This is a genomic window from Microbispora sp. H10836, from assembly GCF_012999525.1.
Lineage (GTDB): Bacteria > Actinomycetota > Actinomycetes > Streptosporangiales > Streptosporangiaceae > Microbispora.
This window is the reverse complement of record NZ_JABBWU010000027.1, coordinates 54618-111582: the sequence shown is the minus strand read 5'-3', so window position 1 is coordinate 111582 and position 56965 is coordinate 54618. Positions and strand designations below refer to the sequence as shown.

General features: G+C 71.9%; 49 protein-coding genes, 2 tRNA genes and 2 pseudogenes (2 of these 53 only partly in view). 28 read left to right on the top strand and 25 right to left on the bottom strand.

Annotation, left to right across the window (positions count from 1 at the left end; all coding sequences use genetic code 11):
* Positions 1-610: the 3' portion of a class II aldolase/adducin family protein gene (locus HHX30_RS35485; protein ID WP_169987894.1), read on the top strand. It extends 20 nt beyond the left edge of the window; the window shows 610 of its 630 coding nt (coding positions 21-630); the start codon falls outside the window, past its left edge; its stop codon occupies positions 608-610.
* Here the strand turns inward: HHX30_RS35485 and HHX30_RS35480 are convergent.
* On the bottom strand, positions 607-2181 hold the full coding sequence (locus tag HHX30_RS35480; protein ID WP_169987892.1) for a DUF885 domain-containing protein: 1575 nt from the start codon (positions 2179-2181) through the stop codon (positions 607-609). The genes HHX30_RS35485 and HHX30_RS35480 overlap by 4 nt on opposite strands.
* Before the next feature lie 56 nt (positions 2182-2237).
* Between HHX30_RS35480 and HHX30_RS35475 the strand changes: the two genes are divergently transcribed.
* Complete coding sequence (locus HHX30_RS35475) at positions 2238-3464, top strand: DUF4032 domain-containing protein (RefSeq protein ID WP_169987890.1); 1227 nt, start codon at positions 2238-2240, stop codon at positions 3462-3464.
* Here HHX30_RS35475 and HHX30_RS35470 read toward each other — a convergent pair.
* Positions 3439-3966: a DUF523 domain-containing protein gene (locus tag HHX30_RS35470; protein WP_169987888.1), complete on the bottom strand. Its 528-nt coding sequence runs from the start codon at positions 3964-3966 to the stop codon at positions 3439-3441. The genes HHX30_RS35475 and HHX30_RS35470 overlap by 26 nt on opposite strands.
* 210 nt (positions 3967-4176) lie before the next feature.
* On the opposite strand from HHX30_RS35470, the gene HHX30_RS35465 reads away from it, so the two are divergent.
* Genes HHX30_RS35465 through HHX30_RS35450 form a run of 4 tightly spaced genes read left to right on the top strand, consistent with a single transcriptional unit; the run spans position 4177 to position 6201 of the window.
* Positions 4177-4548: a roadblock/LC7 domain-containing protein gene (locus HHX30_RS35465; protein ID WP_169987886.1), complete on the top strand. Its 372-nt coding sequence runs from the start codon at positions 4177-4179 to the stop codon at positions 4546-4548.
* A 14-nt stretch (positions 4549-4562) separates the two neighbouring features.
* The gene (locus HHX30_RS35460) at positions 4563-5399 is read left to right on the top strand and encodes a DUF4388 domain-containing protein (RefSeq protein WP_169987884.1); all 837 of its coding nucleotides are present in this window, start codon (positions 4563-4565) and stop codon (positions 5397-5399) included.
* Between the two features lie 38 nt (positions 5400-5437).
* Positions 5438-5806, top strand: a complete 369-nt coding sequence (locus HHX30_RS35455; protein WP_169987882.1) for a roadblock/LC7 domain-containing protein — start codon at positions 5438-5440, stop codon at positions 5804-5806.
* 23 nt (positions 5807-5829) lie between these two features.
* A complete protein-coding gene (locus HHX30_RS35450; RefSeq protein ID WP_169947825.1) occupies positions 5830-6201 on the top strand; it encodes a hypothetical protein in 372 nt (123 codons plus the stop codon).
* A 49-nt stretch (positions 6202-6250) separates the two neighbouring features.
* Here the strand turns inward: HHX30_RS35450 and HHX30_RS35445 are convergent, their stop codons facing one another.
* The gene (locus tag HHX30_RS35445) at positions 6251-7087 is read right to left on the bottom strand and encodes an alpha/beta fold hydrolase (RefSeq protein WP_169987881.1); all 837 of its coding nucleotides are present in this window, start codon (positions 7085-7087) and stop codon (positions 6251-6253) included.
* 81 nt (positions 7088-7168) lie between these two features.
* On the opposite strand from HHX30_RS35445, the gene HHX30_RS35440 reads away from it, so the two are divergent.
* Together HHX30_RS35440 and HHX30_RS35435 are read left to right on the top strand one after the other, a co-directional pair.
* The gene (locus tag HHX30_RS35440) at positions 7169-8578 is read left to right on the top strand and encodes an MFS transporter (RefSeq protein WP_211593132.1); all 1410 of its coding nucleotides are present in this window, start codon (positions 7169-7171) and stop codon (positions 8576-8578) included.
* A 110-nt stretch (positions 8579-8688) separates the two neighbouring features.
* Positions 8689-9249: a Dps family protein gene (locus HHX30_RS35435; RefSeq protein WP_169987910.1), complete on the top strand. Its 561-nt coding sequence runs from the start codon at positions 8689-8691 to the stop codon at positions 9247-9249.
* A gap of 21 nt (positions 9250-9270) precedes the next feature.
* Here the strand turns inward: HHX30_RS35435 and HHX30_RS35430 are convergent, their stop codons facing one another.
* Positions 9271-11253, bottom strand: coding sequence for a phosphocholine-specific phospholipase C (locus tag HHX30_RS35430; RefSeq protein WP_169987877.1), 1983 nt, complete (start codon positions 11251-11253; stop codon positions 9271-9273).
* A 67-nt stretch (positions 11254-11320) separates the two neighbouring features.
* Positions 11321-12472 (bottom strand): hypothetical protein, encoded by a 1152-nt coding sequence (locus HHX30_RS35425; protein ID WP_169987876.1) that lies wholly within the window; start codon positions 12470-12472, stop codon positions 11321-11323.
* A gap of 47 nt (positions 12473-12519) precedes the next feature.
* Here HHX30_RS35425 and HHX30_RS35420 point away from each other — a divergent pair, with 47 nt between their 5' ends.
* Both HHX30_RS35420 and HHX30_RS35415 read left to right on the top strand, forming a co-directional pair.
* Complete coding sequence (locus HHX30_RS35420) at positions 12520-13611, top strand: winged helix DNA-binding domain-containing protein (RefSeq protein WP_311922998.1); 1092 nt, start codon at positions 12520-12522, stop codon at positions 13609-13611.
* A 10-nt stretch (positions 13612-13621) separates the two neighbouring features.
* Positions 13622-14062 (top strand): SRPBCC family protein, encoded by a 441-nt coding sequence (locus HHX30_RS35415; protein ID WP_169987874.1) that lies wholly within the window; start codon positions 13622-13624, stop codon positions 14060-14062.
* Here the strand turns inward: HHX30_RS35415 and HHX30_RS35410 are convergent.
* The gene (locus tag HHX30_RS35410; RefSeq protein ID WP_169987872.1) at positions 14059-14703 is read right to left on the bottom strand and encodes a TenA family protein; all 645 of its coding nucleotides are present in this window, start codon (positions 14701-14703) and stop codon (positions 14059-14061) included. The two genes, HHX30_RS35415 and HHX30_RS35410, sit on opposite strands and share 4 nt — an antisense overlap.
* A gap of 266 nt (positions 14704-14969) precedes the next feature.
* Between HHX30_RS35410 and HHX30_RS35405 the strand changes: the two genes are divergently transcribed.
* A complete protein-coding gene (locus HHX30_RS35405; RefSeq protein WP_249350771.1) occupies positions 14970-16499 on the top strand; it encodes an RICIN domain-containing protein in 1530 nt (509 codons plus the stop codon).
* Between the two features lie 72 nt (positions 16500-16571).
* Here HHX30_RS35405 and HHX30_RS35400 read toward each other — a convergent pair.
* The 3 genes and pseudogenes from HHX30_RS35400 to HHX30_RS43555 form a co-directional block, all read right to left on the bottom strand.
* A pseudogene (locus tag HHX30_RS35400) lies at positions 16572-16895 on the bottom strand (phytase); the annotation flags it as partial.
* A 223-nt stretch (positions 16896-17118) separates the two neighbouring features.
* Positions 17119-17784 (bottom strand): response regulator transcription factor, encoded by a 666-nt coding sequence (locus HHX30_RS35395; protein ID WP_169987866.1) that lies wholly within the window; start codon positions 17782-17784, stop codon positions 17119-17121.
* Complete coding sequence (locus HHX30_RS43555) at positions 17781-18971, bottom strand: histidine kinase (protein ID WP_169987864.1); 1191 nt, start codon at positions 18969-18971, stop codon at positions 17781-17783. Before HHX30_RS43555 ends, HHX30_RS35395 begins: the two co-directional genes overlap by 4 nt.
* Positions 18972-19132: 161 nt before the next feature.
* Here HHX30_RS43555 and HHX30_RS35385 point away from each other — a divergent pair, with 161 nt between their 5' ends.
* The gene (locus HHX30_RS35385) at positions 19133-19810 is read left to right on the top strand and encodes a hypothetical protein (protein ID WP_169987862.1); all 678 of its coding nucleotides are present in this window, start codon (positions 19133-19135) and stop codon (positions 19808-19810) included.
* Between the two features lie 105 nt (positions 19811-19915).
* Here the strand turns inward: HHX30_RS35385 and HHX30_RS35380 are convergent, their stop codons facing one another.
* Together HHX30_RS35380 and adh are read right to left on the bottom strand one after the other, a co-directional pair.
* Positions 19916-20296, bottom strand: a complete 381-nt coding sequence (locus HHX30_RS35380; RefSeq protein ID WP_169987860.1) for a DUF779 domain-containing protein — start codon at positions 20294-20296, stop codon at positions 19916-19918.
* Positions 20296-21819 carry an aldehyde dehydrogenase gene (gene adh, locus HHX30_RS35375; protein WP_169987858.1) on the bottom strand — a complete coding sequence of 508 codons (1524 nt, stop codon included), beginning with the start codon at positions 21817-21819 and terminating at the stop codon, positions 20296-20298. The genes HHX30_RS35380 and adh overlap by 1 nt, the downstream gene beginning before the upstream one ends.
* Before the next feature lie 169 nt (positions 21820-21988).
* Between adh and HHX30_RS35370 the strand changes: the two genes are divergently transcribed.
* Both HHX30_RS35370 and HHX30_RS35365 read left to right on the top strand, forming a co-directional pair.
* Entirely contained in the window at positions 21989-23254 is a 1266-nt protein-coding gene (locus tag HHX30_RS35370; RefSeq protein WP_169987856.1) for a serine hydrolase, read from the top strand.
* A 2-nt stretch (positions 23255-23256) separates the two neighbouring features.
* Positions 23257-24414, top strand: coding sequence for a geranylgeranyl reductase family protein (locus tag HHX30_RS35365; protein WP_211593162.1), 1158 nt, complete (start codon positions 23257-23259; stop codon positions 24412-24414).
* Here the strand turns inward: HHX30_RS35365 and HHX30_RS35360 are convergent.
* The 5 genes from HHX30_RS35360 to HHX30_RS35340 all read right to left on the bottom strand — a co-directional run bounded on the left by HHX30_RS35360 (position 24407) and on the right by HHX30_RS35340 (position 30870).
* On the bottom strand, positions 24407-25669 hold the full coding sequence (locus HHX30_RS35360; protein WP_169987854.1) for a helix-turn-helix domain-containing protein: 1263 nt from the start codon (positions 25667-25669) through the stop codon (positions 24407-24409). The genes HHX30_RS35365 and HHX30_RS35360 overlap by 8 nt on opposite strands.
* Before the next feature lie 67 nt (positions 25670-25736).
* Entirely contained in the window at positions 25737-26561 is an 825-nt protein-coding gene (locus HHX30_RS35355; protein ID WP_169987852.1) for an SDR family oxidoreductase, read from the bottom strand.
* A 28-nt stretch (positions 26562-26589) separates the two neighbouring features.
* Positions 26590-27864: a glycosyltransferase gene (locus tag HHX30_RS35350; RefSeq protein ID WP_169987850.1), complete on the bottom strand. Its 1275-nt coding sequence runs from the start codon at positions 27862-27864 to the stop codon at positions 26590-26592.
* A 5-nt stretch (positions 27865-27869) separates the two neighbouring features.
* Positions 27870-29918 carry an HAD-IIIC family phosphatase gene (locus HHX30_RS35345; protein ID WP_169987848.1) on the bottom strand — a complete coding sequence of 683 codons (2049 nt, stop codon included), beginning with the start codon at positions 29916-29918 and terminating at the stop codon, positions 27870-27872.
* A 25-nt stretch (positions 29919-29943) separates the two neighbouring features.
* The gene (locus HHX30_RS35340; RefSeq protein WP_169987846.1) at positions 29944-30870 is read right to left on the bottom strand and encodes a TauD/TfdA family dioxygenase; all 927 of its coding nucleotides are present in this window, start codon (positions 30868-30870) and stop codon (positions 29944-29946) included.
* 507 nt (positions 30871-31377) lie between these two features.
* Between HHX30_RS35340 and HHX30_RS35335 the strand changes: the two genes are divergently transcribed.
* Positions 31378-36879, top strand: coding sequence for a non-ribosomal peptide synthetase/MFS transporter (locus HHX30_RS35335; RefSeq protein WP_169987844.1), 5502 nt, complete (start codon positions 31378-31380; stop codon positions 36877-36879).
* Positions 36880-36920: 41 nt separating this feature from the next.
* On the top strand, positions 36921-37226 hold the full coding sequence (locus tag HHX30_RS35330; protein ID WP_169987842.1) for a hypothetical protein: 306 nt from the start codon (positions 36921-36923) through the stop codon (positions 37224-37226).
* Between the two features lie 73 nt (positions 37227-37299).
* Here HHX30_RS35330 and HHX30_RS35325 read toward each other — a convergent pair whose 3' ends face one another.
* Genes HHX30_RS35325 through HHX30_RS35305 form a run of 5 tightly spaced genes read right to left on the bottom strand, consistent with a single transcriptional unit; the run spans position 37300 to position 40703 of the window.
* Positions 37300-37575, bottom strand: a complete 276-nt coding sequence (locus tag HHX30_RS35325; protein ID WP_169987840.1) for an iron-sulfur cluster assembly accessory protein — start codon at positions 37573-37575, stop codon at positions 37300-37302.
* Positions 37576-37607: 32 nt separating this feature from the next.
* Positions 37608-37973 carry a hypothetical protein gene (locus HHX30_RS35320; protein ID WP_169987838.1) on the bottom strand — a complete coding sequence of 122 codons (366 nt, stop codon included), beginning with the start codon at positions 37971-37973 and terminating at the stop codon, positions 37608-37610.
* 40 nt (positions 37974-38013) lie between these two features.
* On the bottom strand, positions 38014-38754 hold the full coding sequence (locus tag HHX30_RS35315; RefSeq protein WP_169987836.1) for a class I SAM-dependent methyltransferase: 741 nt from the start codon (positions 38752-38754) through the stop codon (positions 38014-38016).
* Between the two features lie 34 nt (positions 38755-38788).
* Positions 38789-39778: a DUF2332 domain-containing protein gene (locus HHX30_RS35310; protein WP_211593130.1), complete on the bottom strand. Its 990-nt coding sequence runs from the start codon at positions 39776-39778 to the stop codon at positions 38789-38791.
* A 46-nt stretch (positions 39779-39824) separates the two neighbouring features.
* Complete coding sequence (locus HHX30_RS35305; protein WP_169987834.1) at positions 39825-40703, bottom strand: sigma-70 family RNA polymerase sigma factor; 879 nt, start codon at positions 40701-40703, stop codon at positions 39825-39827.
* An 82-nt stretch (positions 40704-40785) separates the two neighbouring features.
* Here HHX30_RS35305 and HHX30_RS35300 point away from each other — a divergent pair, with 82 nt between their 5' ends.
* Positions 40786-41235 (top strand): carboxymuconolactone decarboxylase family protein, encoded by a 450-nt coding sequence (locus tag HHX30_RS35300; RefSeq protein ID WP_169987833.1) that lies wholly within the window; start codon positions 40786-40788, stop codon positions 41233-41235.
* A gap of 43 nt (positions 41236-41278) precedes the next feature.
* Here HHX30_RS35300 and HHX30_RS35295 read toward each other — a convergent pair whose 3' ends face one another.
* Positions 41279-41812 carry a GNAT family N-acetyltransferase gene (locus HHX30_RS35295; protein ID WP_169987831.1) on the bottom strand — a complete coding sequence of 178 codons (534 nt, stop codon included), beginning with the start codon at positions 41810-41812 and terminating at the stop codon, positions 41279-41281.
* 97 nt (positions 41813-41909) lie between these two features.
* Here HHX30_RS35295 and HHX30_RS35290 point away from each other — a divergent pair, with 97 nt between their 5' ends.
* The 6 genes from HHX30_RS35290 to HHX30_RS35265 all read left to right on the top strand — a co-directional run bounded on the left by HHX30_RS35290 (position 41910) and on the right by HHX30_RS35265 (position 48779).
* Positions 41910-43322 (top strand): hypothetical protein, encoded by a 1413-nt coding sequence (locus HHX30_RS35290; RefSeq protein WP_211593128.1) that lies wholly within the window; start codon positions 41910-41912, stop codon positions 43320-43322.
* Between the two features lie 44 nt (positions 43323-43366).
* A tRNA-OTHER gene (locus HHX30_RS35285) sits at positions 43367-43439 on the top strand.
* A 16-nt stretch (positions 43440-43455) separates the two neighbouring features.
* Positions 43456-43528 (top strand) — tRNA-Gln (locus HHX30_RS35280).
* A gap of 29 nt (positions 43529-43557) precedes the next feature.
* Positions 43558-45069 carry a hypothetical protein gene (locus HHX30_RS35275; protein ID WP_169987829.1) on the top strand — a complete coding sequence of 504 codons (1512 nt, stop codon included), beginning with the start codon at positions 43558-43560 and terminating at the stop codon, positions 45067-45069.
* 104 nt (positions 45070-45173) lie between these two features.
* Complete coding sequence (locus HHX30_RS35270; RefSeq protein WP_211593126.1) at positions 45174-46673, top strand: SMI1/KNR4 family protein; 1500 nt, start codon at positions 45174-45176, stop codon at positions 46671-46673.
* A 108-nt stretch (positions 46674-46781) separates the two neighbouring features.
* The gene (locus HHX30_RS35265; RefSeq protein ID WP_169987825.1) at positions 46782-48779 is read left to right on the top strand and encodes an Ig-like domain-containing protein; all 1998 of its coding nucleotides are present in this window, start codon (positions 46782-46784) and stop codon (positions 48777-48779) included.
* Between the two features lie 64 nt (positions 48780-48843).
* Here the strand turns inward: HHX30_RS35265 and HHX30_RS35260 are convergent, their stop codons facing one another.
* Positions 48844-49725, bottom strand: a complete 882-nt coding sequence (locus tag HHX30_RS35260; protein ID WP_169987823.1) for a substrate-binding domain-containing protein — start codon at positions 49723-49725, stop codon at positions 48844-48846.
* Between the two features lie 175 nt (positions 49726-49900).
* A pseudogene (locus HHX30_RS42205) lies at positions 49901-50590 on the bottom strand (hydantoinase B/oxoprolinase family protein); the annotation flags it as partial.
* A 160-nt stretch (positions 50591-50750) separates the two neighbouring features.
* On the opposite strand from HHX30_RS42205, the gene HHX30_RS35250 reads away from it, so the two are divergent.
* The 5 genes from HHX30_RS35250 (at position 50751) to HHX30_RS35230 (ending at position 56124) form a co-directional block, all read left to right on the top strand.
* Positions 50751-52676: a Xaa-Pro dipeptidyl-peptidase gene (locus HHX30_RS35250; RefSeq protein WP_169987821.1), complete on the top strand. Its 1926-nt coding sequence runs from the start codon at positions 50751-50753 to the stop codon at positions 52674-52676.
* Between the two features lie 86 nt (positions 52677-52762).
* Positions 52763-53623 carry a DUF4429 domain-containing protein gene (locus HHX30_RS35245; protein WP_169987819.1) on the top strand — a complete coding sequence of 287 codons (861 nt, stop codon included), beginning with the start codon at positions 52763-52765 and terminating at the stop codon, positions 53621-53623.
* 70 nt (positions 53624-53693) lie between these two features.
* Positions 53694-54935 carry an endonuclease Q family protein gene (locus tag HHX30_RS35240; RefSeq protein ID WP_169987817.1) on the top strand — a complete coding sequence of 414 codons (1242 nt, stop codon included), beginning with the start codon at positions 53694-53696 and terminating at the stop codon, positions 54933-54935.
* A gap of 83 nt (positions 54936-55018) precedes the next feature.
* The gene (locus HHX30_RS35235; protein WP_169987815.1) at positions 55019-55534 is read left to right on the top strand and encodes a hypothetical protein; all 516 of its coding nucleotides are present in this window, start codon (positions 55019-55021) and stop codon (positions 55532-55534) included.
* Entirely contained in the window at positions 55531-56124 is a 594-nt protein-coding gene (locus HHX30_RS35230) for a hypothetical protein (RefSeq protein ID WP_169987813.1), read from the top strand. Before HHX30_RS35235 ends, HHX30_RS35230 begins: the two co-directional genes overlap by 4 nt.
* Positions 56125-56134: 10 nt before the next feature.
* Here HHX30_RS35230 and HHX30_RS35225 read toward each other — a convergent pair whose 3' ends face one another.
* A protein-coding gene (locus tag HHX30_RS35225; protein ID WP_169987811.1) for an oxidoreductase crosses the window boundary here: on the bottom strand, positions 56135-56965 show its 3' portion. 90 nt of this gene lie beyond the right edge of the window; 831 of the gene's 921 nt are visible here — the last part of the coding sequence; its start codon lies beyond the right edge, outside the window; its stop codon occupies positions 56135-56137.

The window sequence follows — 56965 nt, the reverse complement described above, 5'->3', positions numbered from 1 at the left end:
GCTGCGGCGTGAGCTGTGCGAGTACGGTCGGCGGGCGGCGGCCCTCGGCCTGGTCATCGGCACATCGGGGAACCTGAGCGCCCGGGACGGCGATCTGGTCGTCGTCACGCCCTCCGGTGTGGCGCTCGACCGGCTGCGCCCGGAGGACTGCCCCGTCGTCGACCTGGAAGGGCGGGTCGTGGACGGGGAGCGCAAACCCTCCTCGGAGACGCCGATGCATCTCGCGCTGTACCAGGCGACCGATGCCCGGGCGGTGGTGCACACCCACTCGGTCTTCGCGACCGTGGTCGGCTCGACGATGACCGAGCTGCCGCCGATCCACTACAACGCCCTGCTGCTCGGCGGCGCCGTCCGGGTCGCCGCGTACGCGACGTACGGCACGCCCGAACTGGCGGACAACGTCATCGCCGCGATCAGGGGCAGGCAGGCCGCCCTCATGGCCAGCCATGGCGCGGTGACGATCGGCGGCGGCCTGGAGCAGGCGTTCGAGGCGACGCGCCTGCTGGAGTGGCTGTGCGAGGTCTACGTCCGCGCTCTCGGCGTGGGCCGGCCCTCGGTGCTCACCGAGGGCCAGCTCACCGCCGTCATCGAACGCGCCCTGAACGGCTAACCGAGCACTACCTTCCTGGCGAGACCGAGCGGGAGACCGCCCGAGCCCGCGATCGTGTCGTGGAAGGTCCGCAGGTCGCCCGCGTAGTCGGCCCTGATCCGCTCGATCTCCAGGGCCCCCGTGAGGTACGAGGGCGCCTGTGTGGGCCAGGCGCAGTAGCGGCTGACCTCACCGGCGGCCGTGCCCGGCGACAGCGACGCCTTCGTGGTGAGGAACTCCTCCGCCTGCTCGATCGACATGTCGTCGCAGTGCAGCGCGGTGTCCACCACGATCCGGGCGGCCCGCCAGATGCGGCAGTCGAGGTGGGCGAGCTCGGTCTGGGGCGTGTCGAAGTAGCCCTGCTCGTGCATGAGCTTCTCGACGTAGAGCCCCCAGCCCTCCACGAAATAGGGCGTACGGAAGATCTTGCGGGCGCGGTGCGGGTTGCCGGCCATCCAGGACAGGTGCCAGTGGTGGCCGGGGTAACCCTCGTGCACGCTGATCGACGGCATCTGGGGGCGCGAGTTGGTCCGCAGCCGCTGCCGCACCTGCTCCTCGGTGAAGCCGTCCGGCGTGTACGGCACGAAGAAGACACCATCACGCGAGGACGACAGCGGCGGCGGGGCGAGGTAGCTGGCCACGGCGATGATGGGCCGCTGGAACTCCGGCGAGGGCTCGACCCGGCACACCTCCCCCTCGGGGAAGGTCACCAGCCCGCGCTCGAGGACGAACTCGCGCGCCCGCAGCGTCTCGGCCTCGTACTCGGCGCGCATGGCCTCCAGGGTCGGCGGGTGGTCGTCCATGAGCGACTCCATCGCCTCCCGCCAGTTGCCGGAGCCGAGACGGGCGGCGACCTCGCTCATCCGCGTGTCCAGCTCGGCCCAGGCCCGGCGGCCCTTCTCGTGCAGTTCGGCCGCGCCGTACCCGAGCATCTCCTGCTCGCGCAGCAGCGCGGAGTAGAGCTCCTCGCCCATCCGCCAGGTGCCGCGGGCCTCGAAGCCCTCCAGGAAGCGCACCAGCCCGTCGAACGCGTCGGCGGCGGGCTCGGTGGCCGCGGCCAGCCGCGCCCGCAGATCCGGGTCGCCGACCAGCGCGGGCAGCGTCTCGGTCAGGAAGCGGCGTCCCGTACGGGCCTGGTCGAGGCCGCGCTTGACGAGCAGATCGGCGGCGAGATCGGGGTCCAGGTTGGCCTGGCAGGCGGCGAGCACGGCGGGCACCTCGGCCAGCCGCGCGACGGCGGCGTCGACCAGCTCGGCCTCCGGCTTGAGGCGCTGCTGGAACGGCGTGAACATCGACCCGAAGATCACCCCGAGGTAGGTGGCCGGTTCGCGCCGCCACTCCGGCCAGCGGGCCTGCGCGATCTGCCCGCGTAGGTGGGCGGCGACCAGGTCCCTGTCGATCTCGTCCTCAGGGCTCTCGGGCGTCGCCTCCGACAGCTTGCGCAGCCATTCCTCGGCCGCCCGCTCCCGCGCCGTGAAGGCGGTCGCGCTGAGGTCGCCCAGCGTGCGGTCGTATCCGTCGGCCCCCAGGAGGGCCGCTCTGACCGGGTTCTCGGCCAGGTACCAGTCGATGAACTCGTCCACCAGCGTCATAGCGCCCGACTCTATCCGCGACACTTGTGTGGAAGCCCCCAGATAAGGAGCGATTGGTGCCCCTGCAGATCACCGGCGCCCCCAGCGACCCCGACCTGATCCGCCTGCCGTGGGACGTCCCCCTGGAAGAGTGGCCCGTCCACCACCTGGTGACGCTGCCCCGCGGCATCTCCCGGCACGTGGTGCGCTTCGCCCGGCTCAGCGGCCGGGTGTACGCGATCAAGGAGATCAGCACGCGGTACGCCAAGCGGGAGTACCAGCTGCTGTGGGACCTGGCACGGCACGACGCGCCCGCCGTCGAGCCGGTCGCCGTCGTCACCGGGCGGACCGCCCCGGACGGCTCCGAACTGGACTCCGCCCTGATCACGCGGCACCTGCAGTTCTCACTGCCGTACCGCGCGGTGCTGTCGGGCTCGGTGCGGCCCGACACGCTGATCCGCCTGCTCGACGCGCTCGCGGTCCTGCTCGTACGGCTCCACCTGACCGGCTTCTACTGGGGCGACTGCTCGCTGTCGAACACGCTGTTCAGGCGGGACGCCGGAGCCTTCGCGGCCTACCTGGTGGACGCCGAGACCGGCGAGCTCCATCCGGCGATCAGCGAGGGCCAGCGGTCACACGACATCGACGTGGCGCACGTCAACATCTACGGCGAGATGCTCGACCTGGAAGCGGGCGGCCTGCTCCACCCGACCATCGACCCGCTGGCCTTCGCCGAGCAGCTCGTCGAGCGCTACCACCGGCTGTGGGACGAGCTGACCGAGGACGAGATCATCGAGGAGGTCGACTGGCACCGCGTGGACCAGCGCGTACGGCGGCTCAACTCCCTCGGCTTCGACGTCGCCGAGATGATGGTGCGCCGTAAGGCGGGCACCTCCCGGCTGATCGTCCGGCCCAAGGTCGTGGACGCCGGGCACCACCAGCGCCGGCTGCTGCGCCTGACCGGCCTCGACGTGGAGGAGAACCAGGCCAGGCGGCTGCTCAACGACCTCGACTCGTTCCGGGTGTCGAACGGGCTGCGGCACGAGGACGAGGCGATCGTGGCCCACCGCTGGCTGGCCGAGGTGTTCCAGCCGGTGGTGAACGCCACCCCGGCCGATCTGCGGCGCAAGCTGGAGCCGGCCCAGCTCTTCCACGAGGTGCTCGACCACCGCTGGTACATGTCGGAGGCCGCCGGCAAGGACGTCGGCCTGGAGGCGGCGGTGCGGTCCTACGTGGACAACGTCCTGGTGCACAAGCCCGACGAGAAGGCCGTCATCGTCACCTCGGATCCCCTGTCTCCGTAAACGCTGTCTCCGTGACAAGATCCTCCAGATAGGCGGCGGCCTCCGGGATCCGGTCCTCGCCGAAGACGCGGACGCCGTTCAGCTCCAGCAGCGCGGTCGTCACGCCCTGCCCGGGGGTGGCCCTCCCCCGATGGCTGCCGTCGTAGATCCGCAGCGAGCCGCACGACGGGCTGCCCTCCTTGAGGATCGCGACCCGCACGCCGAAGGACCGGGCGACGGCGAGGGCCTGCTGCGCGCCGGACAGGAACGCGGCGGTCACGTCGTCGCCCTCCGGCGTCAGGATCCGGGCCGCGCCCGCCAGGACGGCGGCGCCGCCCGCGCCGCCCTCGATCTCGGCGGGCGGCCGGGGGACGGGCAGCCCGCCCTCGACCTCGGGGCAGAACCGCACCAGCCGCCCCTCGGCGCGCCAGCGAGCCAGCAGGTCGTCGTCGCTCGTCTTCGCCCCGCCGTCGTACCTCACCCTGCTGCCGAGCAGGCAGGCACTGACCAGAATGCGTTCCACGCCCTCCATTCTGGCCGCCGCACCGAGGTGGGCACGCCATCCCGGGCGACATGAGGAAATTTCACGAAAATCTGGATTACCATTCCGAGAGGAAGAATTCTTATTCTCCCGGACTAATCCGTTTATCCGAGCTGTTTTCGACCCGGGAGGCCCGTTCACCTGCTCCTCTAGTGTTGGCCGCGCTGTACCGGCGAGGCGAGGAGTTACGGGTTGATCGGGATAGAGGACTGCCTCTCCGAGGCCATGTCGATCCCGGGCGCGCTCGGCGCCATTCTGGTGGACCACACCAGCGGCATGGCCGTCGCGGGAAAGGGAATCCCCGATCCCGGGCGGGCGGCCGCGGGGCTCAGCGAGGCGTACCGCGCCACGCTCGACGGGATCGCGCTGGCGTCAGAGGAGACGGGCTTCCGGATCGAGGACGTGATCGTCACCACGGGCACGGCGTACCACCTGGTGCGGCCCATGGAGATGATGTTCGACGGTCCGCTGCTGTTGTGCGTACGCCTGGACGTGGAGCGGTCGAACCTCGCCCTGGCCCGGCGGCGGCTGCGCACGATCACCGACGAGCTGGTCGCCTCCTGATGGGAGCCTGACCGGTGGCCGCCCCGACTCTCGACGCCGTGCTCACCGGCCTCGCCCAGGACGAGGCCACCGGCTCACTGCGGGTGGGCAAGGAGGGCACGGTCTACTACGACCACGGCCGGGTGTCGTACGTGGAGTGCGCGGCCACGCCCGGCGTGGAGGGCCTGCTCGGCGCGTCGGGCCGGATCAGCGCGAACGGGGTCCGGCACGCGCGGCAGGAGGCCGGTCCCGGCGGCGACGGCGGCGCCCTGCTCGTGGACAAAGGGGTGCTCAGCCGGGGCGAGCTGGAGTTCTGCGTGCTGTCCGCCACGCTCGACGCCGCCTTCTTCCTCCTGACGCCCAAGACGGTGAGGACCAGGTTCAAGGACGGCGAGGCCCACTGGCTCGGGATCCACTGGTTCTTCGACGTGCCGGGTCTGCTGCGCGAGTGTGCCAGGCGCCGGGCCCGACTGGAGCGGGCCTGGCCGTCGTCCGAGCTGGACGCGCGGCCGGTGACGCCCCTGCGGCGGATCCCGGGCTCGCACGCGCTGCTCAGCCGGCTGCAGTGGGAGCTGCTGCTCGCCGCCGACTCCACCGCCACGCCGGTCGAGCTGGCCCGCCGGCTCGGGCGCCCGGCCTACTCCACGCTGCTGGCCGTACGGGAGCTCGCGGCGGCCGGCCTGGTGGTGACGGCCGAGACGGCGGCGCTGCCCAAGCGCACGCCCAAGCCGCCCCCGCCGCCCAAGCCGCCTCCGCCGCCCAAGCGGCCGACGGGGCCCGGGCGCTCCACCTCGGAACTCCCGCAGGTGAACGCCGACGCGACCGACGTGAACCTGCTGCTCAGACTGCGTGACGCGCTGGAGGCGCTGTAGTGATCGGGTGGCTCAAGCGGGCCGGAAAGGGTGTCTCGGTGGATCTGCGCCACGACATACACGAGGAACTGGTCGTCCTGCGCGAACGGGCGCCCGAGATCACGGGAGCGCTCACCTGCACGGTCGACGGCATGCTCGTGACCACGGATCTGGCCGCCGACACCGAGCAGACCGCGGCGCTCACGTCGGCGCTGCTGTCGCTGAGCCGGAAGATGACCGAGCTCGCCAGGATCGGGCGGCTGGAGGAGACGCTGATCTCCGGCACCCAGGGGCACACCGCGTGCTACGCCGCGGGCCCCACGCTCGTCCTCACCGTTCTCGCAGGTCAGGGAGCCAACCTGGGCCTGCTCCGGATCGAGGGACGCAGGGCGGCGAACAAGATCGCCGCCATCGTCGAACGCGGATGACAACCCAGAACAGGAGAAGAGACATGGCGAACATGGACGTCTCTCTGAAGGAGATGCTGACCATCGACGGCGCGATCGGCGCGGCGGTGGCCGACTACGGGAGCGGGATGGCGCTGGGCACGCTCGGCGGCTCCAAGGACCTCGACCTCCAGGTGGCCGCCGCGGCCAACACCGAGGTGGTCAAGGCCAAGCTCCGCGCGATGGACGCGCTCAAGCTCAGCGACGGGATCGAGGACATCCTGATCACGCTGGGCTCGCAGTATCACATCATCCGGCCGCTCACCGGCCGCGGCGGCAAGGGCTTGTTCCTCTACCTCGCCCTCGACCGCAACCGGGCCAATCTCGCGATGGCCCGGCACCAGCTCCGCGCGATCGAGGACAAGCTCGAGATCTGAAGCCCTGTCAGCTCCGGCCGGTCAGCCCCGTGCGTTCAGCCCCGTGTGTTCAGCCCCGTGCGGTCAGCTCCGTGATCGCCTCCGCGATGACCGGCCAGAGCGGGCGAGGCAGGTCGTGGCCCATCCCCGGGAAGGTCAGCAGCTTCGCGCCGGGGATGGCGTCCGCGGTCGCGGTCCCGCCTTCGAGGGTGATCAGCGGGTCGTCCTCGCCGTGGATCACCAGCGCGGGCACCGAGAGCCCGCGCAGTCCCTCCGTACGGTCCCCCGACCTCCGGATCGCGATGAACTGCCGGGTGGTGCCCGCGGGGTCGAAGGCCCGGTCATAGGCCTCAGCGGCCACCCGGGTGACGCGCTCGACGTCCGTCTCGTAGCCGGGAGAGCCGATGACCCGCGCGGTCTCGACGGCGCGGGCGAGCGCCTCCTCGCGGTCCTGCGGGGCGGGCGCCGTCAGCGCCGCCATGGCCTCCTCGGTCGCACGCCCCACGCGGGGCCCGGGCGTGGACATGATCGAGGTCAGCGTACGCACCCGGGCGGGGTGGCGGATGGCGAGGGTCTGGGCGATCATGCCGCCCATCGACGCGCCCACCACGTGGGCGCTCTCCCAGCCCAGCACGTCCATCAGGCCGGCCGTGTCGTCGGCCATGTCGTCCAGCGTGTACGACGCCGGGGTCGTGAGGTCGTCCGCCGGGGTGAAGTGGGTGGACAGGCCCGCGTCCCGGTTGTCGAACCGGACGACCCGGTGGCCCGACTCCACCAGCAGCCCGATCAGCTCCTCCGGCCAGCTGATCATCTGCGCCCCGAGCCCCATGATGAGGACGACCGGGCGTCCTCCGGGCTCGCCGAACACCTCGTAGCAGATCTCGATACCGTTCGCCGTCGCACGCATGCGAGCAGAATTTCAATCGGTTTGCCCTGCCGCAACCGATAGTTGACCGGATATGTACGGTTGTGTGGTGTGGTGTCGCAAATGACTCGCCGAAGGCGGATACTCGTCCTTCTCATCTGCTGCATGAGCCTGCTCATCGTGTCGCTCGACAACACGATCGTCAACGTCGCCCTGCCGGCGCTCGGACGCGACCTGCACGCGCCGATCTCCGGCCTGCAGTGGACGGTGGACGCCTACACGCTGACACTCGCGAGCCTGCTCATGCTCGCCGGGTCGACGGCCGACCGGGTGGGCCGCCGCCGCACGTTCCAGACCGGCCTGGTGATCTTCACGGCCGCGTCGCTGCTGTGCAGCCTCGCCCCGAGCCTGGGCTGGCTGGTGGCCGCCCGGATCCTCCAGGCCGTCGGCGGGTCGATGCTCAACCCGGTGGCCATGTCGATCATCACGAACACGTTCACCGACCGCAGGGAGCGGGCGCAGGCCATCGGCGTGTGGGGCGGCGTGGTCGGCGTCAGCATGGCGCTCGGACCGGTCGTCGGCGGCCTGCTCACCGACACCGTGAACTGGCGGGCCATCTTCTGGATCAACGTGCCCATCGGCCTGCTCGCGCTGTTCCTGACCTGGCGGTACGTCCCCGAGTCCAAGGCGCCCTCGGCCCGCAGGATCGACCCCGTCGGGCAGGTGCTGGTCATCGTCCTGCTCGGCACGCTCACGTACGGGATCATCGAGGGCCCGGCCGCGGGCGCAGCCGTGAGCGCGGCCTGCTTCGCCGTCGCGGCGGCGGCCCTCGCCGCGCTGGTCGTCTGCGAACTGCGCAGGCCGGAACCGCTCATCGACATGCGCTTCTTCCGCAGCGCGCCGTTCTCCGGCGCGGCCGTCATGGCGGTGGCGGGGTTCGCCGGCCTTGGGGCCTTCCTGTTCCTCAACACGCTCTACCTGCAGAGCAATCGCGGGCTGTCCGCCCTCGCCGCGGGGCTGTGCACGCTGCCGGTCGCGGTGATCACGACGATCGTGGGGCCGCTTTCCGGCCGGCTCGTCGGCGCCCGCGGCCCGCGCGCGCCGCTCGTCGTCGCGGGCGTGTGCCTGGCGGCCGCCGGGACGCTGCTGTCCCAGGTGACTCTCACCACGCCCCTCCCCCTGCTGCTCGGGATCTACGCGGTCTTCGGCGTCGGCTTCGGCCTGCTCAACCCTCCGATCACCAACACCGCGGTCTCCGGGATGCCGCTCGCGCAGGCGGGGGTGGCCTCCGCGGTCGCCTCGACCAGCAGGCAGGTCGGCCAGTCGCTCGGCGTGGCCATCGCGGGGTCCATGGTCTCCGGCAACGCCGCCTTCGTCCCGGCCGCCCACGCGGCCTTCCGCGTCAACGCCCTGTACGGGCTGATCGTGCTGTCGGTCGCCCTGGCGACGACCGGCCGCTGGGCCAGGCGTACGGCGGAGCGCACCGCCGCCCGGCTGTCGGAGAATCCGCAGGTCACCCTGTCACAGGGGTGAAACCAGCCCTAAGAAGGTGTTTAAAGGTCATACCTGGCGAAAGACTCTCTATCGGGCATAAAACCGACTGAGTGAGGAGAGACACCTTGAGCGTCAACCCTTCCTCCAAGATGCGTGAGAGCAGCCAGCCCTGGCTCCACCAGAGGGGCACCGAGATACAGGCGTTCGGGACGGTGCGCGACTTCCCGGTCGGGCTGCCGAGGGAGACCCGCGAATACTCCTGCCAGCGGCTCAACCAGATCCTGGCCGACACGCAGATCCTCTACAACCTGTACAAGAAGCACCACTGGCTCATGCGGGGGCCGACCTTCTACCAGCTGCACCTGCTCCTCGACAAGCACGCGGGCGAGCAGCTGCCCATCATCGACGCGATCGCCGAACGCATCCAGACGCTCGGCGGCGTCGCGGTCGGCGATCCGCGTCAGGTGGCGGAGATGACCGTGATCCCGCGGCCGCCGGACGGCGTGGAGGAGGTGCCCGCCATGCTCTCCCGGCTCCTGGAGGCGCACGAGACGATCCTGGTCGCGGCGCACGACGCCGCCTCCCGTGCGGCCGAGATGGGCGACGACGGCACCAACGACCTGCTCGTCTCCGAGGTCGTCCGTACGGGCGAGCTGCAGGCGTGGTTCCTCGCCGAGCACCTCGTGGACACGCCGCTCGTCCGCGCCTGACCCGCGTTCCCCGCCCGGGCGTCACCCGGTGACGCTCGGGCGGCCGTCCTCGACGTGTCCCATCAGCCGCCGGGCGAACCCGTCGTGCCCGGTCACGCCGACCATCAGGTCGTACCACCCCGACGGCGCCGGCCACTCCACGTGCGCGGTGTCCCCCGGCGCGATCGGGACCGTACGCGCCGCTCCGCCGTAGGCCAGCGGAGCGAACGACACCTCGGCGGGGAAGGCGCTCCGGTTCGTCACCGAGATCGACACGGCGCGGGCGGCGGCGTCGATCGCGCCGGTCACCTCCACCGGGTCGGCCGTCCCGCCGCGGAACTCCCGGCGGAACCCGTTCGGCCCGACGACCAGCAGGTCGTAGGCCGGGCCGGGGAAGTAGACCACCTCCTCCACCGTGCCGAGCACGTCGAAGTGCGCCGGCTTGGCCAGCTCGCCCAGGTGGCCGTACAGGATGAAGTGGGCGGAGGCCGCGCCGGAGTTGCGCATCGTGATCTCCACGGACCTGCCGCGTACGACGGCCTCGGCGTCCGGCTGGTACGGCAGCGCGCGGGCGGGCTTGACCCCCGGCTCCTGGACCGGCATCCGCTGCTCGTCGGGGACCCGGGGATACCACCGGTCCCCCGCCGGGACCGGGCGCGGCGCGGCGGCGGCCGCCACGGGAGGCGGTGCCGCCGGCGTGGCGAAGTCGAACGCCGAGGTGAGGTCGCCCGCCACCCGGCGCCGCCACTCCCCGATGGGAGCAGTGATCCCGAAGCGGCGCTCCAGGAACCGTACGGTCGAGGTGTGGTCGAACGTCTCCGAGCAGACGTGGCCGCCCACGCTCCACGGCGACACGACGATCATGGGCACGCGGATCCCGAGGCCCATCGGCCGCCCGCCGACGAACTCCTCCGGGGTGCCGTCGGGCGGGACCGGGGGCGGCACGTGGTCGAAGAAGCCGTCGTTCTCGTCATAGGTGATGAACAGGGCGGTCCGCGCCCAGACCTCGGGATGCGACCCCAGCGCGTCGAGCAGTCGGTAGAGAACCTGCCCGCCCTCCACGGCCGACGACCCCTCGGGGTGCTCGGAGTCGGCCAGCGAGGGCACGACGTACGACACCGCGGGCAGGCGTCCGGCGGCCACGTCGGCGGCGAACCGGTCTCCGAGGCCGCCCGCGGGGGCGCGGCGCAGCGCCCGGTCGTAGAGATCGCGGTCGGCGGGCTCCAGGGCGGCCACCCGCCTGTCCAGCTCCGCGAGCAACGGCGCCGGGTCCTCCGCCGCCCGCACCTTCTCGTAGAAGGAGCGCATGCTCCCCAGCCCGATCCGGTCCATCACGGCCGCGAACGGCCGGAAGAACTCGAGGTTGTTGCACTCGTAGTTGTCCCACTCCTGGTACACCTGCCAGGAGTGCCCGGCCCGCGTCAGCAGCTCGGGCACGGTGATCCAGTCGTAGCCCGGATGCCCCTCCGCCCCCTCGGACGCGACGTTGTCCAGCGCGCGCTGCCGGGTGCCGGGCTCGTACCCCGTGTAACCCGTCATGTGGTAGTTGCGGTTGGGCGTGGTCGAGGTCAGCAGCGAGCAGTGGTAGGCGTCGCAGATCGTGAACGTGTCGGCCAGCTCGTAGTGGAAGGGCAGATCGCGCCGGTCGTAGTAGGCCATCGAGCCGGGCCCTTTGTTGGGCACCCAGGCGTCGTTCCAGCCCATGGCCCAGGCGTTCTGGGTGCCGAGCCAGGTGTGGTCGTGTGTGTCGAGCAGCATCGGGTCCGCCCCGGCCCGCTCGGCCGCCTCCCGTACGGAGAAGGGCAGCACGCCGTCCTGCTCGAAGATCGGCCGCCAGGCCCGGGTGGACACGGCGTTGCGGTCCCCGAACCCCCGCACCCCGCGCATCCGGCCGAAGTAGTGGTCGAACGAGCGGTTCTCCAGCATGACGAAGACGACGTGCTCGACGTCGGCCAGGCTCCCCGGCGGGACCGGACGGGCCAGCGCCCGGAGCAGGGAAGGCGGCAGCGAGGATCCGGCCGGCATGGGCGTCCCTTCACAGAATTCAGGCGAAACGCCCACAACCTAACAGCGACGTGGCAGCGACGTGTCGTCACACGAGTACGCGCCTGCGTGTCCCGGCGGGCGGCGGCAGATGGACGCGGCCCAGTTCGCGCAGCGCGCGGGCGGCCCCCGCGCGGCGGGCCAGGGCGAGGGACCGCCGGGCGAGGTCGGCCGCCCGGTCCCGCTCGTGCGCCTCCGCGTACGCGTGCGCCTGCCGGGCCAGCACGTACGCCGCGAGGTAGGCGGGCGCGGCCGGCGCGGGCTCCCCCTCCAGCAGCTCGATCGCGCCGCCCGGCCGGCCGAGGTCGACCAGGCAGCCCGCGCACAGCTCCGCCCGCGTCTCGCCCGGCTCCTCCAGGCACTCCTCAAGGGACTCCTCCAGGCAGCGGTGGCACAGCTCCACCTCACCCGCCAGCGCGTGCGCGCGGGCCTCCTGCCGCCGGGACAGCGGCCCCACCTCGGCCGGGACACCCGTACGCGTACGGGCCGCCACGGCCGCCTCGACGATCTCGCCCGGCTCGGCGGCGTCGACCAGCTCGGCCCGCTGGATCAGCGCCAGGACCTCGGTGAGGGCGTCGCCGGTCTCGCGCGCCTCGCGGATCGCGCGGTCCGACCAGGCCCGCGCGCCGGGCGCGTCGCCCGCCTCGTGCTCCATGCGGCTGATCAGCTCCGCGTCCCGCGTGGCGAGCGTCTGCAGCGCCCGCCGTACGCGCGGCGCGGCGTCCCCGCGGAACGTCTCGACCCCCGCGAAGACCGGCCCCAGCGCGGCGGCGAGATCGGCGGGCCTGCTGTCCGGCGCGGCGCAGGCGCCGGTCAGCGTCTCGAAGTAGCGAACCGTGCCGGTGTCGGCGCGGGACGGCCGCTCGACGGCCCGCCCGACGCGTTCCTCCTCCTCTTCGGGGAAGAGCCCGGGCAGCAGCGGAATGCCGGTGACGTGGTGCCACAGGGTCGTGCCCGAGGACGCGCCGACGAACAGGTCCGCCTCGTCCTCGCCGAACACCCGGCACAGCAGCTCCGCATGGCGGGCGTCCGGGCGCCGCTCCCCCTCCTCCCACGCGCGGACCGCGTCCGCGGGCAGCCGGGGTTCGGCCTCCCCGGCGGCTTCGGTCAGTCGTTGTCCCAGATCGCGGCGGCTCCACAGCCGGCCGCGGCGCAGCGCGCGCAGCCGTGCGGACCACAGCGGGACGTCAATGGTGATCATCAGCGGCACCCCCCGGTTCTGTCGGTGCCGGGCGTTATGTTTGCGGCGTGCTGACCCGCCGCGAGCTCAACCGCGCCCTGCTCGACCGCCAGATGCTGCTGCGCCGCCACGACGTCAAGGCCCTCGCCGCGATCGAGCACCTGGTGGGCATGCAGTCGCAGGCTCCTCTCTCAGCGTACGTCGGCCTGTGGAACCGCCTGGTGGACTTCCGGCACGAGGACCTGGCCGATCTGCTCACCGGCCGCGCCGCCGTACGGATCGCCTTGATGCGCGGCACCATCCACCTCGTCAGCGCCGACGACTGCCTGGCCCTGCGCCCGGTCATGCAGCCGCTCCTCGACCGGTTGCTGCGCACGTCGTACGGCAGGCGGCTGGACGGGGTGGACCTCGGCGAGGTGGCGAGCGCCGCCCGCGCGCTGATGGAGGAGCGGCCGCTGAGCTTCGCCGAGCTGGAGGAGCTGCTCGGCGCGCGGTGGCCGGGCCGCGACGCGCTGGCCCAGGTCGTACGCGCGGTCGTGCCGCTGGTGCAGGTCCCGCCGCGCGGGGTGTGGGGCGCCTCGGGCCAGGCCCGGCACGTCCCCGCCGAGTCGTGGCTGGGCCGCCCGCTCGGCGACGGCTCGGCCGCCGGCGACATGGTGCTGCGTTACCTGAGCGCCTTCGGGCCGGCGTCGGTGAAGGACATGCAGGCCTGGTCGGGCCTCACCGGGCTGCGCTCCGTGGTCAGTGGCCTCCACCTGGTCACGCACCGGGACGAGAACGGGGTGGAGCTGTTCGACCTGCCCGGGGCGCCGCTGCCCGGCGCGGACGCCGAGGCGCCGGTGCGGTTCCTGGGGGAGTTCGACAACCTGCTGCTCTCGCACGCCGACCGGACGCGGGTGATCGCCGAGGAGCACCGCTCGCGGGTCTTCACGGTCAACGGGATCATCCGCGCGACGATCCTGGTCGACGGGTTCGTGGCGGGGCTGTGGCGAATCGAACGAGGGCGGATCGAACGGGCCGGGGAGACCGCGGTCCTGGAGATCGAGCCGTTCGGACCGTTGGGCGCCGCCACCCGCGACGCGCTGGCCACCGAGGGTGAGCGCCTGCTGGAGTTCGCGGCCGGCGACGCCCCCGCGCGCGACATCACCTTCCTGGGGTAGAACCCACGGAGTGGAGACCCTCTCGGTGACGGTGGACGCGCAGGCGAGCCCGGATCGGGTGTTCGCCGTACTGACCGACTGGCCCCGGCACCACGAGTGGATGGTGCTGACTCGGGCGTGGGTGGTCGCCGGTGACGGCCGCAGCAGGGGGAGCCGGCTCGCGGCGGCCACCGGGGTCGGCCCGCTGTCGTTCGTGGACACGATGGACGTCACCGGCTGGCGGCCCCCGCACGAGGTGGAGGTCCGCCACACGGGCCGTGTCGTGCGCGGCGTCGGACGGTTCCACGTGCTGCCCCGTCCCGGCGGCGGAAGCAGGATCATCTGGGAGGAGCAGCTCCACGTGCCCTTCGGCCTGGCCGGGCGCATCGGCTGGCGGGTCGCCGGGCCGGTGAGCGCGGTCTTCCTGCGCCTGTCCCTGCGCCGTCTCGCCGCGCTCGCCCTGCGTGCCTAACCGAGCGCCATGTCGAAGAAGCGGCGCTCCAGGGCCGTCGCCCGGCGGAAGACGTCGAGCACCCGGGCCCGGCCGTTCTCGTCGAGGCCGGGACCGAGCCGGTCGAGCTCGCCGCGCAGGAAGCCCACCCACGCCTCGAACTCCGGCCCGCTGTGCAGCTCGATCCACTCCCGGTAGACGAAGCCCTCGGGCGGCTCGGTGGTCCGCGAGGCCCAGCCGAGGTAGGTCCACTCCGCCACGCACAGCACCGCCAGGATCCGCGCATAGTCCTGGCCGCGGCGCACCTCGTCCATCAGGGCCCGGAACTCGGCCGTCACCGGCTCCAGGGCGGGCGGGGCCGGATCACCCCCGAGGGCGGCGAGCGCGCGGTGGAAGTAGCCCCGCTCGGTGTCGGCGACGGTCTGCCCGAGGAAGCGGCCGACGGCCACCCGTGACTCGAAGCCGTCGGCCGCGGCGACCGCGGCGCCGAGCAGCGCCGTGAAGGCGTCCACGAACTGGAAGTCCTGCTCCAGGTAGCGGCGCATGTCGGCGGTGCCGCGACAGATCGCCGCGGCGAAGGGGTGGGTGACCACCGCCGTCCAGTCCGGCTCGCTCTCCGACCGCAGCCACTCGCTGAACGGCATCCTCGATCCCCCGGTCATCCGCCATCCTTCCCCGTGTTCCGGCGTGAACGTTTCACGATGATCTCAGAGGACTCCTGTCCGTCTCCACCTGCCCAAGCGGGGTGGGCGCCGGGCGGCCCGGAGACCCGGGCGGGCGAACTCGTTGACCGGTGGTCAACAGGTCCGTAATTTGATGCGTGTTGTTCCTCCTCATGAATGCTGTTCGCATTCTTGAACGCCCCCCTGCGGGATCAGGAGTAACCCCCTCGGTCAGGGGTCCTGCACGACATGCAAGGAGCTCGGCTTTGAGAACCACAACCAGAACCGGAGTCGGGGTGATCGGCACCGTCGTCGGGGTCGCCGCCCTGGTCGGCGGCGTCTTCACCAGCGTCTCCAACGCGGCGCCCAGTGCGGGGCCCAGTGCGGGTGCCTATCGGATCGTGAACGGCGCCAGCGGCCTGTGCCTCACCGTTCCCGGCAGCAGCGGCTCCGACGGCGTGCAGCTCACCGTCTCCGGCTGCAACGGCGCGAGCAACCAGACCTGGAACCTGTCGGCCCAGGGCAGCGGCTTCCGCCTGGCCGCCGGCAACAGCGGCAAGTGCGCCGGGGTCGCCGGCGCCTCCACCTCTGCGGGCAAGGCCGTCCAGCAGGAGTCGTGCACCGGCTCCTCGTCGCAGACCTGGGAACTGACCGCCTCGGGCTCCAACTACCGGGTCGTCAACGCCAACAGCGACAAGTGCCTGAACACCAAGGACAACTCCACGTCCTCAGGCGCACTGGTGCAGCAGAACTCCTGCGACTCGGCGGCCACCAAGCAGTGGACCCTCCAGTCGGCCGGGTCCACCCCCTCGCAGACGCCCACGACCACACCGACGATGAGCCCGACGGCCACGCCGACCGCCACGCCCACGGGCGGCCCGACCACCCCGCCCACCACCGGACTGGTCGGCTGGGCGACCCAGGGCGGCGGCACGAGCGGCGGCGCGGGCGGCGCCACGACGACGGTCACCTCGCTGACCGCGCTCACCACCGCCGTGAAGGGCGACGCCGCGAAGATCGTCCAGGTGAACGGCAACTTCACCTGCTCGGAGGACGTGCGGGTGGGCGGCAACACCACCGTCGTCGGCGTCGGCGCCAACTCCGGGCTGACCGGCTGCGGCCTGAACATCCGTGACGTCAACAACGTGATCGTGCGCAACATGAAGATCTCGAAGGTCCGGGCCGGCAACGGCAACGGCGACGCGATCCACCTCGACAACGCCAAGCGCGTGTGGCTCGACCACAACGACCTGTCGAGCGACACCAGCCACGGCACGGACTACTACGACGGCCTGCTCGACGTCACGCACGGCTCCGACTACGTCACCGTCTCCTGGAACAAGCTCCACGACCACGTCAAGTGCTCGCTCGTCGGCCACAGTGACGGCAACAGCTCCGAGGACAGCGGGCACCTGCGGGTGACGTACCACCACAACGCGTTCCAGACCTGCGCCCAGCGCAACCCCCGGGTGCGCTTCGGCAACCCGGTCCACGTCTTCAACAACTACTACTACAAGGACTCGTCCTACACCGACTACAGCTACGGCATCGCCTCCACCTGTGGCGCCGGCGTGCTCGTCGAGGGCAACTACTTCGAGAACGTCGCCGAGCCCACCCACACCTCCGAAGGCTCGTCGCCCGGCGGGTCGATCGTCGCCCGCAACAACTACTTCGTGAACTCGGGCACGCCGCAGACCTCCGGCAGCGTCGCCTCCATCCCGTACTCGTACACGGTGGACAACCCCAGCGGGGTCAAGGCGAACGTCCTCGCCAACGCGGGCACCGGCAAGATCTAGTTCCGGTGAAGTCCCGGAGGCCGCGGCACCCCAGCCGCGGCCTCCGTGCGCCTGTCGGTCGTGGAAGGCGGTTCAGCGGAACCACGGGTCGTTTCCGGCCTCCGTGTTCACCTTCAGCGACAGGGCTCGGGCGATTTCCCCCCAGGAGACGTAGGAGAAGTTCGTGGCCTCGCGTTCCTCGTCGATGCCGGTCCCGGTCTCGGGCTCGTCGTGCGTGACCAGCAGGCCCTGGCGGTAGTCGCCGACGGGACGATTCGTCACGGCCAGCCCGTCAGAGCCGTTGATGTCGTCGGCGCCCTTGACGCCCTTGACTCTGAAGGTGCCCAGCGGAGCGTTCTTGCCCTGCCGGTCGTAGACCGCGAACGTGTCGTCCCCCTGGCTCGACACGATCACGTATCCGGTCGAGCCCGGTCCGGCTCAGCCGCAGCCGCCACAGGCCGACGTCCTCCTGCGCCGCGTACAGATATCACCAGAAGGCAGCCGCCACTTGAACTCTGGAACCGTCCGGCCGGTCGTCCTGGCTGCGCGTACCGTCCCGTACCGTCCCGCACCGCCCCCACGACTCGAATCGAGCCGCCTATCGCGACGTCGCCGCCTGCCGGCCGAGCAGGGACGGGATTCAGCGGTTGGGCGGCTCGCGCCGGGGCCGTACCACACCGGCCTCGTACGCGAGCACCACCGCCTGCACGCGGTCCCGCACACCGAGCTTGGCGAAGACGCGGTTGATGTGCGTCTTCACGGTCGCCTCGCCGAGATGGAGTTCCCCGGCGATCTCGCGGTTGGACAGCCCCCGGGCCAGCAAGCACAGTACCTCGGTCTCCCGGGCGGTCAGGTCGGCCAGACCCGGGGCGCTGACCGGCGGCGCCATCGAGGTGTAGTGGTCGATCAGACGGCGGGTGATCTGTGGGGAGAGCAGCGCGTCTCCGCGCGCGGCGGCGTGCAGCGCGCTCGCCAGTTCCTTCGGCGGAGTGGTTTTGAGCAGGAATCCGCAGGCACCGGCGCGCAACGACCGATAGACGTACTCGTCGAGGTCGAACGTGGTCAGCATGACGACGCGGCGGTCGGGGCGGTCGGCCAGGATCCGCTCGGTCGCGGCCACGCCGTCGAGCCTCGGCATGTGGATGTCCATCAACACGACGTCCGGCTCATGCCGGGCGGTCAGCCTCAGCGCCTCCTCGCCGTCCGTGGCCTCGGCGACCACCTCGATGCCGGGCTGAGCGCCGAGGATCATCCGCAGGCCGGTGCGTACGAGCACCTCGTCGTCTGCGATGAGGATGCGCGTCACACCGACGCTCCCGTACGCGACGGCATGGGGGCCGCGGAATTTCCGCTCAAGGGTAGTTCCACCCGCACCTCGAACCCGCCGCCTTCCCCCGGGCCGGTGGTAGCCGTGCCCCCGAAGAGCTCCACACGCTCGCTGATCCCCGTCAACCCGAGGCCACTGCCGTCGCTCCGGCGGACGATCCGCGGGCCGTCGTTGACGACGTGAATCCTCAGATCGGTGCGTCCGACATCGATCGCGACCGAGACCGTGGCGCCCGGGGCGTGTTTGACCGCGTTGGTCAGGGCCTCCTGCAGCACCCGATAGCCACTGACGTCGACGGCCGCGGGAACCCTGCCGAGGTCGCCGTCGAGGGTGACGTCGACCCGTCCACCGGCGGCCCGAACTCCGGCCAGGAGCGGCTCCAGGTGCCGTAGCGAGGGCAGCCGCTCCAGACTCCCCTCACCGCGGAGGACGACGAGCAGGCGGCGCAACTCGGTGACGACGTCACGACCGACGTCCTGCACCGCGTCCAGCGACTCATGGGCCCGCCGGACGTCGGAGCCGAGCATGACCTGGGCGGCTCCGGCCTGCAGCACCATCACGGCGACGCCGTGCGAGACGATGTCGTGCAGTTCGCGGGCCACCCGGAGCCGCTCGTCGGCACGAGCGGCGGCCTCCCGTTCAGCGGCCAGCGCGACCAGACGTTCGGCCTGGGCACGCCGCAGCCGTACGGCGTAGGCCGGTCCCATGACGGCGAGCGCGACGAAGGCGATGAAGACCCAGTCCGGGTCGTCCGCGATGATGGTCTCGATCCCGGCCGAGACGAAGTAGGAGACGGCGGCGATCACCGGGCCGTGGCGGCCGCCCACGGCGACGCTCGCGAAGCAGACGGCGACCAACGCCGTGAGCGGCGCGGCCGGCGATTCCGGAAGGAGTGGCGTGAAGCTCTGCGCGATGAAGCAGACGCCGGCCAGGACCACCGCGGTCCGTGGGTACGCGCCGCAGGCCGCGACCGCGAGGCAATAGCCGGCGAGCAGCACGGTCAGCACGGCCATCCACCCGCCGGACAACTCGGTGGGGTCGGGGCCGTCGCCCTCGACGTACGGGGCGAGTGGCACGTAGATCTCGGCCAGGCCGAACCCGAACAGCGCCAGGCCCGCTGCGACAGTCCCGAGGTCACGCCGCCCAATGCCCCGGAGCCGTTCCATGGCAGGGAGCGTATTCGAACCGCCCGCCGCCTGGCATCCACCCACGGGTGGAGCGGCGTCCTGCTTGCATCAACCCGTCGATCAGCGTCCCGGCCGACGACCTGAGCGGTACGACGCTCCTAGCCTCTGCGTCGTCAGACGGATCACGACGGGAGATGTCGATGGATGACCAGACCACCAGGCCGTACGGCCGGCGTTTCGCGGCGATCGCGATGGCGGGTGGCGGCGTTCTCTACAGCGCCGCCAACGCCTTCTACTGGGCGATGTTCCCGGACGAAGTGTCCGAGACCGCGGCGAACGTGGACGTGGCCGCTTCCGACCTCGGCGCCTGGCGAGTCGAGACGATCCTCTTCGCGCTGACGCACCTGCTGCTCCTGCCGGCGATGGCCGGTCTGATCGTGGCGGTCGGCCGCCGCAAGCGCCTGGTGGCCACCATCGGCGGAGCCTTCGTCGTTCCCGCTCTCTACCTCTCGGCGATCCACCTGTGGTATTACAACGCCTTCTTCGGGGCCCTCGCCGGAGGGGGCGTGAAGGTGGACGCGGTCCGGCCGGTCGTCGACGCCCTCGACAAGGACCCGCTGGTGGTGGCATCGTTCATGGTCTGGATTCTGGGCTGGATGATCGGGCTCCTGATCCTGGCCTTCGGTGCGTGGCGCGCCGGCCTCGTGTCCTTGTGGGTGCCACTCGTACTCACCGTCGGCCTGGTGCTCGACTTCGTCTCCAGCGGCACGGCGCCCAAACTCGTGGTGAGCGCGCTGATGGCCGCCGGGCTGATCGGCCTGGCGCAGGGCATCCGCCCGGGACGTGCGGAGAACGCGACGGCGACCGTGCAGGGCTGACCGTGCGATCCCGGCGACACGCCCCCGAACGCGCCCGGCCGGTCAGCGCCCCGTCTGGGGATCCGGCTTCTGTCCGCGGACCAGGCGAGGCCGTTGGAGAGCCGGTCAGCCGTCGAGGGCGGCGCGTTCGGCGTCGGTGAGCAGGCGGGAACGGATCAGGAACCGGACGCCCTCGGGCGCCTCCAGGGAGAAACCGCTACCCCGGCCGGGTACGACGTCCACGGTCAGGTGGGTGTGCCGCCAGCGGTCGAACTGGCTGGCCGACATCCAGAAGGTGACCGGCTCGCCGACGCCGTCGACGGTCAGCGAGGCGAGCAGCACGTCCGAGGAGCCGGTGCGGAACTCGCCCTCCAGGTAGCACATCGGTGCGCTGCCGTCGCAGCAGCCACCGGACTGGTGGAACATCAGCGGGCCGTGGTCCGCCCGCAGCCGCCGGATGAGATCGGCGGCCGCGGGGGTGAGGTCCACGCGGGACACCTCGGGCATCAGAAGAAGCCGAGCTTCGAGGGCGAGTAGCTGACCAGCAGGTTCTTGGTCTGCTGGTAGTGGTCGAGCATCATCTTGTGCGTCTCCCTGCCGATGCCCGACTGCTTGTAGCCGCCGAAGGCGGCGTGGGCGGGATAGGCGTGGTAGCAGTTCGTCCAGACCCGCCCGGCCTGGATGGCCCGGCCCGCCCGGTACGCCTTGTTGACGTCCCGGGTCCACACGCCCGCCCCGAGGCCGTACAACGTGTCGTTGGCGATCTTGATGGCGTCGTCGAAGTCGGTGAACGAGGTCACCGAGACGACCGGCCCGAAGATCTCCTCCTGGAACACCCGCATGTGGTTGGCGCCCTCGAAGATCGTCGGCTCGACGTAGTAGCCGCCCGACAGCTCGCCGCCGAGATCGGCGCGGTGCCCGCCGGTGAGCACCTTGGCGCCCTCCTGCCGGCCGATGTCGAGGTACGACAGGATCTTCTCCAGCTGGTCGTTGGACGCCTGGGCGCCGACCATCGTGGCCAGGTCCAGCGGATGGCCGCGGACGATCTTCTCGGTCCGTTCGACCGCGGCCTCCAGGAACCGCCGGTAGTGGCCCTGCTGGATGAGCGCCCGGGAGGGACAGGTGCACACCTCCCCCTGGTTGAGCGCGAACATCGTGAAGCCCTCCAGCGCCTTGTCGAAGAACTCGTCGTCGGCGGAGGACACGTCGTCGAAGAAGATGTTGGGGCTCTTGCCGCCGAGCTCCAGCGTGACCGGCTTGATGTTCTCGCTGGCGTACTGCATGATCAGCCGCCCGGTCGTGGTCTCCCCGGTGAAGGCCACCTTCGCGACCCGCGCGCTGGAGGCCAGCGGCTTGCCGGCCTCGACGCCGAACCCGTTGACGATGTTGAGGACGCCCGGCGGGAGGAGGTCGGCCACCAGGCTCATCCAGTAGTGGATCGACGCCGGGGTCTGCTCGGCCGGCTTCAGGACCACGGCGTTACCGGCGGCCAGCGCCGGCGCGAGCTTCCAGGTGGCCATCAGGATCGGGAAGTTCCACGGGATGATCTGGGCGACGACGCCGAGCGGCTCCTGGAAGTGGTAGGCGACGGTGTCGGCGTCGATCTCCGACAGGCTGCCCTCCTGGGCCCTGATCGCTCCCGCGAAGTAGCGGAAGTGGTCGATCGCCAGCGGGATGTCCGCGGCCAGCGTCTCCCTGATCGGCTTGCCGTTCTCCCAGGTCTCCGCGACGGCGAGCCGCTCCAGGTTCTGCTCCATGCGGTCGGCGATCCGGTTGAGGATGTTCGCCCGCTCGGCCGCGGACGTACGGCCCCAGGCGGGCGCGGCGCCGTGGGCGGCGTCCAGGGCGCGCTCGACGTCCTCGGCGGTGCCCCGCGCGATCTCCGTGAACGTCTGGCCGGTGACCGGGGTGGGATTCTCGAAGTACCGCCCCCGCTGCGGCGGGACGTACTCGCCGCCGATCCAGTGGTCGTAACGCTGCTCGTACGCCATGAGGGCGTCCGGCTGTCCCGGCGCGGCGTGACGGGTCATGAGATGGACCTCCCGGACAGGGTGTGGGTCTGACGCCCCGGACGTTAGTCGCGGGCACGTTGCCGAGACGTTGCGTCCGTGTTCCGGGCGTCGTTCCGCACTCAGCCTCCGATCCGCATGGTCAGAACCGTGGTCATGAGCGGTCAAATCTCCCCTAAGATCACGCGTCATGATTCCGGAAACGTTTTCCGTCTCCCGCAGGGACGCCCTGCGCCTGCTCGCCGGCGGCACCGCGGCGGGGCTCGCCGCCGGGCTGCCCGCGTCGCCCGCGAGCGCCGCGGCCCGCGCGTGGAGCGTCACCGGCCGCAGCGCGACGTCGCTGAAGCCCTTCGACGACGCGCTGAAGCGCTTCATGCAGGCACGGACGATCCCGCACGCGTCCCTTGCCGTGGTCCGCAAGGGCAAGCTGGTGCTCGCCCGGGGCTACAACTGGACGGCGGACACCTCGTTCGCGGCCGGGCCCACCTCGCTGTTCCGCGTCGCGAGCCTGAGCAAGCCGGTCACCGCCGCCGCGGTGCTGAAGCTGGCGCAGGACGGCAAGCTCAGCCTCACGGCCAAGGTCGCGCCGCTGCTGGGGCTGAGCACGACCGCCGACCCCCGCCTCGCCTCCGTCACCGTGACCCACCTGCTGCAGCACCTGGGCGGCTGGGACCTCGACGTGTCGGGCGACCCGATGTTCAGCGACAGGGCCGTCGCGGCCGCGCTCGGCGTCCCGCTGCCCGTCACCCAGGCGCACATCATCGAATACACCACCCGCCGCAAGCTCGACCACGCCCCCGGGACGACGTACGCGTACTCGAACTACGGATATGTCCTCCTCCAGAAGATCATCGAGAAGGCGAGCGGCGTCTCGTACGCGAGCTACGTCCAGAGCAAGGTGCTGACGCCTCTCAAGATCAAGCGGATGGTGCTCGGCAGGACCGGGAAGAGTCTCCGCAAATCAGGCGAGGCGCCGTACTTCTCGCAGTACACCGGCAAGAGCGTGATCGACACCTCGAACTCCGTGGTGCCCTTCCCGTACGGCGGGTTCAACCTCGAGAACATGGCCGCCCATGGCGGATGGCTCGCCACGGCCGTCGACCTGGCCAAGTTCACCACCCTCTTCGACGCGGCCGGCGTGCTGACCTCGGCGTCGATCTCCAAGGCGTTCGCCAAGCCGTCGATCGGCGTCAACTCCGACGGCTGGTACTACGGCCTCGGCTGGCAGGTGCGCCCGGTCACCGGAGGCCGCAACACCTGGCACACGGGGTCGCTGGCCGGCACCTCCACACTCATGGTCCGGCGTTACGACGGGCTGAGCTGGGTGGTGCTGTTCGACCAGCGCGACGACGCCTCGGGGCTGAACTACGGGGACATCGACTCCCAGCTCCACACCGCCGCGAACTCCGTGAAGTCGTGGCCCACCACCAACCTCTTCTCCACGTACGGTCTGTGAATGTGGGCGATGTCTGGGACCTCGTGGTGGTCGGCGCCGGGCCGGCGGGCTCGGCCGCCGCGCTGCGGGCCAGGCAGCTCGACCCCGGCTGCCGCGTGCTGCTGCTCGACCGGGCGGCCTTCCCGCGCGACAAGGCCTGCGGCGACGGCATCGCGGCGCACGCGCGGCACGAGCTCGCGCTGCTCGGGCTGCCCGGCCTGCTCGACGACCACCGGCCGACGCCGCGCCTGTCGGTGACGTCGCCCGGTGGAGCCCACGTCTCGGCCGTCGTCGCGCGGCCCAACCACGTGGTCCCCCGCCGGGTCTTCGACGCCCGGCTGGTCGAGGCGGCGCGTGCGCGCGGTGTGGAGGTCCGCCGCCACCGGGTGCACACGCTGACCGCTCTCGGCGAGCACGTCGTGATCGACGGCCGTCTGGTCGCCCGCACGGTCGTCGCCGCCGACGGCGCCAACTCGGCCGTACGGCGGCTGATCGGCGTCCCGCCGAGCCCGGAGCGGCACACCGCCATCGCGGTGCGCGGGTACGCCGACGTGCCGCCGGACGACGACGTGCAGGTCATCGTCATGCAGAGCGAGGCCTGGCCGGCCTACGCCTGGTCGTTCCCGGTGGGCGACGGCACGGCCAACGTCGGCTACGGCCTGCTGCTGCCCCGCATGCGGGAGACCGGGTTGCCGGGCCGCGAGGTCCTGCACGGGCGCCTGGCGCGGCTGCTCCCCGCGCTGATGGAGAACCCGCCCGGGGAGGTGCGCGACCTGCGGGCCCACCACCTGCCGCTGTCGAGCGGGCGGCCGGTGCCGGGAGCGGGCCGGGTGCTGCTGGCGGGCGACGCGGCGAGCCTCGTCAACCCGCTGACCGGCGAGGGCATCTACTACGCGCTGCTGTCGGGGCGGCTCGCCGCCGAGGCCGCGATCGGTTCGCCGGGCGACCCGCTGCGGGCCTACCGGCGTGGTCTGCGCCGGGCGCTCGGGCGGCACCTGCGCACCACGGACGTGCTCGCCCTGGCCGCCCGCTCCCCCGGGTTCATCGACGCGGCGATCGCCGTCGCCGCCCGCCGCACCGAGGTGTTCGACCTGCTCGTGGACGTCGGGCTCGGCGCGGGCACCGTGCCGCCCCGCCTCGCGGCGGCGGTCGTCCTCCGCCGGCTGCGCGACCTCACCTGAACGGCAGGCCGTACTCCGCGTCGAGGTCGCGCACCCGCCGGGCGGCCCGCGCCCGGGCCGGGGACCCGGCGGGCAGCGCGGCCAGCAGCGCCTGCCAGGCGACGAGGTCGTCCCTCCCCCACGGCGCGCGCGTCCACCGTTCGAGCAGCGCGGGGTCGCGGCGGGCCACCAGCAGCTCACGTACGCCGTCGTCCAGCAGGCGGCGCTGCCAGACGACGCCGGGCGCCTCCGAGCCGGGCAGCAGCGGCCCCCGGTAGGCGCGCAGCGCGGCGTCCGCGTCGGCGGCGGCCAGGTGCTCGGCGAGCGCCTGGAAGTCGGCCCGCACCGGCACCCGCAACCGGTACGGACGGGAGTCGAGCAGCGGCCCGAGCCGGTGGCGCAGCCGGGACAGCTCCGCGCGCAGCGTGACGGGGTTCAGCATGCGGTCGCCGTACAGCTCCGCGCTGAGCTGGTCGCTGCTCAGCCCCTCGGGATGGCAGGCCAGCAGGACGGCGATCTCGCTGTGCCGGGGTCCGAGCCTGATGCGGCGCGCCCCCTCGGCGAGGACGGCGTCGTCCCGGCCCAGCGCGGTGAGCGTCACCGCGGGCGCGAGATCCGGCGCGGGGAGAGCCGCCAGATGAGCCTCCGCCGCACGGGCCGCCGCCTGCACGAGGGCCAGGCTGTACGGGCTGGCCAGGTTGTCGCCGCCGCTGACGTCGACCGCGCCGAGCAGGCGGCCGGTGCGCGGGTCGTGGATCGGCGCGGCGGCGCAGGTCCACGGCTGCACCGGTACGGCGAAGTGCTCGGCCGCGAAGATCTGCACCGGATGGTCGACCGTGAGCGCGACGCCGGGGGCGTTGGTGCCGGCGTGGGCCTCGTCCCATCGGGCTCCGGCGACGAAGTTCATCCGCTCGGCCCGGTCCCGCGCCCCACGATGGCCCTCGACCCACAGCAGCCGCCCGGCCGCGTCGCACACCGCGAGCAGGTGCCGCCCGTCGTCGGCGATGCCGCCCAGCAGGTCGCGGAACAGCGGCAGCACCCGGGCCAGCGGGTGCGCGTCGCGGTAGTCCTCCAGCTCGTCGTCGGTGAGCTCCAGCGGCGCCAGCGCGTCCGGGTCCACCGCCCGGGCCGAGCGCCGCCACGAGTCCGCCACCACCGCGCGTACGGGTCCGTCGACCGCGCCGGCCGACAGGAAGCGTTCGTGGGCCCGGCGCAGCTCACCGGTACGCTCGGCCGCGTCGGCCCCGGACTCAAGCGCGAGCCATGGATTGGTCACGGCGCCCTCACCTTCAGCGTCTTCAGGCGCCATCGTCACCCAGCCCCGGCCGCCGGGCAACACCCGGTCAGCGGGAGGACCAGATGTCCTTGTCGATGTCCCCGGCGGCCTGCGGGCCCATCAGGCCGAGCCCGCCGTCCACGAACAGCGACGCGCCGGTGACGTACGACGAGGCCGGCCCGGCCAGGAAGGCGATCACGGCGGCGACCTCGCGGGCGTCCCCGGGACGGCCCAGGGGGTAGCCGGGCCGGGTGCCGGGCCGCGGCGGCTGGTCCTCCTGGCCGGTCATCGGGGTCGCGATCTCTCCCGGCGCGATCGTGTTGACCGTGATGCCGTGCCTGGCCAGCTCCAGCGCGAGCGTGCGGCTGAGCATGCGCAGACCGCCCTTGGCCGCGCAGTACGGCCCGGCCCCGAGGCGGGGATAGTCCTCGTGGACGCTGGTCACGTTGATGATCCGCCCGCCCGCGCCGCGTTCGATCATCCGGCGCGCGGCGCGCTGCGAGCACAGGAACGGCCCGTCGAGGTCGACCGCGAGGACCGACCGCCACCGGTCGTAACCGATCTCCAGGAGTGGCTCGGCCGTGCCGGTGCCCGCGTTGTTCACCAGCACGCCGAGGCCGCCCAGTTCGTCGGCGAGCTCGTCGACCACGGCCGCCGCGGCCACCGGGTCGGTCAGGTCGTGCCGCCGCACGGCCGCGCGGCGGCCCTGCTCCACGACCTCGTCGGCCGTCTCCCGCGCGCCCTTCTCGTCCCGGTGACAGGTGACGCCGACGTCGAAGCCCTGGGCGGCGAGCGTCACCGCCGTCGCCCGCCCGATGCCCGAGTCGGCTCCGGTGACGATCGCCACCTTGTCGTAGTCGAAGCGCGAAATCGGCGCCGCCGTGTCCGCCATGGGCCCGGCGTACCCGGAAGGTCCTTCTCTACACGCTCCGCCGGGCGCGGGCCATGAGGGCCAGACGCTCCCGCTGCCGGGGCGTGAGCCGCGCCAGCCGCTCGCGCGGATCCGGCCGCTTCATGATCGCGTCGGTGCCGATCAGCGCCTCGGCGTGATCGGCCGCGAGCCGTACGGCGTCCTCCGACGCGGCGTTCGCCGCGAGCGGCGCGATCCGCTCCCGGTATCCGTCGTCGTCCAGCGCCCGCGCCAGCAGCCGGGCCGTCCGCTCCTCGTCCCATCGGGACACGGGCAGCCATCGCGCGACGCCCGCGCGGTCGAGCCGCTCGGCGTTGTCCGGCCGGTCCACGCCGTGCGCCAGCAGCACCTGCGGGGTCGACGACGACAGCGCCCGGGCGAGCGTGCCGATCCCCCCATGATGGACGACGGCGGCGACACGGGGCATGAACGAGGCGAACGGCGCCGAGGGCACCCAGTCGATCCCGTCGGGCAGCGACTCCGGCTGGAACGCCGGGTGCCTGTTCACCAGCAGGGCACGCCTCCCGATCCGCCGGCACGCCCGCGCCGCGACGTCGTAGAACCGGTCGTGCAGCACCTGCCCGGTGCCACCGGTGATCAGCACGGGCGGGTCGGTCCAGTCCGGGACCGGCCCCTCCGCCGTGTCGCCGAGCACGAACCCGCAGCGCACGACGCCCTCCGGCGCCGGCTGGCCCGCGGCGTCGAACCATTCCGGCCACAGCGCGAGCTGCGTCGCGGCACTCGTCAGATAGGCGGCCCAGTCGCGGACCGGACGCAGGCCGAACGACTCGAAGACCTCGTCGTACCCCTGGCCGAGCACGCGCCGGAAGAGGTTCCCGAGCACCGGCAGCGAGACGTACTGATGGGGCGTGACCGACACCAGCGCCACCGGGACCCCGCGGAGCTCGGCGGCCATCAGCCCGGCGATGCCCGAGGTGTGCCGGGCGACCACCACGGTGTCGCCCGGCCGGTAGTGCGCCTCGACCATGCGGACCTCGTCGGCGAGCAGCTCGAACAGGCCGTTGCGCCGGTAGAGCGCGAGCACCCCTTCGGGGTCCTTCAGGGGATCGAGCATGTACCGCCGGGCGTCGTCCAGGTGCCGGTCGTAGCCCTCCGCCGTGTCGATGGGCAGGTGCCGCAGGCCCGCGGCGGCGATCCGGTCGGCGAACCAGGAGTGCGTCATGACGATGACGTCGTGGCCGCGCTCGGCCAGCTCGCGCCCGATCCGTACGAACGGGAGCACGTCGCCGTTGGTGCCGTGGGTGCTCAGCAGCATCGTCGCCATGCGGATCAGCCGTTCCCGGATTCGAGCAGGGCGTCGATCTCCTCGTCCGACAGGCCCGCGAGCTCGTCGAGCAGTCCGGCCAGCTCATCGTCGTCGGTGTCGGCGAGCTGCCGCTCCTCGATCACCTTGGCGACCTCGGCGACGGTGAACGAGGTGGTGTAGAGCGTGTCGAAGGGAAGCTCGACGCCGAACTCGGCGCGGACCCGCGCCATGAACTGCACCAGCCGCAGCGAGTGGCCGCCCAGCTCGAAGAAGCCGTCGTCCACCGAGGTCGGCGCCGTGTCGAGCAGCTCGGCCCACAACCGCATGACGGTCGCCTCGACGGGGCTCGCCCCCGCAACCTCCGTCACGGGGCGGGCGGCCCGCATGGCGTCGAGGATCGCGTCGGCGCCGGTCAGCCGGGTCGCGATCCGTTCGACAGCCGCCCAACCGGCGGGAGCGGCCGCTTCGACGGTCCGGACGGGCCCCGCTGCCCTCTCCTCAGCAGGGCCCGGCGTGTGGACGACGGCCGCCGCGTCGCCCGCGTCGAGGACGTACCAGGCCGTCTCCTCGCCGTCCGGCTCCACCCTCGCGGGCAGGGCGGCGAGGAAGTCCCTGGCCGGCCGGTTGCGCTCGGTCGCCCGGAAAGCCAGGGCCACCCGGGCCAGCCCGCGCTCCCGCGCGAGCGTCCCCAGGTGCGCGAGCATGCGGTGCTCCACCCCGCGCCCGAGCGCCCGGCAGCTCAGCAGGAACGCGCCGGCGCGCAGCGTGTCCCCCTCCGTCCGTACGTCGGTGAGGCCGACGACGCCGTAGTCGCCGAAGCGGTCGCGCACGTCCACGACGAACTTCTCCTCGCCGTCCAGGCGGCGCGTCCCCAGGTTGAACTGGTTGGTCCGCTCGGCGAGCTGAACGGCCCGGGCCTCGTGCTCGGGACCGGCCGGGGTGATGGTCACCCGCAGGTCGAGCGTGGCGAAGAAGTCGGCGAGCGACATCTCGCCCCTGGCCTGGTCGCGCCGCCGTTCCTCCTGGTAGCGCCGGGTGCGCTCGCGGTCGGCCGCGGTCACGGACGTCACGTCGAGCGGCCAGCAGTGCCGCAGGAAGTCCGCGGCCCCGGCCGCGTCGGCCGGAAGCTGGAGCGTCAGCACCTCGGGGCAGCCGGCCCGGACCTCGGCGCACTCGACCGGGCTGTCGTCGAGGAACAGGAAGGAGTCGAGCCCGAGGTCGAGCTCGGCGGCGAGCGAGCGCAGCGCGTCCGGCTTGGCCTCCCAGCCGACGCGCATCGCGGTGACGTCGTCCAGGCCGACCGGCAGCTCCGGATGCCTGGCGAACACCTCGCGGACGTCCTTCTCCTCGTTCTTGCTGCACAGGCACAGCAGCCTGCCCGCGGCGACCTGGCGGGCCAGCTCCCGCCAGATCTCCAACCGCTGCGGGCCGATGACGACGCCGTCGGGGCCGTCCTCGCCGACCACGCCGTCCCAGAGCGTGCCGTCGCAGTCCGCGACGACGACCTTGGGACGCGGGGTGGTCACGGCGTGCAGGCGGCGGGCGACCGCGGCGGCCAGCGCGGCGAAGTAGCGGTCGGTGTAGGGGACGTTGCCGGTCCGATCGGCGAAGGCGTCGTGGATGTCCTCCGGCTCCGGCTCGTACGGCTCGGCGGAGGTGAGCACGGACACGGCCCGGTCGCCCTCGAACGCCCGGGCCAGCCCGGCCGCGAAGCGCGCGTGGGCCTCGGGCGAGCCGTGCTCGGGCGAGGGAGGGCAGACGACGAGCACGTGGGGCGCGCCGGACGCGCGCGCCGAGGCCCGCAGCGCGGCGGCGAGGTCGGTGGCCACGGCGTCCAGCTCGCCGGGCCCGTCCTCCGGGTCACGGTCCAGATCTTCCGCGCGGACGAGGACGACCGCGGCGCCGGCCCGGCCGAGCACGCTGCCCGGGTCGAGGAGCGAGGGGAAGACCTGGTCGTACGGAGCGAAGGCGACGTCCCCCTCGACGTCCAGTTCGGCGAGCCAGAACCGCAGGGCGTCCCCGAGCGGCTCGGCGGTGAAGGTCGCGGCGACCCCCAGCCCGATCTTGTCCACAGCGGTTTCCCTTTCGAGAGCGTGATCAGTCGGACATGGCGACGAGGATGCGGCGGGAGCCGGCGAAGGGCCTGCGGCCGTGCCCGACCAGCACGTTGTCGATCAGCAGCAGGTCGCCCTCCCGCCAGTCGACGTCCACCGCGTTGTCCAGGCCGCGGTCACGGGCCTGGATGACGTACTCGCCGGGGATCGGGGCGCCGTCGGGGAACGTCACCGACTGCGGCAGCTCCTCCGGCGGCATGAGCTCGGCGAGCATGGCGGCGGTCTCGTCGCCCAGCGAGGCGGGATGCCACTGGTCGGCCTGGTTGAACCACACCTCGGCACCGGTCACGGGGTGCCGGGTGGTGGCGGGCCTGACCTGCGAGACCCGTACGCCGCCGTCGGGACGCCACTGCCAGTCCGCCCCGATGCGGTCGAGGAACTCGGCCACCTCGTCGCGGTCCTCGGTCTCGAACGTCTCCTGCCAGCTCTTGCCGAGCCCACGGCCGGCGTGCAGGTTCTGGGTGTAGCGCACCCCCTTGGCGAACGCCTCCCTGACCTCGTCGTCGAGCGACTCCAGCCAGCGCACACCGTCCACGACGGGAGTCGCCCCGCCGCTCTCGGCCGCCTTCTCGCAGTAGAACAGCAGCCGGGAGGGCCAGGTGGCGGAGTACGACAGCTCGTTGTGCATGGAGATCGTGTACTCGGGCGGGTACTCGGTCGAGGTGTAGACGTTGCCGCCCACCTTGGTGCGGGGCGAGTTGCCGTGGACGTACGCCAGCCGGTTGGGCAGCAGCATGTCCATGACGGCGTCGAGGGTCTCGGGTGTGACGCCGAACCCCCGGAAGACGAGCGCCTTCTCGCGGACCAGTAGGTCGCCCACCTTCGTTTCGCGCAGCCGTTCCACCAGCCCCTCGGGGGTGGCGGCGGAGCCGTCGGGGGTTATTTCCAGGGGCTTCCAGAAGTCGTCCATGCGTCCTCCTTCTGCACGGGATCCGGCCACGGCCGAGCACGGGGAAAAAGTCGAATTAAGGAGGCAGGCGGGCCCTCGAATAGGCGGCGCCCCTGCGGCAATAGATTCCGGCGGCCAACATAGAACCAGGGTCGGCTTACGCGCAAGAAACATGTTTAATCCCGTTCGCTCGACGTCGGCAGTCAAATTACTCGACATGATCGTGTGTCCGCCGGCAGTGCCGACGACCACTCATGTTCGGCCGCCCGCAATCGATGACGGAAGGTCGGTTTCCCCTTACTCTTCGCGCCTGATCGCAGGTCGAAGTGAGGCTTGCGTTACCAGACTCACATCCCGTATCGTGAAATAATCCGTTTTGTGGGAGCGCTCCCACGCATCTCGGCTCGAACGCGGCGAGATACGCGGCGAGGTCCTGCGGAATCGACGATCAAAGCGTTTTCTGGTTCAACCACTTTTCTGCGTGGTCAGCTGGTCCTGCGCATTACTGCGCAGAGAGGAGAACGCTCGGTGACGATATCGCCGACGACTGACAACGAGCATCTAATAGCGTCGCTTTCCCCACGCAGGCAGGAGGCGCTGCGCCGGCTGCTCGCCGCCAGAGCCGCCAGAGCCGCCGCCGCGAGCGTGATCGCCCCCCGTGGGGACGGACCCGCCCCCTGCTCCTACGAGCAGACCCAGATGTGGCTCGGCGCCCGCTTCGCGGAGGGCGCCCCGGCGCCGAACGCCACCATCGGCCTGCGGCTGACCGGCCCGCTCGACGTCCGGGCCCTGACCGTCGCCCTGGACAGCCTGGTCGAACGCCACGAGATCCTGCGTACGGTCTACGAGGGCGACGGACACGAGCCCCGCCAGATCGTCCTCGACCCCGGGCCGGCGCCGCTCGACGTCGTCGACCTGCGGGACCTGCCGGAGGCCGAGCGGGAGGGCCGGGCCCGGGAGATCACGAGCCGGGCCGCCGTCGAGCGCTTCGACCTGGAGACCGGGCCGGTCCACCGCACGACGCTGGTCCGGCTGGCCGACGAGGACCACGTGCTGATGTTCGTCTGCCACCACATCGCGTGCGACGGGTGGTCGGTCGGCATCATCGTGGACGAGCTGACCAGCGTGTACGCGGCCGTCCACGAGGGCCGTCCCGCCGGGGTGGCCCCGCCCCCGCTCCAGTACGCCGACTACGCGGCCTGGTCTCGGCGTGAGCTGAGCGGCGAGCAGCGCGAGCGGCGCCTGGCGTACTGGCGCGACCGGCTGGACGGCGCGAGCGCGGTGGAGCTTCCCATCGCGCGGGACGGCCAGGCCGTCGTCGAGGGCAACCGGAGCGACTGTCACCTGTTCACGCTGCCGGACGAGGTCCTGCGCGCGCTGCGGGAGGCCGGCGGCCCCGGCACCACCCCGTTCGTGGCCCTGCTCACCGTCTTCTCGATGCTGCTGGCGCGCTACACCGGACAGGGCGACCTGACGATCGCCACGGTGGACGGCGGCCGGCGCCGGGTGGAACTGGAGCCCGTGCTGGGCTGCTTCGTCAACGCCCTGCCGCTGCGCGCCGACCTGTCGGGCGACCCGTCGTTCCGCGAGGCCGCCGCCGGGGTGCGGCGCAGGCTCGGCGAGGCGCTCACCAACCACCTGCCGTTCTCCGAGCTGGCCGGGGCGCTGAGCGACCGGGACGCCCGCAACTTCTCGCTGTCGACCGTCGGCTTCTCGCTGCGCGTCTTCCGCGACCAGCGGGGGCGCTGGCCCGGGCTGCAGGCGTCGGTCTGGGAGCACGAGGTCGACGACTTCACCTACGACCTCGCGCTGCTGGTGCACCTGAACGGCACGGGCGACCCCGAGCTCTATCTGACCTACCAGAAGGACCGCTTCGACGCGGACTCCATCGCCCGCATGGCCGGGCACTACCGGGCGCTGGCCGAGCGGATCGCCGCCGCGCCGGACGCCCCGCTGGCCGGGCTCGACCTGGTCACCGACGCCGAGCGCGAGCTCGTCCTCGGAACGTGGAACGACTCGGCGCGGCCGTACCCGGACGTGGCCCTGCCCGAGCTGCTGGAGCGCCACGCGGATTCGGACGCGGTCGCGGTCTCCTTCGAGGGCCGCACGACCACCTACGCCGAACTGCACGCCCGCGCCAACCAGGTCGCCCACCTGCTGCGCGAGCGGGGCGTCGGCCCGGAGGACACGGTGGGCGTGCTGCTCGACCGGAGCCCGGAGCTGATCGCCTGTCTGCTGGGCGTGTGGAAGGCGGGCGCGGCCTACCTGCCGATGGATCCCAAGTTTCCCGCGCAGCGCGTCCGCGACATGCTGTCGATCGCCGCGACCCCGCTGGTCCTGACCTCAGCGGGGCACGCGCACCTGTTCGACGGCGCCGAGGTCGTGGACGTGGAGAGCGGGGTGCTCGACGACCGGCCGCGCGAGCCGGTGGGCGTGCCGTACGACATCGACCGGCTGGCCTATGTGATCTTTACGTCGGGGTCCACGGGCAAGCCGAAGGGCGTGCAGGTCACCCACCGCGGCCTGGTGAACCACGTGTGGTGGGCCGTGGAGGACCTGGCGAGCCAGGGCGACGGCGGAGCGCCGCTGTTCGGCTCGGTGGCCTTCGACCTCGTGGTCCCGAACCTGTGGGCGCCGCTCGTCACCGGGCAGCGGGTCACGGTGCTGGAGCAGGACTTCGACATGGGTGAGCTGGGCGCGCTGCTCGTCGCGGGCGGGCCCTACAGCTTCATCAAGTGCACCCCCGGGCACCTGGAGGTGCTCGGCCACCAGATCGACGCCCGGCAGGCCGAGGCGCTCGCCGGCGTGATCGTCGTGGCGGGCGAGGCGCTGCCCGGGTCGATGGCCAACCGATGGATGGAGATGCTCGGCCCGGGGCGGCTCGTCAACGAGTACGGCCCCACCGAGGCGTCGGTCGGCACGTGCATCTACCCGGTGCGGGACGCCCAGCTCGTGGAGGTCGTGCCGATCGGCCGTCCGCTGCCCAACATGCGGATGTACGTCCTCGATGCGAACCGGCGGCTGCAGCCGGTCGGCGTGCCGGGCGAGCTGTACGTCGGCGGCGTGGGCGTGACCCGCGGCTACATGAACCGCCCGGACCTCACCGAGGAGCGGTTCCTCCCCGACCCCTTCTTCGAGGGCGGGCGGATGTACCGCACCGGCGACCGGGTGGCCTGGACCCGGGACGGCGACGTGGCCTTCCTCGGCCGGTTCGACGACCAGGTGAAGATCCGCGGCTACCGCATCGAGCTGGACGAGGTCAGGGCGGCCGTCCTCGACCACCCCGGCGTCCGGGACGCGGTCGTCACCGTGCACGCGTTCACGCCCGAGGACAAGAGGCTGGTCGCCTACTACGTGCCCGAGGCGCGGGACCTTGACGACCTGGCCGAGCACTGCACGGCAAGGCTGCCGGATTACATGGTCCCGTCGGTGTTCGTGCCGCTGGAGACCATCCCGCTCAACGCCAACGGCAAGGTGGACCGCAAGGCGCTGCCCGATCCGGTCGTCCGGGTCGGCGAGGACCTGGCCGAGCCGGAGACCGAGACCGAGATCGCGGTGGCCGGGGTCTGGCGGGAGGTCCTCGGCATCGACGCGATCTCGATCGACAGCGACTTCAACGCGCTCGGCGGGCACTCGCTGCTGCTCATCCGCATGGTCGCCAAGCTCCGGCAGGTGCTGCCCGCCGACGGCTACCAGGTGACCGTCCTCGACGCGATCGCCAACCGCACGGTGCGGGAGCTGGCCGCGCTGGTCGACGCCGCCAACGGGGCGCCGGAGGGCGCCGCGGACGAGGGCCCGCGCGGCCTGCTCGTCGAGCTCACCCGGCCGGTCAAGGCCCCGGTGCTGTCGCTCGTCTGCATCCCGTACGGCGGGGCGAGCGCCATGGTCTACCAGCCGCTGGCCGACGCGCTGCCGGCCGGGCACTCGCTGTTCTCGGTCGCCCTGCCGGGCCACGAGCTCGGGGTCGAGGAGAGCACGATCCCGTTCCACGAGGCCGCCCAGCGGGTCTGCGACGAGGTCGTCGAGCGCGTGCGCGGCCCGGTCGCGTTGTACGGCCACTGCGTCGGCAGCGCGCTCACCGCCGAGATCGCCCGCAGGCTGGAGGCGGCGGGGCGGCGCGTCGAGGCCGTCTACACGGGCGGCAGCTTCCCGTTCGCCACCCCCACGAAGGGCCTGAACGGCCTGCTCGGCCGGATCTTCCGCAGCAAGGCGCTGGACAACGCCAACGCGCACGCCAACTGGCTGCGCGCGATGGGCGCCGACCTGCAGGACCTCGACCCCGAGCAGGTCGACCACATCATCAGCACGATGCGGGTGGACGCGCGGGCCGGTGAGGACTACTTCAGCGAGCTGGTCGAGCAGCAGAGCCCGCAGCTGCGCGCCCCGGTGATCTCCATCGTGGGCGACCGCGACGCGCTGACCGACTTCTACGAGGAGCGCTACCGCGACTGGCACTGCGTCTCCGAGACCACCGCGCTGGTGGTGCTGGCCGAGGCCGGGCACTACTTCCTCCGGTACCGCACCGAGGAGCTGGCCGCGATCGTCACCACCGCGCACACCTCGGTGGACCGTCCCGAGGAGTGGCACGTCCCGGCGCCCGGTGACACGGCCACCTGGTGGCGGGAGGCCGTCTCGTCCGACCGGAAGGCCGACACGGACGGGCCGCAGCCCAGCCTCGGCCGGTTCTTCACGGTGGCGACGGGCCAGATCGTCTCCATGATCGGCGCGGTGATGACCGAGTTCGCCGTGCCGATCTGGGCGTACCTGAAGAGCGGCTCGCTGGTGCAGTTCGGCCTGTTCGCCATCGTCGGGCTGGTGCCGGGGCTGATCCTCGCGCCGCTGATCGGCGCGCTGGTCGACCGGTACGACCGCAAACGGGCGATGCTCGCCGCCGACGGCATGTCCCTGGCCGTGCAGGCCGCGCTGCTCGCGCTGATGGCCGGCGACGTGCTGAGCATGCCCCTGCTGTACGGCCTGCTGGTGCTGCTGTCGATATCGGTGACCCTGCAACGGGTGGCCTGGCAGTCGGCGGGGCCACAGCTCGCGCCCAAGCACTACCTGCACCACGTCGGCGGCGTCGTCCAGCTCGGCAACGCCGTGGCCCAGCTCATGGTGCCGCTCTTCTCCGTCGCCGTGCTGGCGCTGATCGGCATCGAGGGCATCCTGACCGCCAACGTGGTCTGCTACGCGATCGCGTTCGGAGTGACCCTGCTGGTCCGCTTCCCGGCCACGATGGCCTGGCGGCGCCGGGAGACCGTCTCCGCCGAGATCCGCAACGGCTTCCGCTACCTGCTCCGGCGGCGGGGCCTGCGGGCGATGGCCTTCACGATGTTCATCGTGAACTTCTTCCTGTTCACCGGGTTCATCATGATCCCGCCGCTGGTGCTGTCGGTCGGCGAACTGGCCGACACCGGGCGGGTCGCGGTGCTCGCGGGCATCGGGGCGGTCTGCGGCGGCCTGATCATCACGCTGTGGGGCGGCCCGCGCGACCGCCGGATGTTCGGCATGCTGGCGGCCGCCGGAGTGCTCGGGATCTTCTGCGCGATCGCCGGTCTGCGGCCGTCGCTCATCCTGATCACGCTCGGCGCGTTCGGCATGTCGCTGATGATGACGATCAGCGACGGCATCTGGCTGACGATCATCCATTCGAAGGTGCCCCAGCGCTACCACGCCCGGGTCATCGCGATCAACCGGATGCTCGCGCTGTCGACCCAGCCGGTCGGCCTGGCCGTACAGGCCTGGCTGGTGGGGCTGGTCTTCGAACCGCTGATGCGGCCGGACGGGCCGCTGGCCGACACGGTCGGGAAGGTCATCGGCACGGGAGACGGCCGCGGCATCGGCCTGCTGTACATCGTGTGCGGCCTGGCCATCGCGATCACGATCACGCTGGCCCTGCGGCACCCGGCCCTGGCGAGGTTCGACCAGGAGACCCCGGACGCCGAGCCGGACGACCTGGTCGGCCTGGAGGCGCTGCGCAGCAGGCAGGAGCAGCGGCACGTCCCGCCGCAGCGGGTTCCGTCCGAGCTGTGAGTATGTGAATGGCACGCGGGCCGCCGGGTACGGCGGCCCGTATGGACGAGAAGAAGATGAACCCGAAGCAGCTCGCCGAGGAGCTGGCGACGAACGCGCAGGACGACCCGCGGTTCAAGAACCGGACGCCCGGCATCCGCGCCACGCGGCAGGGATCGGTGGAGCAGGCGGATCTCGACGCCGCCGGCATCGTCGGCGGCAAGGGAATCTCGGGCGGCGGCGCCTCCGGAGGAGGGACGCTCGGGCAGCCGCCGACCGGACGGCTCGACGACGACCAGCTCGCCGACACGGTGGCCGGCACCGGCCTGCCGCCCGACGATGAGGAGGAGGACGAGGGCGACCAGTGAGCGCCTGAGGCACGGGGTCGCCCCCGGGCCCATGCCGCCTGATCACACCCGGCGAACGTTCCTGGTCACCGCACTAGGTGAGACGGAAGGTCGGGCGGCCGCCGGGACCGGTCTCGGCGTCCAGGGTCTTGCCGCCGACGGCCTGCGCGACCTCCGGTTCGAGGAAGACGCGCACGTCCGCTCTCTCGATCACCTCGTCGCCCGAGAAGGGCGCGCTGACCAGCGACAGCTCCAGCGAGGCGGGCTCGCCCGGCTTGGCCGCGATGCGCAGGCCCGCCTCGTCGGGGAGATACTCCCCCACCATCAGATCGCGGATGGCCTGAACGGCGTGGTCGGTGACTGTCAGCACGACGCGCCTCCCGTGTGTCTGCTCACGCGTCCTCACTCGCCCGGCTCCCGGAACCGCGGCGCGTCCGGTGGAGGACCGGTGTTCTCCTGGATCAGCGCGCCCAGCGTGGTGTCGTCGGCGATGGCGTGCTCGGCCTCGGCCGTGTCCTCCAGCGCGGTGATCTGCTCCGGTGGCCGCGCCCTCCGCTCCGCCTCGTCCCGGGTCCGTACGGCTCCCTCAATGGCCTCCAGCATCTCCCCGCGGCTGTAGGAGCCCTCGGGGATCTCGTTCAGAAGGGCGAGGGTCTCGGCCGGCACGTGGACGTCCGCGGCGGCGGCCGAGTAGAGGTCGCGTCGCGTGGCATGGGGACGGCCGTGGAAGATCTCGTCCACGACCTGGCGCAGCCGCTCCGTGTCCACAGGGTGTCCTTACCCTCCGGTGCGCGGATCCCACGCCCGCTCACAGGTCGGCGACGAGCAGCCGGTATCCGACGTCGTACTCCTCCAGGCCGAGCAGGTCGCGGTGGCGCTCGTGCCAGCGGCCCGACTCCAGGTCGGCGGCGAGCCGGTCCAGGGCCGGCCGTACGACCGCCTGGTCGAGTTGGGCCAGCACCGACATGCCGGACCTGACCACGGGATCGAGGTAGCCCTCGGGCCTGCGCCAGTAGGCGGCGCCGAACCCGTCGGTGCAGTCGTGGGGGATGGGCACTGCCTCGACCCTCGCGCCGCCGAGCAGCCGGACGAGGCCGGCGATCGAGGCGGCGCGGGCGTCGTCCAGCGCCGCGCCCTCGGGCAGATACTCCCTGAGGAACCAGTAGTCACGGGTGAGCTCCTGATCCCAGGTGAGGATCACCACGCGGCGCCGCGCGACCCTGCGCAACTCGGCGATCCCGGCCGCGAGATCCGTCCAGTGGTGCACGGTCAGGAGGGCCATGGCGGCGTCGGCCACGCCGTCGGCGAGGGGAAGGGCCTCGGCCCGGGCGCGCAGCACGGGGGCCGACCCCGGCGGCCGCTGGGCGATCATCACCGTGCTGGGCTCGACCGCGAGCAGGGTCGTCGGCGGCTCGTACGACCCCGTGCCCGCCCCTACGTTGACGACCGTCGCGGCGTCCCCGAGCGCGGCGACGATCCGGGCCGCCAGCCTCGGGTCGGGCCTGCGGGCGGCGCTGTAGGTCCTGCCGATCTGGTCATAGACGGTCATGATCCTCAGTATCCGCCCCACCGGATGGGGCTCCTCATGCGAGCCAGTCGAGCCACTCGCCGTGCGGCCCGGCCATCGCGAGCGGCTCCCCGTCGAGCGCGGGCAGGAACGCCAGCCGCCTGTCCGGCAGGCCGGCCGTCAGCCTCGCGGCCAGTGCGGGCAGCCGGGGCGAGCCCTCGTTGGAGATCCACCGCACCGGCAGGGTCCGTACGAGCGCCACGAAGCGGTTCCGCGCCTCGGCGTCCAGGTAGGGCATGACCGCGCTATGGAAGACGACGACCGTCACCCCGGCCGGCGCGGCGGCGACGAGACCGGGCAGGGCCGCCACGGCGTCCCCGCGGACCAGACGCGGCGGGTCCTGTCTCGCCATCCGCACCGCCCCGCGCAGCCGCGCCAGCCGGTCCTCCTGCTCCGGCCACACCAGGCACTCCAGCCAGCGCACCGCCTCGTCGTCGCGTACGTCGACCGGGTCGAGATCCAGCCCGGCCCGCCACACCACCTCGGGGAGGCGCTCCGGCACCGGCACCTTCCCGTTCGTCCGGCAGGTGAGCAGGACAGGGCTCCCGGCCGGCCCGATTTCGGGCCCGTCGTCGTACCGGTAGCGGTACCGGTCCGGGTACAGGCACAGCCCCGCCGACGCGCCCACCTCCACGAGGGCCAGCGGCTGCGGCAGCGCCGCCAGCACCGGCAGCAGGCTCGCGCACCGCCCCGCCTCGTTGGTCTGCGTCCTTCGGGCGAGCACCGTCTCCCGCACCTCGGCCCAGTGGCGTACGGTCCACTCCCGGAAGCGGCCGAACTCGTCGTACGGCCCGCCGAGGTAGCGCACCGCCGCGAGCAGCAGGTTCGGCTGCCTCTTCGGCTCCGGCAGGCCGTCGATCAGCCCGAGCAGCACGGGGTCGGCGGCGATCCCGAGGCCGAGCGCCTCGTAGGCCGGGCTGTGTCCCCTGACCTCGCGCTCCGCGAAGTACCTGTACCACTCCGCCGTCTCCATGCCCGCCTCCTCCAGGAACGCCCAGGGCTCCATCGAATCAGGCCGGAGCGCGCGAAGTGTTCCGGAGCCGCCGGCGCGTTCACTCCGGACCCGGCAGGTCCAGCGACGCGAGCCGCTCGGGGTTGGTCACGACCGTGATGCCGGTGACCCGGCCACCGGCGACGGTGAACGAGACGACCGAGAGCAGTGCGCCGTCCTCGCGCCAGGCCACGATTCCGGGAAGGCCGTCGACGAGCAGCACGCGCCTCCGCGCGGCTGCGCCGGCGGACAGCCGCGCGCCGGCGGCGACCGCGGTGGCGCCGAGGGTGACGACCACACCATCGGGAGTGTCGGCGGTCAGCCTCACGTCGGGGTCGAGCACGCGCAGCAACCCCTCGAAGTCGCCGCGGCGAGCCGCCGCCAGGAACGCCTGGACCACTTCGCGCTGCTCCTGTCCCACGGCCGTCCGCCGCTCGGTCGCCTGCACCTTCCTGCGGGCGCGGCTGGCGAGCATCTTGGCGGCGGCGGTCGACTTGCCGAGGATCTGGCCGATCTCGTCGAACGGCACCGCGAACAGGTCGTGCAGCACGAATGCCAGCCGCTCGTCCGGTCGGAGCGACTCGAGGACGACGAGGAGCGCGAGCCCGACCGAGTCGGCGAGCGCCACGTCGTCCTCCGGCGCGGGGCCGTCGTCGACCGTCACCACGAGTTCGGGGAGCCGGTTGTCGTAGGACGCCTCAGCGCGCGCCTGACGCGATCGCAGGACGTCGAGGCTGATGCGGCCGACCACCGTGGTCAGCCAGCCGGCGAGGTTGTGGATCGTCGCGGTCTCCTGCCGGGACAGCCGCAGCCATGCCTCCTGGACCACGTCCTCGGCGTCGGCGTGCGATCCGAGCATCCGGTAGGCGACGGCGCGCAGCCGGTCGCGCTCGGCCTCGAACGCCTCGGTCACCCGGTCCTCGGGACTGTTGTGGGACATGTCGTTACCTTCCTCGGCTCTGCTCCGTCATGGAGATGACGGGCCCGGACGGGCTCAGGTAACCGATGAAGGAGCGGGAACAATGGAAGCACGCATGAAGAGCACGGTGAGCCCCGACGTCTTCACCGCGATCCAGCACCTCAACAAGGCGATCCAGGCCGGTGGCGCCGACCCGCTCGTGCTCGAGCTGGTCCACCTGCGCGCCAGCCAGATCAACGGCTGCGCCCCGTGCGTGTTCGCCGGGGTCGCGTCGGCGAAGAAGCACGGAGAGACCGACGAGCGGCTGCACAACGTGGTCGCGTGGCGCGAGACGCCGTTCTTCACCGACGGGGAGCGGGCGGCGCTCGCGCTGGCCGAGGCCGCCACCCGGATCCAGGACGGCGCCCCGGGCGTGACCGACGAGATCTGGGACGCCGCCGCCGCCCACTTCGACGACAAGCAGCTGTCCGCGATCATCCTGAACATCGCGCTGACCAACTTCTTCAACCGCATCAACCACACGATCCGGGAGCAGGCCGGCAAGACCTGGTGAGCCGGGGCGGGGGTACGCCGGGGGCCCGGCCATGGGCCTCCGGCTACCCGGCCGTGGAGCGGAAACCGGCGGTGCGGGCCGGCCGTTCCCAGATCCACAGACGCTCGCCGTCCTCGACGCGTTCGGTGGGCAGCAGGCCGATCCGGCCGGCCACCTTCATGGACGCCTCATGATCGGGGTGGATGTGGGCCTCGATCCGGGTGACCCTCCTGTCACGGAGCCATCCGGCCAGCGCGGTGGCGGCCTGCGTCGCGTACCCCCGGCCCTGCCAGGCGCTCCCCACCACCCATGCGATCTCGGCCCGCCGCCCCTCGTCCACCACCGTCGCCTGGACGTAGCCGACCGCCCGGCCGTCGGTGTCGCGGCGGATGACCCAGTTGAGCCACTCCTGCCGTCCGTCCGGGGACCGGCGGGCTTCGAGCGCCTCGTACCGGGCGCGCAGTTCGGCCAGGGTGGGCGCGGTTCCGCCGATGAAGGAGTACAGCTCCTCCCCCGCCAGCACTCCCGTCATCTCGTCCGCGTCCGCGGCCGTCAGCGGCCGCAGCGTGACAGGGCCCGCCGCGATGGTGTCGTGCATGCCCGAAGTCTCCCCGGCCGCGGGCCGTACGCCCAGCGGTTTTCCACCCGCGGATAACCGATCGATTCCCGGCGGCTTCGCGGACATCATGGCGCGCATGAAGCACCGCAAGGGTTCCGAGCGCTCCCGTCGGAAGGCGCTGGCCGAACTGCACGGCTCGCTGGACCGCCGCTGCCGGCCGGAGGACGTCGCCGAACTGGTCCTCCAGGCGCTCGCGGGGCGGCTGACGGGCCGCGAGCGCAACGTACTCGCCCGTGCCGCGCGGCACTCCTCGCGCGGCGCCGCGTGGTTCACCTCGATGCCGGACGACTACGCGCGCCCCGTCGGCGGAGCGCGCCAGGTGGCGGTGGCCGCCCGGCTGTTCGACGGACCGGCGGAGGTGGACCCCGACGACCCCGAGTCGCTGCGGGCGTACGCGAGCAGGGCCGGGCACTCGATCGGATGGACGCCCGACCGGAGCGACTTCCTGGCCGACCGGCTCAACCGCGAGGCCCGGGAGGCCGCCGGGATGGACCTGTCGAAGCGACAGTACAACCGCCGGTTCCGGATGCTGCGCCGCATAGCCGCGAAGGCGGGCACTCTCGAGACCGAGCGGGACAAGCGACGGCTGCTGATGGTCGGCGTCACCGGCTTCGGCGCGCGCGTCCCCCTGCACAGGTTCGTCAAGGACCCGGACGCCGCCTGCTTCGTGGCGTACTACACGGCGCGCCGCAAACTGCGCCGCGAGTTCAGCCTCTCCGGGCGGGACAACCCCTTCGACGAGATCGCGGACGTCCTGCTCGCGCGGTGCGGGGACGACGCGGACTGGTGGATGATCGCCCAGGTCCGGCCCACGCCGGACGTGCTGGACCGTCTCACCGACGAGGAGCGCGGACGGCTGCTCGGCCAGTGGTCGGCGGTCATGCGGCACGCCGCCCGGCTCCTGGGCGACCGGTGGCGGCCGGCCATGGACCGGGCGACGATGGTCGTCCGGCCCGGCGACGACTCCAGCACGTGGAACTCCCTGGCGGGGGCCTACAACGCCGCCCGCGCCGGGTGGCTCGCGTGCCTGGCCTCCCTGAACGCGCTTGAGCTGCTGGACGCGTCCTGCCCGGGAAAGGCGATGCGGCTGATGGCCGCGGACCTGGCGGCCTGGCACCGCTCGACCGGCGGCGACGTCGATCCCGGCACCAGGGTCTGGGCCGCGCTGCCGCCGCCCTGGGAGGTGCTGGACGGCACGGCGTCCTGCACCCGTGCGGACGTCGAGGCGGCCTGCCGTACGGCGGAACTGGACCCGGAGAGGTCGGGCTGGACCGCGCCCGCGGCCAAGCGTCGTGTCGCGGTGTTCCGGCCCACCCCGGAGCTGGTCCACGGGGTCGCCGTCGCCGATCCGGTGTGGGCGGCCCTGCTGCGCCGGGCCGGGGTGTTCAGCGGCCGGCCCGTCAGGCCCGATCTGGCTCCGGACGCCCTGCACGGGCTCCGGGCCGGTGTCGTGACCGGCGACCTGCCCGGTCCTCGGGAGAGTGATTAATTCCGTGGCAGGGCCGGGGAACAGGCGAGCAGACTGGAACCGGCCCCGCCGTAGTTCAGCGGTAGAACGCCCGGCTCTTTCTCCGGGTGGGCGCCGGTTCGAGCCCGGCCGGCGGTGCCCACGAAGGAGCATCCTCGTCGTAGTTCAGCGGTAGAACGCCCGGCTCTGGGACCGGGTGGGCGCCGGTTCGAGCCCGGCCGGCGAGGACCTCCACAACGTGGATCATGGTGATGGGATGGATGCCGTCGAAACGCTCGTCGTCAGGGCCGCGCCGGGCCATCGGTACGCGCTGTGGGACCTGTGGACGGCACTGTCGCAGGCGGCGGGCGATCGCGAGCACGCCGAACGCGCTCTCGACGCCCTGGCATCGGCCCCGCCCTGGCTGTGGCCCGAACTCGATTCCGCGCGGCGTGCGATGTGGTACTCGGCACCCGCAGTCGCTCCAGTGCCTGAGCCGCGCAGGCTGTGGCGCCTGCGCCGCAGGCCCCCCGAACCGGACACCCCGCTCGCCGTGCTTGTGGCGGCGTGCGCCCATGACGGTCACGAGCGGGAGCGCGCCGTCCGGCATCCGGCCATGCGCCACGACCCGCGGCTGCTGCCGATCCTGGTGATCCGGGCCGCCGACTGGGTGGCCCAGGTGCGGTCGGCGGCGGCGGACGTCCTGGACCAGGTGCTCGCGGTGCCCACCGGTGCCACCCTGGGAACCGTCGCGCCGGTGGCCGTACGGATCGGGGGGCGGCGACGCGGCGAAGGGGTCGTCCGCATGGTCCGTGACGCGCTCTCGCGGGCGGGCGACGAGGTCCTCACGGCCCTGCGGAGCAGCGCCGACATCCCCACCCGCCGGTTCGCCTATCGGGCCTGCCTCGACGGCCGTCGCATCGGCGAGGCGGATCTGATCCACGCGGCGCGGCACGAGGAGGACATCGTCTCCCGGACGCTGTGCGCGGAGGCGGTCGCCGAGATGGACCGTCCCGACCTGCTGCGGGAGCTGCTGGCGAACCGAGCCGCACAAGTGCGCGCCACGGCGCTGACCGCCCTGGTGCGGCTCGGCGCACCAGAGCACGGGGAGCGCATGCTCGGCGACGGGTCCCCGGCGGTGCGGCTGACCGCGCAGTGGGCGGTCCGGCGGGTGGGCGGCGACCCGGCGGAGTTCTACCGCCGTCTGCTCGACGAGCCGCCGGGCCACGGGCTACGGCACCTGGTCGCCGGGCTGGGTGAGTGCGGCACTCCCGCCGACGCCCCGATCGTCTCGCCCTATTTGACCGACGAGAGCCCCCGCGTGCGGGCGGAGGCCGTACGCGCCGCGTGCCGCCTGGGAGCGCGGGTCGACCTCGCCGCGATGCTCGTCGATCCCGCGCCGGTCGTCGTCCGCCACGTCGCCGAGGCGCTGCGCGACGCGCCCCCGCCGCCGGACCGGTTGTGGCCGTTGCTCGACGGCGTTCGTCCCCCGCACGTACGGCGGGCGGCCCACCGGCTGCTCACCCGGACGGACATGTGGAACCGGCTCAAGGCGGACCTGGTTCTCCTGACCGGACCGGACGAGCCGCTCCGCGCGCGGGCCCGGGCCGGTGTGGACGACTGGCTCACCAGGCAGGCGGCCACCGCGTACGCGGGACCATCCGAGCCACTGCGCGACGAGCTGGCGGCGCTGGTTGAACAGGCGTACGACGCGCTGGGCGAGCGGACCGCGCGCGTTCTCACGTGGCACCTTCGGACGACCAGCAAGATCGATAATGTGCCCGAGTGATCGGACCCCGGTGGGCGCGTGTCGTACGACCGGCGCTCGTGGCCGCGCTCCTGATGGCAGGGCTCGCGGGCGAGCCGGACCTCCTGAAGGACGCAGTGAGGTGCATGTCCATATCCTTCGGTGGTTCGACGTCGCTGTCCTGCGGTGATCCCGAGTTCGAGGCGAAGATCAAGGCCGACGCGCTCACCCCCGAGGAGGCGGAAGCCATCGGCTGCCCGCCGATCTATTGGAGAGGCGACCGGAGCACGCCCGAGCCCGGCCTCCCCCTGTCGCAGCCCGGCTTCATGATCGCGGAGCCCACGTACACCCCGCGCACGCCCGATCCGGCGGTCGCCGCGCGGGTGAACCAGGCGTGGGACCGAATCGAACGCTGGCTGGGCGCGCACGCCTCGGCCACGCTGCGGACGCTCAAGTTCGGCGCCGACCCGCAGGATCTCGCCCGGTGGGAGGCCACGCGCAGCCGCCGCCTTCCCGACGACCTGTACGCCTCCTACCTGCGGCATGACGGCGCCGACGGCAATCCCGGGGCGGGGTTCCAGCTCCCTCCGTCGTACACCCTGCTCGGGGTGTCAGACATCGACTCCGAGAACTGGAGCAAGTGCCAGGACCTGGTGATGGAGGGCGACCTGGACGCGGCCGACCCCGAGCACGGGGTGTGGCACGGCAGCCTTCTGGCCGTCGGCGGCGACGCCCGCGGCCGGGAGCTGTTCGTCGAGCCGCGTACGGGCCGGGTGGGCGAGGCCGCGTGGCAGGAGAAACTGAAGTACGACGGCCCGATGGGCTGGCCCTCGCATCTGGCGATGCTGGAGGCGCTGGCCGGCGCGCTGGAGCGGGGTGCGGCGCTGCGCGACTGGCATCCGGTCGTGACGGCGGGCTGTGAGCTGCGCTGGGCCGATGATCCCGCCCCCGCGCGGCCGGGCTGCGCCGGCGGCCCCCGGCCGTCTCCCAGCCCCACGCCCACCGTGGAGCCGACCCCGGAGAAGCCGACGGCCGAAGAGCTGCGGGCCGGCGGCTGCCTCCCGACCCGCCGTACGCCCCGGGTGCGTATGCCGGGGCCGCGCGTCACCGCCGAGGTGAACGCGGTGTGGCGGCGCATCGAGCGGTGGCTTGCCCGCAAGGCGCCCGCGACGTACACGCTGCTGCGGCCCCCGGCCCGTCCCCTGGACATCGCCAGGTCGGAGGCGGCGATGGGGCTGCGGTTCCCCGACGACCTGCGCGCCTCACTGCTGCGTCACGACGGCGGCGGCTCCTGGGGCTTCGGCCCCGCCCCCTTCTACGAGCTGATGTCCGCCAAGCACATTCGCAGCGAGTGGAAAATGCTCTGCGACGTCGGAGGAGACCTGCTCGGTTACTGGTGGGACGGCCATCTGATCCCCTTCGCGTACGCCAACGACGGCGGGAACCTGTTCGTCGACACCCGTACGGGGAAGACGGGCGAGTTCTTCAACGAGGAGGGGATCACGCTGGAGGGCGACGTGGTGTGGCCGTCCTACCTGGCGCTGCTGAAGGCGACCGCGAGGTCGCTGGAGACCGGCAGGCCGATCCGCGGCTGGCGGCCGGAGGTCGTCAAGGGCGCACTGGAATGGGAGAGCACCCGGGGCTGACGCCCCCGGCGGAAATCCGCTATTCACCAAGATCGTCTTCGTGATAACCAGGACGAGCCGGGTCGGCACGCCCCTGGGCCCGGGCCTCTCCCAGACGAAGGAGCGTCGATGAGTCGATTACGACAACTGCGCACGTCTGCCGCGGCGGTCATTGTGCTCGCCCTGCTCGCGGGGCTGGTGGCTGCCCCCGCCACGGCGAGCACCGCCACCACGGACAGCCTTGGCACCACCTTTGTGAAGCGTGTGGGCACCAGGCTCATGATCAAGGACACCGGAAAGCCCTGGCGCTTCGCCGGGGCCAACGATCACCTTCTCGCCCAGAGGGGCCACGAGGTGGTGGACAGTGTCTTCCACCGCGCGGAGACGGCCGCCCTGAGGGTGATCCGCGTCGCCGGTTCCAAGGAGATCGGTGAGGATGACGGCACCTCCGATGGCCACTTCCAGTACTGGGACGGGACCAAACCCGCCTACAACGACGGAGAGGACGGCCTCCGGCAGCTCGACTACGTGCTGTGGAGGGCCTCGATGTCCGGAGTCAGGGTGATGATCCCGCTCGTCAACGACTGGACGGGCTATGGCGGCATGGACCAGTACGTCCGCTGGACCGGCGGGCAGTACCACGACGACTTCTTCACCACTCCAACAATCAAAGGCTGGTTCAAGGACTGGATCAGCCATCTGCTCAACCGGGTCAACACGCTGACCGGCGTCGCTTACAAGGACGATCCCACGATCATGGCGTGGGAACTGGCCGACGCGCCCCGGTGCAAGGGGACGGGCGGCTTGCCCACCTCGCCCGACTGCAGCGCGGCCACGATCACCGCCTGGGCGGACGAGATGTCCCGGCACGTCAAGTCGCTCGATCGCAACCACCTGCTGAGCGCGGGCGACGAAGGGTTCTACTGCACCGACCCGGGCGGCCCGGACCTGACGAACAACTGCAGTCAGGGCGTGGACACCCTCGCTCTGGCGAGGCTGCCGGAGATCGACCTGATGTCCCTGCAGCTCTTTCCGGACAAGTGGGGCAAGGACGCCGCCTGGGGCACGGCCTGGATCACCAGGCATCTCGCCGACGGCCGAGAGATCGGGAAGCCGGTGGTGCTCAGCGCGTTCGGCCTGCTGGACAAGGCCGTGCGCAACCCCGTCTACCAATCCTGGACGAACGCGTTCAGATCCGGCAAGGGAGCGGGCTTCGCCTTCTGGCAGATCAACGAGGAGTTCTTCGGCGACATCCTCCCCGACCTCGACGGCTACACAGTCAACTGCCCCGGCCCGGTCTGCCAGACCCTCACCAACGCCGGCCTCCTGATGAACAACCGCCCACCGGAGTTCATCGATCCGGTAGCCGACGACGACACGGCCGTCACGGCCGCGAGGACGGCGGTCACGATCGACGTCACGGCCAATGACATCGCCTACCACTACCTAATCGATCCGGACTCCGTCGACCTCGATCCGGAGGCCGAGGGACGCCAGACGAGTGTCACCGTGACCGGCGGTACGTTCACGACCGACTCGTCCGGAAAGGTGGTCTTTACCCCCGTCGACGGGTTCACCCGCCAGGCCACTGCGACATACGTGGTAAACGACGACAGCTTGTCGCGGAAGCTGTCGAACGTCGCCCGGATCACGGTGACCGTCAAGCCCGACCCGGACAGGGCGGTCAAGATGTTCTCCTTCGAGGACGGCGTGCAGGGATGGGCGCCGCAGGCGGTCGAGGGCACGGTCACCCAATCCACCGAGTTCGCCACCGACGGCACCCACAGTGCGCGGGTGGACATGGCTCCTCGCTGGGAGGGCGACGGCGGCACCTGGTGGGGCGCGCGCCTCCCGGAGCCCGTCGACCTGTCGGCCAAGGGCACGCTCAAGTACGACCTCAAAACCGGGGCGTCGTGGACCTGGACCGAGCTTTTGCTGCTGGCCGGCCCCGACCTGCACGAGTGCAGGTCTGCGACCGACTCGAAGGACGAGAACAGCACGGTGACGGTCGACATCAGCCTCGTCGACTCGTTCTCCTGCACGGCCGAGGACCTGAAGGACGTGCGCGGCCTTTACCTCTGGATCAATGCCGGCACCTTCTACATCGACGACATCCGCGCCGAGTGACGGCCTGACGTGTGGTGCGGGCAGGGCTCCGGCTTCCTGCCCGCACCCCTCCCATGCGGCCGGATCAGGTCGGGATCGGGGCGACGGACTCCCGCTCGACCAGGGTGACGTCCATGAACAGCGTGCCGGGCGGTGCCGGCTCCGGGTCCCGCAGGCGCCGGATCAGGCGCCGGGCCGCCTCCGCGCCCATCTCGTAGACCGGCTGCGTGATGACGCTCAGGGCCGGGGAGACCAGCACGGTCCAGTCGAGGTCGTCGAAGGCCACCACAGAGAGCCGGTCGGGCACCGCGATGCCGAGGTCGCGGATCGCGCGGTAGGCGCCGACCGTCATCAGGTTGTCCACCGTGAAGATCGCCCTGGGCGGGTTCTTCAGCGCGAGGACGCGCTTGGTCTGCTGATAGGCGGCCTCGGCGGCGTAGGTGCCGGTGCGCCGCACGAGTTCGCGGCGCACCGGCACCCCGGCGTCCCAGTGGGCCCGCAGGTAACCGAGCAGCCGGGCCTCGCTCGGGCTGAGCTCGCCCAGCGACACCTCGGCCTGCGGGGTGAGGAACCTGGCCCAGTCCTGCTCCCGCGGCTGGCGCAGCTCCGCGACGATCGCGACGCGCCGGTGGCCGAGGTCGAGCAGTCGCCGTACGGCCTGGTAGGCGGCCTTCATGCCGTCCACGACGACGGCGTCGGCCTCCAGGTGGTCGCTGACGCGGTCGAACAGGACCACGGGCGTGCCACCGGTCTGCGCCTGCGCCAGATGGTCGACCTGGGTGACGTCGGCGGGCGCGCAGATGATCCCGTCCACCTGCTTGTGCAGGAGCAGCTGGACCGCCTCACGCTCGCTGGCGAGGTCCTCGTCGCTGTTGGTGACGAGGGTGCTGAAGCCGTGCTCGTGCGCGACGTCGGAGATCCCCCGCAGCGCGCGGGCGAAGAAGGGACTCTCGATGTCGGCGCACACCACTCCGATGGTGTCGGTACGGCCGGTGCGGACGCTGGCGGCGAGGCGGTTGGCGCGGTAGTTGAGCTGCCGCGCCGCCTCCGCCACCCGCCGCCGTACGTCCTCGCTGACGCTTCCGTAACCCCCCAGCGCGCGCCCCGCGGCGGCCGTGGAGACGCCGGCGGTAACCGGCTCCGCCGCCGGCGCGCAGGCTCACCACCTCGCCCGGGGCGGCGACGTGCTGCCCCTTCGCCGGGAGCGGGGTCTCCTCGCCGTCCTGCCGGATGAGGACGATCGAGGCGGACGTGCCGGGCAGACCGCCGTCGAGCCCCTGGGGGGCGTGACCGGGATTGCTCTGCTCGGCCTCGGAGAGGAACTGCATGGGGTCGTCGGAGATGTTCCGGTAGTCGGCGCGGATGCCCAGGCCGCCCCGCGTGCGTCCCGCACCGCCGCTGTCGGGCACCAGTTCGTAGCGCTCGCCGCGCAACCGGTAGCTCGACTCGATGATCTCCGCGGGGATGATCGCGCAGTTGGCCATGTGGACGTCGACCGCGTCCGCGCCGTCGTGCGCCGCGGTGGCACCGGCCCCGCCTGCGACGTTGGCGAGCAGCACGACGCCGTCCCCGGTCTTCGGCGAGGCCGACTCGCAGATCAGCACCGGCCAGCCCACGAACCATTCGGACGACGCGCGGTGCGGCGCCGCCGGGGCGAGCGCCCGGGTCATGACGGACGCCAGCCGCTGGGAGGCCAGGTGCCGGTCGCCGACCGCGGCGGGGGAGATCGGGTTGACCGCCGAGCCCTCAGGGGCGTGGATGGTCACCGGCTCCATCGACCCCTCGTTGAACGGCACGTCGTCGGGCAGCAGGCACTTGATCGCGTAGTGCACCGGGGAGCAGTCAAGGGTTCACGGCGTTTTTTGACCCACTACAGCCACTTGTGTCACACCGAAGGACCAAGGTGATGTCGATCACATAAAGGGATCTTGTCGGCATAAAGGTACGCATGGAGATTTGCGGAGGATTCCACACCCCCTCTGGAGGCTCTCCGTGCTGTTACGAGCAGCCATCGCCGCGGTCGCCGTGACCGCGATCGGCGCGGTCCCGGCCCACGCGGCCACCGGCCCGGCCATCACCGTCGACCAGGGACGGACCCAGCCGGTCTTCTCCTACGCCGACGCCGTCCGCGAGCACGTCTACGTCGAGTCGAGCGTCGACAGCGACTCCGACGGCCGCCTCGACCGGGTCAGGGTCGACATCATCAGGCCCAAGGAGTCGGGGGCCGGGCTCAAGGTGCCGTCGATCATCGACGAGAGCCCCTACTACGACAACTCCGGGCGTGGCAACGAGTCCGAGCGCAAGGTGTACGACGCGGCGGGCGAGCCGGCCAAGTTCCCGCTGTTCTACGACAACTACTTCGTGCCGCGCGGGTACGCCGTCCTCAACGTCGACATGGTCGGCACCACGAAGTCCGACGGCTGCCCCGACGTGGGCGGCAAGGCCGACGTGCTGGGCGGCAAGGCGGTCGTCGACTGGCTGAACGGCCGCGCCCCCGGCTACCACGACGACGGCTCCCCCGCGGTGGCCGACTGGAGCACCGGCAGGGCCGGCATGATCGGCAAGTCGTACGACGGCACGCTGGCCAACGCGGTCGCGGCGACCGGGGTCGAGGGCCTGGAGACGATCGTCCCGATCTCCGCCATCAGCTCCTGGTACAAGTACCAGCGCTCCAACGGCGTCATCTACAACTACAACTACATGTCGTACCTGTCCCGGGTCGTCGACACCGACCCGGCCGCCAAGTGCGCGGCGAAGCGGGCCCAACTGGACGTCGACGCCGACGACGCCACGGGGAACTACAACGGCTTCTGGGCCGAGCGCGACTACGTCGCCGGGTCGCTCGGCGACGCGTCGAAGGTGCACGCCAGCGTCTTCGTCGTGCACACGGTCAACGACCTGAACGTCAAGCCCGACAACTTCTCCGTGTGGTGGCAGGCACTCGCCGACCGGAACGTGCCGCGCAAGATCTGGGTCGGCCAGTATCAGCACGTGGACCCCTTCGACTTCGAGGGGCGCCGCGACCTGTGGGTCGACACGCTGCACCGCTGGTTCGACCGCTGGCTGCTCGGCGTGGACAACGGGATCATGGAGGAGCCCCGAGCCGACGTGCAGGTCGGCCCGGCCGAGTGGATCACTCAGCGCGACTGGCCGACGCCGGCCGCCTCGACCCACTTCTTCCGCCCGTCCGCCGATGGTTCGCTGAACCTCAACCCCGGCAAGAACGGCGAGACCGCGAGCTTCACCGACATCCGCCAGTCGGAGGACGCGATGGTCGCCGACGTCGGCACGGCCAAGCCCGGACGGGTCGCCTTCACCACGGGTGAACTGCCGCGCGACCTGCGCATGTCGGGCACGCCCGAGGTGGACCTGCGGGTCTCGCTCGACAAGCCGACCTCGAACCTGACCGCGCTTCTCGTCGACTTCGGCGAGGACACCCGGGTCGACTGGCGCCGTGGACAGGGCATCACCACCCTCGCCCAGGAGGACTGCCACGGCGACAGCACCGCCGCCGACGACGCCTGCTACCGGAAGGTCGTCACCAACCTGGCCACGCGGCCGCTGGAGGTCGTGGCCCGCGGCTGGGCCGACGCGCAGAACCGCGACTCGCTCTCCGGGTCTTCGCCGCTGACCCCCGGCACGTACGCGCAGGTCAAGTGGAAGACCCTGCCGCAGGAGTACGTCTTCAAGAAGGGCCACAGGATCGGACTGGTGATCGCCGGCACCGACTCTAACTACAGCGGCGAGCGGGCCACCGGCACGACCGTCACCATCGACCTGCACAAGAGCCGGGTGGAGATTCCGCTCGTGCTCGGTGTCGGCCACGCGCTGAACGGCGGCGACATTCCCAAGGACAAGGGCACCTGGCACGGTCCCCAGCAGATCGACCTGCCGGTGCCGGACAACAAGCTCTACTGATCCCCTGACCGTCCTGTGACGCGGGCGCCGGGAGCCTCGTCCCGGCGCCCGCGTCTGAGGCCCCGCCTTCGTCGTAGTGTGATCGCATGACCGAGATCGTCGTGGAAGACGGCTCATGGACGGTCGATGTCGAGGCCGTGCGGATCACCCCCGGAAGCGGCCGCGACGTCCACGAGGTGCGCAAGGCCCTCGGGGACCTGGTGGTGCCGTTGGAGGCCGTGGCGGGCGCCGTGTTCGAGCCCTCCCGCAAAGGCGGGCACCTGCGGCTGCGGCTGCGGCCCGGCGCGGATCCGCTGACCGAGGTCGGCGCCGGGCTGCTGGCCGCCCCCGCCGACCCCTACCGGCTGGCTGTGCCCAAGGAGCGCAAGGCGGCGGCGGAGTACATGGCCGGTGAGATCCGCGATCTGGTGCAGCTGGCCCAGGTGCCGGAGGGGCCCTGTCCCGATTTCCTGTTGCCCGGTCCGGCCGTGCCGATCAGCGCCACGGCCGGTGACGGCACCGTGAGCTTCGACGGTGTCCGGGTCCGCCTGGAGTGGACGGGATTCGCGAAGACGGTCAAGCAGGCGGCCGGCGCACAGGAGTTCCGGCTGTCGGATCTGACCGGCGTCGAGTGGAAGCCCCAGGCGGGCCTGGCCTACGGAAGCCTGCGTTTCCACGTGCGCGGCGCAGGGCCGACCGGCCGGCCGGAGGAGGATCGGCGCTGCCTGTCCTGGGGGGTGCAGCGCTTCGGAGGGACGAGTGTCCTCGTCGGGGCCGCCGTGCTGGCGCGGCTGGCCCGCCACGCTCCGGAACCGCCCGCCGCACTGTCGCCGCCTGCCTCCGACGGGCGCGACCTGCTGATTCGGCGGCTCGGCGACCTGGGCGAACTGCACCGGAACGGAGTGCTGACCGACGAGGAGTTCAGCACGGCGAAGAAGGCGCTGCTGGACCGCATCGCCGAACTGTAGGGGGCGGGTTTCGATCTCTCCTGATCGGCAAGCTGGTGGATCCGGGATCACACCGACGGGAGAGGTCCCCGTGCGTTTCCACGCCGACCTGCACATGCACTCCAGGTACGCGTACGCGTGCAGCAAGAACAGCGACCTGGAGCAGCTGACCTGGTGGGCCCGGCGCAAGGGCGTCACGCTCATGGGCACGGGCGACTTCACCCACCCGGCCTGGCTGGAACGGCTGCGCACGGCTCTCGTGCCGGCCGAGCCGGGGCTGTTCCGGCTGCGCGACGACCTCGACCGCGAGGTCGCCGCCACGCTGCCGGACAGCGTGGCAGGCGCGCCCGTGCGGTACATGCCGTCGGTGGAGATCTCCACCGTCTACTTTCAGGGCGGCCGCTCCCGGAAGATCCACCACCTCGTCTATCTGCCCGGATTCGACCAGGTCGAGGAGTTCAACCGCGGCCTGGCCAAGGTCGCCGACCTCGGCGTGGACGGCCGGCCCACCGTGCGCATGAGCTCCCGCGAGCTACTGGAGGCCGTCCTGTCCTGCGGCGAGGGCGCCTACCTGGTGCCGGCGCACGTGTGGACGCCGTGGTTCGGCGTGCTCGGCTCGAAATCGGGGTTCGACAGCCTCGAGGAGTGCTTCGGCGACCTCACCGAGCACGTCTTCGCGCTGGAGACCGGGCTGTCTGCCGACCCCGCGATGATGTGGCAGGTCTCCGGCCTCGACGGATATCGGCTGGTCAGCTACTCGGACGCGCACTCGCCGCCCATCGTCGGCCGCGAGAGCACGGTCTTCGAGACCGACCTGGACTACTTCGCGATCGAGCGCGTCCTGCGCACCGGCGCCGGCCTGTGCGGCACGACCGAGTTCTTCCCCGAGGCGGGCAAGTACCACGTCGACGGCCACCGCAAGTGCGGCGTGCGCCTCGACCCGGAGGAGACCCGCGAGCTCGGCGGCCTGTGCCCGGTGTGCGGCAGGAAGCTCACGGTCGGCGTGCTCAGCAGGGTCGAGGACCTGGCCGACCGCCCGGCCGGCATGACCCCGCGCGGCGCGGCGGGCTTCCGCAACCTCGTCCCGCTCCCGGATCTCGTGGCCGAGATCCTGGGGGTGGGCCCGAAGAGCAAGAAGGTGAGCGCCGAGACCGACCGGCTCGTGGCCGCGCTCGGGCCGGAGCTCGCGATCCTCGGCGACCTTCCTCTCGGCGACATCGCCGCCCTCTCGCCGCCGCTCGCCGAGGCGATCGGCCGCCTGCGGAACGGCGAGGTGGCCAAGGACCCCGGCTACGACGGCGAGTTCGGCCAGATCCGCACCCTGGGTCCGTGAGGCGGCCGGTTGTGCGCCCCGCTTCAGGCAAACCTTTGATCATTTGTGCGGTATCTTCTGCCACCTCAGGATTGGGGTGCTGGATGGGGCTTTTCCCCGAAGAGAGCCAATGGGGACTGCTGACCGAGGCAGGGCTGCGGGAGGATTTCCAGGCCGCGTGGATCGAAGGCGACGACTTCGACGCGATCAAGGCCCAGTTGGGGATCGATCCCGCAGCGGTGCTCGAGTGTGACCTGGCCACCGCGTTGCGCTGGAGCACGATGGACGACCGCACCCGCGTCCTGTGGATGGGCGAGCACGCGCCCGGCTGGACGTTCGCCCTGACGCTCACCGGTTCGGCGGCCGACCTGAACCTGCCGGGCCGGCGGGTCTTCGACTTCTGCTACCTACGGGAGATCGACGAGTTCTACGGTGTCCCGGGCCTCTACCGCGAGGAGGGACTCGACGACCTGGAACTCAACGACGACCAGGGCGCCGAGGACGACCTCGAACCCCATCTGATCGCCGTCGGCCGGATCACCGGCAGGTTCGTCGACCGGGAGTGGCTCGCCCGGCGCCGCACCCTGTGCCGGATCGCGGCTGGAGCGAGGGCCTCATGACGGAGCAATGGCCCCTGCTGGCGGCGCGCGGGTTCGATGACATGTTCGCCGGGACCTGGATCGAGGGCGACGACCCCGACGAGATCGCCCGCGTCCTGGGCTCCGATCCCGCGACGGCGGTGCCCTGCGGCCTCGACGAGGCGATGCGGGAGTACGAGCCGTACGCGTTCAGGGAGCTCGTCTGGCTCGGCGAGCACTCACCCGGCTGGACCCACGCCATCACCATCGCCGGCCCGCGCCTGCGCACCGACGTGCTGGCCGCCACCGGGCGCAGATTCCTCCAGGTGGTGTGGGAGCCGTACGGCCTCGGCGTGCACGATCTGTACTACTCGGACGGGAGCACGGCCGGACGGCACAGCCCGACCGAGATCGCCGACCCCGGCTGGCCCTATCACCAGTACGCCACGGGACTCGCGCCACGCCGCCCCGGCCTGATCGACGTGTTCACGACGGGCGAGCCCGCCAGGCCCGAGGGCAGCCTCGGCCTGTGGCTGGACAACTGGCTCACCTTGGCGGGTCGCGTCTCGGGACGTCTCATCGACGAGCGATACCTCGACGCCACCCGGCGCCTGTACAGCGTCCCGATCTGACCAGGTCAGGTCAGAGGTAGGTGACGCCGGTCAGGGCCTCGGCGGCGGTCCACAGGCGGCGTCCGACGCTCGGGTCGGCCGCCTCCGCGCTGGGGCGGACCTCCACGACCCGGCCGCGCATCTCGAAGAGGCCGGACGGTCCGAAGAACTGACCGCCGCGCACGCCGGGCGCGGTCGCGGCGAAGAGTTGCGGCAGCGCCCCCCGCTCGGCCGGCTGCGTCACCAGCAGCCCGATCCGGGCGAAGATCCGCCCGGCCCGGGGGCGGTACTCCCAGGCCCGGGGGGTGAGATTGCTCCTGGACAGCCCGGGGTGGGCGACGACGCTGACGACCGGTGAGCCCGCGGCGCGTAGGCGGCGGTCGAGTTCGAGGCCGAAGGCGGTGGTGGCGAGCTTGGAGCGGCCGTACACGCGACTGGCGTTGAAGTCGCGCCGCGACATCAGGTCGTCGAAGTCGAGGTGGGCGTTCTTGTGCACGATCGAGCTGAGGCTGACCACCCGTGCGGCGTCCGCCCGGCCGAGATTGTCGAGCAGCAGGCCGGTGAGGGCGAAGTGACCCAGCATGTTGGTGCCGAACTGCAGCTCGAACCCGTCGGCCGTCGTGCGGGCGGGGCCGAGGAGGACCACACCGGCGTTGTTGACCAGCAGGTCGATCGCCGGGAAGCCGGCGGTCAGGTCCTTCGCGAACGCGTGCACCGACGCGAGTGAGGCCAGATCGAGCTCCCGCACCTCGATCTCGGCCCGTGGCGCGGAGCGCCGGATCGCCTCGGCCTCCCGCTCGGCGGCGGCGGTGTCGCGCACGGCCATCACGACGTGTGCGCCGTGCCGGGCGAGTTCGGTCGC

Bases quoted from the DNA above. Each gene is read 5' to 3' on its own strand.
- HHX30_RS35480 (WP_169987892.1), bottom strand. From the start codon at position 2,181: ATGACGCTGGTGGACGAGTTCATCGACTGGTACCTGGCCGAGAACCCG.
- HHX30_RS35450 (WP_169947825.1), top strand. From the start codon at position 5,830: ATGGCGAACATGGACGTCTCTCTGAAGGAGATGCTGACCATCGACGGC.
- HHX30_RS35445 (WP_169987881.1), bottom strand. From the start codon at position 7,087: ATGCGTGCGACGGCGAACGGTATCGAGATCTGCTACGAGGTGTTCGGC.
- HHX30_RS35440 (WP_211593132.1), top strand. From the start codon at position 7,169: ATGACTCGCCGAAGGCGGATACTCGTCCTTCTCATCTGCTGCATGAGC.
- HHX30_RS35435 (WP_169987910.1), top strand. From the start codon at position 8,689: ATGCGTGAGAGCAGCCAGCCCTGGCTCCACCAGAGGGGCACCGAGATA.
- HHX30_RS35430 (WP_169987877.1), bottom strand. From the start codon at position 11,253: ATGCCGGCCGGATCCTCGCTGCCGCCTTCCCTGCTCCGGGCGCTGGCC.
- HHX30_RS35425 (WP_169987876.1), bottom strand. From the start codon at position 12,472: ATGATCACCATTGACGTCCCGCTGTGGTCCGCACGGCTGCGCGCGCTG.
- HHX30_RS35410 (WP_169987872.1), bottom strand. From the start codon at position 14,703: ATGACCGGGGGATCGAGGATGCCGTTCAGCGAGTGGCTGCGGTCGGAG.
- HHX30_RS43555 (WP_169987864.1), bottom strand. From the start codon at position 18,971: ATGGAACGGCTCCGGGGCATTGGGCGGCGTGACCTCGGGACTGTCGCA.
- HHX30_RS35385 (WP_169987862.1), top strand. From the start codon at position 19,133: ATGGATGACCAGACCACCAGGCCGTACGGCCGGCGTTTCGCGGCGATC.
- HHX30_RS35380 (WP_169987860.1), bottom strand. From the start codon at position 20,296: ATGCCCGAGGTGTCCCGCGTGGACCTCACCCCCGCGGCCGCCGATCTC.
- adh (WP_169987858.1), bottom strand. From the start codon at position 21,819: ATGACCCGTCACGCCGCGCCGGGACAGCCGGACGCCCTCATGGCGTAC.
- HHX30_RS35370 (WP_169987856.1), top strand. From the start codon at position 21,989: ATGATTCCGGAAACGTTTTCCGTCTCCCGCAGGGACGCCCTGCGCCTG.
- HHX30_RS35355 (WP_169987852.1), bottom strand. From the start codon at position 26,561: ATGGCGGACACGGCGGCGCCGATTTCGCGCTTCGACTACGACAAGGTG.
- HHX30_RS35350 (WP_169987850.1), bottom strand. From the start codon at position 27,864: ATGGCGACGATGCTGCTGAGCACCCACGGCACCAACGGCGACGTGCTC.
- HHX30_RS35340 (WP_169987846.1), bottom strand. From the start codon at position 30,870: ATGGACGACTTCTGGAAGCCCCTGGAAATAACCCCCGACGGCTCCGCC.
- HHX30_RS35330 (WP_169987842.1), top strand. From the start codon at position 36,921: ATGGACGAGAAGAAGATGAACCCGAAGCAGCTCGCCGAGGAGCTGGCG.
- HHX30_RS35315 (WP_169987836.1), bottom strand. From the start codon at position 38,754: ATGACCGTCTATGACCAGATCGGCAGGACCTACAGCGCCGCCCGCAGG.
- HHX30_RS35310 (WP_211593130.1), bottom strand. From the start codon at position 39,778: ATGGAGCCCTGGGCGTTCCTGGAGGAGGCGGGCATGGAGACGGCGGAG.
- HHX30_RS35305 (WP_169987834.1), bottom strand. From the start codon at position 40,703: ATGTCCCACAACAGTCCCGAGGACCGGGTGACCGAGGCGTTCGAGGCC.
- HHX30_RS35300 (WP_169987833.1), top strand. From the start codon at position 40,786: ATGGAAGCACGCATGAAGAGCACGGTGAGCCCCGACGTCTTCACCGCG.
- HHX30_RS35295 (WP_169987831.1), bottom strand. From the start codon at position 41,812: ATGCACGACACCATCGCGGCGGGCCCTGTCACGCTGCGGCCGCTGACG.
- HHX30_RS35290 (WP_211593128.1), top strand. From the start codon at position 41,910: ATGAAGCACCGCAAGGGTTCCGAGCGCTCCCGTCGGAAGGCGCTGGCC.
- HHX30_RS35275 (WP_169987829.1), top strand. From the start codon at position 43,558: ATGGATGCCGTCGAAACGCTCGTCGTCAGGGCCGCGCCGGGCCATCGG.
- HHX30_RS35270 (WP_211593126.1), top strand. From the start codon at position 45,174: ATGTCCATATCCTTCGGTGGTTCGACGTCGCTGTCCTGCGGTGATCCC.
- HHX30_RS35265 (WP_169987825.1), top strand. From the start codon at position 46,782: ATGAGTCGATTACGACAACTGCGCACGTCTGCCGCGGCGGTCATTGTG.
- HHX30_RS35245 (WP_169987819.1), top strand. From the start codon at position 52,763: ATGACCGAGATCGTCGTGGAAGACGGCTCATGGACGGTCGATGTCGAG.
- HHX30_RS35235 (WP_169987815.1), top strand. From the start codon at position 55,019: ATGGGGCTTTTCCCCGAAGAGAGCCAATGGGGACTGCTGACCGAGGCA.
- HHX30_RS35230 (WP_169987813.1), top strand. From the start codon at position 55,531: ATGACGGAGCAATGGCCCCTGCTGGCGGCGCGCGGGTTCGATGACATG.